Annotated in this window: 49 protein-coding genes, 1 tRNA gene and 2 pseudogenes (2 of these 52 running past the window's edge); 21 read left to right on the forward strand and 31 right to left on the reverse strand. The window is 64.1% G+C overall.

Going from position 1 to position 57,035, the window contains the following annotated elements; translation table 11 throughout:
• Positions 1-999, reverse strand: partial view of an O-antigen ligase gene (locus tag EOD29_RS21410; protein ID WP_095777019.1) — the 5' portion only. It extends 285 nt beyond the left edge of the window; 999 of the gene's 1,284 nt are visible here — the first part of the coding sequence; the start codon lies at positions 997-999; the stop codon falls past the left edge of the window.
• A gap of 482 nt (positions 1,000-1,481) precedes the next feature.
• Here EOD29_RS21410 and EOD29_RS21415 point away from each other — a divergent pair, with 482 nt between their 5' ends.
• From EOD29_RS21415 to EOD29_RS21430, 4 genes are all read left to right on the forward strand, one after another.
• On the forward strand, positions 1,482-2,411 hold the full coding sequence (locus EOD29_RS21415; RefSeq protein WP_127247765.1) for a TIR domain-containing protein: 930 nt from the start codon (positions 1,482-1,484) through the stop codon (positions 2,409-2,411).
• Positions 2,412-2,512: 101 nt separating this feature from the next.
• Positions 2,513-3,163 carry a bifunctional DNA primase/polymerase gene (locus EOD29_RS21420; RefSeq protein ID WP_127247767.1) on the forward strand — a complete coding sequence of 217 codons (651 nt, stop codon included), beginning with the start codon at positions 2,513-2,515 and terminating at the stop codon, positions 3,161-3,163.
• Positions 3,160-5,331 (forward strand): glycosyltransferase, encoded by a 2,172-nt coding sequence (locus EOD29_RS21425; RefSeq protein ID WP_127247769.1) that lies wholly within the window; start codon positions 3,160-3,162, stop codon positions 5,329-5,331. Before EOD29_RS21420 ends, EOD29_RS21425 begins: the two co-directional genes overlap by 4 nt.
• Positions 5,328-6,893, forward strand: coding sequence for a glycosyltransferase (locus EOD29_RS21430; RefSeq protein ID WP_127247771.1), 1,566 nt, complete (start codon positions 5,328-5,330; stop codon positions 6,891-6,893). The genes EOD29_RS21425 and EOD29_RS21430 overlap by 4 nt, the downstream gene beginning before the upstream one ends.
• Positions 6,894-7,076: 183 nt before the next feature.
• Here EOD29_RS21430 and EOD29_RS21435 read toward each other — a convergent pair whose 3' ends face one another.
• The 14 genes and pseudogenes from EOD29_RS21435 to EOD29_RS21505 form a co-directional block, all read right to left on the reverse strand.
• Positions 7,077-7,658 (reverse strand): DUF1349 domain-containing protein, encoded by a 582-nt coding sequence (locus tag EOD29_RS21435; protein ID WP_095824341.1) that lies wholly within the window; start codon positions 7,656-7,658, stop codon positions 7,077-7,079.
• A gap of 12 nt (positions 7,659-7,670) precedes the next feature.
• Positions 7,671-9,110 carry an aldehyde dehydrogenase family protein gene (locus EOD29_RS21440; protein WP_067324714.1) on the reverse strand — a complete coding sequence of 480 codons (1,440 nt, stop codon included), beginning with the start codon at positions 9,108-9,110 and terminating at the stop codon, positions 7,671-7,673.
• A 199-nt stretch (positions 9,111-9,309) separates the two neighbouring features.
• Positions 9,310-9,795, reverse strand: coding sequence for a hypothetical protein (locus tag EOD29_RS21445; protein ID WP_095824342.1), 486 nt, complete (start codon positions 9,793-9,795; stop codon positions 9,310-9,312).
• Between the two features lie 86 nt (positions 9,796-9,881).
• A pseudogene (locus EOD29_RS21450) lies at positions 9,882-10,054 on the reverse strand (sugar phosphate isomerase/epimerase); the annotation flags it as partial.
• Positions 10,055-10,185: 131 nt separating this feature from the next.
• Positions 10,186-11,253 carry a sn-glycerol-3-phosphate ABC transporter ATP-binding protein UgpC gene (gene ugpC / locus EOD29_RS21460; RefSeq protein WP_127247772.1) on the reverse strand — a complete coding sequence of 356 codons (1,068 nt, stop codon included), beginning with the start codon at positions 11,251-11,253 and terminating at the stop codon, positions 10,186-10,188.
• Positions 11,254-11,256: 3 nt separating this feature from the next.
• Positions 11,257-12,105 carry a carbohydrate ABC transporter permease gene (locus EOD29_RS21465; RefSeq protein WP_067324203.1) on the reverse strand — a complete coding sequence of 283 codons (849 nt, stop codon included), beginning with the start codon at positions 12,103-12,105 and terminating at the stop codon, positions 11,257-11,259.
• Entirely contained in the window at positions 12,105-13,028 is a 924-nt protein-coding gene (locus tag EOD29_RS21470) for a sugar ABC transporter permease (protein WP_095777012.1), read from the reverse strand. The genes EOD29_RS21465 and EOD29_RS21470 overlap by 1 nt, the downstream gene beginning before the upstream one ends.
• Positions 13,029-13,303: 275 nt before the next feature.
• Complete coding sequence (locus EOD29_RS21475; RefSeq protein WP_095824418.1) at positions 13,304-14,581, reverse strand: sugar ABC transporter substrate-binding protein; 1,278 nt, start codon at positions 14,579-14,581, stop codon at positions 13,304-13,306.
• Between the two features lie 25 nt (positions 14,582-14,606).
• Entirely contained in the window at positions 14,607-15,809 is a 1,203-nt protein-coding gene (locus tag EOD29_RS21480; protein ID WP_127239463.1) for a PLP-dependent transferase, read from the reverse strand.
• Positions 15,806-16,537 (reverse strand): FadR/GntR family transcriptional regulator, encoded by a 732-nt coding sequence (locus tag EOD29_RS21485; RefSeq protein WP_127239464.1) that lies wholly within the window; start codon positions 16,535-16,537, stop codon positions 15,806-15,808. Before EOD29_RS21485 ends, EOD29_RS21480 begins: the two co-directional genes overlap by 4 nt.
• Before the next feature lie 130 nt (positions 16,538-16,667).
• Positions 16,668-17,384: a DUF2161 family putative PD-(D/E)XK-type phosphodiesterase gene (locus EOD29_RS21490; RefSeq protein WP_127247774.1), complete on the reverse strand. Its 717-nt coding sequence runs from the start codon at positions 17,382-17,384 to the stop codon at positions 16,668-16,670.
• Between the two features lie 62 nt (positions 17,385-17,446).
• Positions 17,447-17,797, reverse strand: a complete 351-nt coding sequence (locus tag EOD29_RS21495; protein ID WP_245460529.1) for a hypothetical protein — start codon at positions 17,795-17,797, stop codon at positions 17,447-17,449.
• A 129-nt stretch (positions 17,798-17,926) separates the two neighbouring features.
• Positions 17,927-18,002, reverse strand: a tRNA-Ala gene (locus tag EOD29_RS21500).
• A gap of 176 nt (positions 18,003-18,178) precedes the next feature.
• Positions 18,179-18,574, reverse strand: a complete 396-nt coding sequence (locus tag EOD29_RS21505) for a TIGR02300 family protein (protein ID WP_067003406.1) — start codon at positions 18,572-18,574, stop codon at positions 18,179-18,181.
• A gap of 194 nt (positions 18,575-18,768) precedes the next feature.
• On the opposite strand from EOD29_RS21505, the gene aroA reads away from it, so the two are divergent.
• Both aroA and cmk read left to right on the forward strand, forming a co-directional pair.
• The gene (aroA, locus tag EOD29_RS21510) at positions 18,769-20,127 is read left to right on the forward strand and encodes a 3-phosphoshikimate 1-carboxyvinyltransferase (RefSeq protein WP_127247776.1); all 1,359 of its coding nucleotides are present in this window, start codon (positions 18,769-18,771) and stop codon (positions 20,125-20,127) included.
• A gap of 257 nt (positions 20,128-20,384) precedes the next feature.
• Complete coding sequence (cmk, locus tag EOD29_RS21520) at positions 20,385-21,035, forward strand: (d)CMP kinase (protein WP_127247778.1); 651 nt, start codon at positions 20,385-20,387, stop codon at positions 21,033-21,035.
• 9 nt (positions 21,036-21,044) lie between these two features.
• On the opposite strand, the gene EOD29_RS21525 is transcribed toward cmk, so the two are convergent.
• Positions 21,045-21,935: a bile acid:sodium symporter family protein gene (locus EOD29_RS21525; RefSeq protein ID WP_067324191.1), complete on the reverse strand. Its 891-nt coding sequence runs from the start codon at positions 21,933-21,935 to the stop codon at positions 21,045-21,047.
• Between the two features lie 96 nt (positions 21,936-22,031).
• Between EOD29_RS21525 and EOD29_RS38025 the strand changes: the two are divergent.
• Together EOD29_RS38025 and rpsA are read left to right on the forward strand one after the other, a co-directional pair.
• Positions 22,032-22,133, forward strand: a pseudogene (locus EOD29_RS38025) (cytidylate kinase); the annotation flags it as partial.
• Positions 22,134-22,336: 203 nt separating this feature from the next.
• Positions 22,337-24,034, forward strand: a complete 1,698-nt coding sequence (rpsA, locus tag EOD29_RS21530; RefSeq protein WP_067003396.1) for a 30S ribosomal protein S1 — start codon at positions 22,337-22,339, stop codon at positions 24,032-24,034.
• 71 nt (positions 24,035-24,105) lie between these two features.
• Here rpsA and EOD29_RS21535 read toward each other — a convergent pair whose 3' ends face one another.
• The 4 genes from EOD29_RS21535 to EOD29_RS21550 all read right to left on the reverse strand — a co-directional run bounded on the left by EOD29_RS21535 (position 24,106) and on the right by EOD29_RS21550 (position 28,288).
• Positions 24,106-24,813, reverse strand: coding sequence for an SDR family NAD(P)-dependent oxidoreductase (locus EOD29_RS21535; protein WP_127247780.1), 708 nt, complete (start codon positions 24,811-24,813; stop codon positions 24,106-24,108).
• A gap of 184 nt (positions 24,814-24,997) precedes the next feature.
• Positions 24,998-26,578: a 5-guanidino-2-oxopentanoate decarboxylase gene (locus tag EOD29_RS21540; RefSeq protein ID WP_127247782.1), complete on the reverse strand. Its 1,581-nt coding sequence runs from the start codon at positions 26,576-26,578 to the stop codon at positions 24,998-25,000.
• A gap of 196 nt (positions 26,579-26,774) precedes the next feature.
• Positions 26,775-27,446 (reverse strand): TetR family transcriptional regulator C-terminal domain-containing protein, encoded by a 672-nt coding sequence (locus EOD29_RS21545; RefSeq protein ID WP_127247784.1) that lies wholly within the window; start codon positions 27,444-27,446, stop codon positions 26,775-26,777.
• Positions 27,416-28,288, reverse strand: coding sequence for a dimethylarginine dimethylaminohydrolase family protein (locus EOD29_RS21550; RefSeq protein WP_127247786.1), 873 nt, complete (start codon positions 28,286-28,288; stop codon positions 27,416-27,418). Before EOD29_RS21550 ends, EOD29_RS21545 begins: the two co-directional genes overlap by 31 nt.
• A gap of 211 nt (positions 28,289-28,499) precedes the next feature.
• Here EOD29_RS21550 and EOD29_RS21555 point away from each other — a divergent pair, with 211 nt between their 5' ends.
• The 7 genes from EOD29_RS21555 to EOD29_RS21585 all read left to right on the forward strand — a co-directional run bounded on the left by EOD29_RS21555 (position 28,500) and on the right by EOD29_RS21585 (position 34,939).
• On the forward strand, positions 28,500-29,315 hold the full coding sequence (locus EOD29_RS21555) for an ABC transporter ATP-binding protein (RefSeq protein WP_127247788.1): 816 nt from the start codon (positions 28,500-28,502) through the stop codon (positions 29,313-29,315).
• Between the two features lie 55 nt (positions 29,316-29,370).
• Positions 29,371-30,165 carry a transporter substrate-binding domain-containing protein gene (locus tag EOD29_RS21560; RefSeq protein WP_067324186.1) on the forward strand — a complete coding sequence of 265 codons (795 nt, stop codon included), beginning with the start codon at positions 29,371-29,373 and terminating at the stop codon, positions 30,163-30,165.
• 200 nt (positions 30,166-30,365) lie between these two features.
• Positions 30,366-31,031, forward strand: a complete 666-nt coding sequence (locus tag EOD29_RS21565) for an ABC transporter permease subunit (RefSeq protein ID WP_127247917.1) — start codon at positions 30,366-30,368, stop codon at positions 31,029-31,031.
• Positions 31,031-31,840 (forward strand): ABC transporter permease, encoded by an 810-nt coding sequence (locus EOD29_RS21570; RefSeq protein WP_127247789.1) that lies wholly within the window; start codon positions 31,031-31,033, stop codon positions 31,838-31,840. Before EOD29_RS21565 ends, EOD29_RS21570 begins: the two co-directional genes overlap by 1 nt.
• 133 nt (positions 31,841-31,973) lie before the next feature.
• Positions 31,974-32,975, forward strand: a complete 1,002-nt coding sequence (locus EOD29_RS21575) for an Ldh family oxidoreductase (protein WP_095799181.1) — start codon at positions 31,974-31,976, stop codon at positions 32,973-32,975.
• A 380-nt stretch (positions 32,976-33,355) separates the two neighbouring features.
• Positions 33,356-33,808: a DoxX family protein gene (locus EOD29_RS21580; protein ID WP_127247791.1), complete on the forward strand. Its 453-nt coding sequence runs from the start codon at positions 33,356-33,358 to the stop codon at positions 33,806-33,808.
• A gap of 147 nt (positions 33,809-33,955) precedes the next feature.
• Complete coding sequence (locus tag EOD29_RS21585) at positions 33,956-34,939, forward strand: complex I NDUFA9 subunit family protein (protein WP_095799180.1); 984 nt, start codon at positions 33,956-33,958, stop codon at positions 34,937-34,939.
• Positions 34,940-34,965: 26 nt separating this feature from the next.
• On the opposite strand, the gene EOD29_RS21590 is transcribed toward EOD29_RS21585, so the two are convergent.
• Positions 34,966-36,336 carry a cytochrome P450 gene (locus EOD29_RS21590; RefSeq protein ID WP_095799179.1) on the reverse strand — a complete coding sequence of 457 codons (1,371 nt, stop codon included), beginning with the start codon at positions 36,334-36,336 and terminating at the stop codon, positions 34,966-34,968.
• Between the two features lie 180 nt (positions 36,337-36,516).
• On the opposite strand from EOD29_RS21590, the gene EOD29_RS21595 reads away from it, so the two are divergent.
• The 3 genes from EOD29_RS21595 to EOD29_RS21605 all read left to right on the forward strand — a co-directional run bounded on the left by EOD29_RS21595 (position 36,517) and on the right by EOD29_RS21605 (position 40,951).
• Positions 36,517-37,098 (forward strand): NADPH-dependent FMN reductase, encoded by a 582-nt coding sequence (locus EOD29_RS21595; protein ID WP_095799178.1) that lies wholly within the window; start codon positions 36,517-36,519, stop codon positions 37,096-37,098.
• Between the two features lie 247 nt (positions 37,099-37,345).
• Positions 37,346-39,817, forward strand: a complete 2,472-nt coding sequence (gyrB, locus tag EOD29_RS21600; RefSeq protein WP_127247793.1) for a DNA topoisomerase (ATP-hydrolyzing) subunit B — start codon at positions 37,346-37,348, stop codon at positions 39,815-39,817.
• Positions 39,818-40,033: 216 nt separating this feature from the next.
• Entirely contained in the window at positions 40,034-40,951 is a 918-nt protein-coding gene (locus EOD29_RS21605; protein ID WP_127247795.1) for a hypothetical protein, read from the forward strand.
• 76 nt (positions 40,952-41,027) lie between these two features.
• Here EOD29_RS21605 and EOD29_RS21610 read toward each other — a convergent pair whose 3' ends face one another.
• The 10 genes from EOD29_RS21610 to EOD29_RS21655 all read right to left on the reverse strand — a co-directional run bounded on the left by EOD29_RS21610 (position 41,028) and on the right by EOD29_RS21655 (position 53,520).
• The gene (locus EOD29_RS21610) at positions 41,028-42,425 is read right to left on the reverse strand and encodes an NAD(P)(+) transhydrogenase (Re/Si-specific) subunit beta (protein WP_067324170.1); all 1,398 of its coding nucleotides are present in this window, start codon (positions 42,423-42,425) and stop codon (positions 41,028-41,030) included.
• Position 42,426: 1 nt separating this feature from the next.
• Positions 42,427-42,849, reverse strand: coding sequence for a proton-translocating transhydrogenase family protein (locus tag EOD29_RS21615; RefSeq protein WP_067003367.1), 423 nt, complete (start codon positions 42,847-42,849; stop codon positions 42,427-42,429).
• Positions 42,849-44,117, reverse strand: coding sequence for a Re/Si-specific NAD(P)(+) transhydrogenase subunit alpha (locus EOD29_RS21620; RefSeq protein WP_127240541.1), 1,269 nt, complete (start codon positions 44,115-44,117; stop codon positions 42,849-42,851). Before EOD29_RS21620 ends, EOD29_RS21615 begins: the two co-directional genes overlap by 1 nt.
• Positions 44,118-44,203: 86 nt before the next feature.
• Entirely contained in the window at positions 44,204-44,428 is a 225-nt protein-coding gene (locus EOD29_RS21625; protein WP_095799174.1) for an aa3-type cytochrome c oxidase subunit IV, read from the reverse strand.
• A gap of 273 nt (positions 44,429-44,701) precedes the next feature.
• Positions 44,702-44,851 (reverse strand): DUF3096 domain-containing protein, encoded by a 150-nt coding sequence (locus EOD29_RS21630; protein ID WP_067003359.1) that lies wholly within the window; start codon positions 44,849-44,851, stop codon positions 44,702-44,704.
• A gap of 146 nt (positions 44,852-44,997) precedes the next feature.
• Positions 44,998-45,918 carry a hypothetical protein gene (locus EOD29_RS21635; RefSeq protein WP_245466692.1) on the reverse strand — a complete coding sequence of 307 codons (921 nt, stop codon included), beginning with the start codon at positions 45,916-45,918 and terminating at the stop codon, positions 44,998-45,000.
• Positions 45,919-46,141: 223 nt separating this feature from the next.
• Positions 46,142-48,457, reverse strand: coding sequence for an EAL domain-containing protein (locus EOD29_RS21640; RefSeq protein WP_127247797.1), 2,316 nt, complete (start codon positions 48,455-48,457; stop codon positions 46,142-46,144).
• 255 nt (positions 48,458-48,712) lie between these two features.
• Entirely contained in the window at positions 48,713-52,216 is a 3,504-nt protein-coding gene (locus tag EOD29_RS21645) for an indolepyruvate ferredoxin oxidoreductase family protein (RefSeq protein ID WP_281059222.1), read from the reverse strand.
• Between the two features lie 175 nt (positions 52,217-52,391).
• Positions 52,392-52,919, reverse strand: a complete 528-nt coding sequence (locus EOD29_RS21650) for a hypothetical protein (RefSeq protein ID WP_095799171.1) — start codon at positions 52,917-52,919, stop codon at positions 52,392-52,394.
• Positions 52,912-53,520 carry a CGNR zinc finger domain-containing protein gene (locus EOD29_RS21655; protein WP_095799170.1) on the reverse strand — a complete coding sequence of 203 codons (609 nt, stop codon included), beginning with the start codon at positions 53,518-53,520 and terminating at the stop codon, positions 52,912-52,914. Before EOD29_RS21655 ends, EOD29_RS21650 begins: the two co-directional genes overlap by 8 nt.
• Before the next feature lie 94 nt (positions 53,521-53,614).
• On the opposite strand from EOD29_RS21655, the gene EOD29_RS21660 reads away from it, so the two are divergent.
• The 3 genes from EOD29_RS21660 to EOD29_RS21670 all read left to right on the forward strand — a co-directional run.
• Complete coding sequence (locus EOD29_RS21660; RefSeq protein ID WP_095776991.1) at positions 53,615-54,520, forward strand: branched-chain amino acid ABC transporter permease; 906 nt, start codon at positions 53,615-53,617, stop codon at positions 54,518-54,520.
• A gap of 243 nt (positions 54,521-54,763) precedes the next feature.
• Positions 54,764-55,369 carry a TRAP transporter small permease subunit gene (locus EOD29_RS21665; protein WP_095799169.1) on the forward strand — a complete coding sequence of 202 codons (606 nt, stop codon included), beginning with the start codon at positions 54,764-54,766 and terminating at the stop codon, positions 55,367-55,369.
• Positions 55,366-57,035, forward strand: the 5' portion of a protein-coding gene (locus EOD29_RS21670; RefSeq protein WP_164763799.1) for a TRAP transporter large permease subunit. It continues 127 nt past the right edge of the window; 1,670 of the gene's 1,797 nt are visible here — the first part of the coding sequence; the start codon lies at positions 55,366-55,368; the stop codon falls past the right edge of the window. The genes EOD29_RS21665 and EOD29_RS21670 overlap by 4 nt, the downstream gene beginning before the upstream one ends.

Raw genomic sequence — 57,035 nt, forward strand, 5'->3', positions numbered from 1 at the left:
GACGCCGACGAAGCCGATCTCGACCAGGGTCTCGATATAGGTGTTGTGGAAATGGAAGCCGGTGCGGGTCGTGATGTAGAACTCGGCCCACAACCGTTCCGGATCGGCGAACCCTTGCACCCAGTAGGCGGCATAGCCGTAGCCGAGCAGCGGGTGCAGCTGCGCCGCCTCCCAACCCTGCTGCCAGAGATAGGTGCGGCCGGTCAGCGTCGAATCCTTGCCGAAGATGCCGAGCACGACGTCCAGCAGGCCGAGGTTCAGCGCGGCCACCACGCCGGCTACCAACGCGCCGCCGCCGACCACGAACAGCACGCGGCGGTAGCGCCGCGACAGGACCCTGCTCATGGTGAGCAAGATGACGATGCCGAGCACCGCCGGCAGCGAGGCGACGGATGTCGCCGAGTGGGAGATTGCCAGCATGTATGCCGACATCAGGATGATCGGCGCGGTCCAGAAGAAGCTCAGCCAGTTGCGCCGGTAAAACATCAGGAAGACGAAAGACAAAAAGATGCCGAACGACGAGAAGAACCCGACCTGGTTCTTGGAGGCGAAGGCGCCGACGAAATTGAAAGTGCCGTCCATTATGTCCAGCGCGTAAGCGTTGACTTTCAGCGAGTAGAGCAGGACGACGAATATCCCGATCAGCGATCCCAGGACCAGCGTCCGCACGCTGATGGTGCGGGCCGCGATATAGGCACAGACGATATGCGAGGAATATTGCACCGCCGCACGCGCGCTGATGCCGGCGGCCTGCGACCAGAAGACCGACAGGCAGACATAGGTCGCGAAGAGTATCGGCAGCCAAGCGTTTGAGAGCTTCCAGGTGAAACGCCGGTAGTCGACGAAGAACAGCGGCAGCCAGACCGCGTAATAGGCGAGGATCAGGACCTGACCGAAATTGCTGGAATAGGCAAAGGCAAGAACGGAAACCGCGACGGCAAAGGCGCCATAGGCCTTGTTTGCCTCCGGATCGAGCAGAATGGATTTTGGAATCTTCATGCCGGATTTTTCGTCCGTTCAGCCTTGGAGCAATTCCAGGAAAAGTGTGTGACTGTCTTTCGTCGGGAATTGCGTAAACACAGTTAGCGCGGTTCAGTGTCTGATAGCCGGCACGAGCCGACGTTCGGCCCTACCGGGTTCATTGTGCACTGCAGCATAATCTATCGCCCTATCGCCGGTGGCTCAACCGGAAATGTTGCCACGGGCAAAGAGGCGTTATCACAGGCATATTGCACAGCGAAAAGGCCGGAATGGGGCGGCCTGTTGCTCGTTGGCGGATGATCCTTCCCGAAAATCGATTTCGATTATCGGCTCATGCGAGAACAGGTCCCCGAGCATCACCACCGAGCGCGAGCTCTTCCTGCAGTTCTTCCAGCACCGCGCGGAGGTGTAGCTGGAGGCTGCCATGGTAATGCGGTCGTTGCAATGAGATAGGACAACCGCCTACGCTGTGAGGAGTCTATTGCGCCGGAGAGAGACGAATGGGCAAACCGCGAATCTTCCTGGGCTCGTCAGGAAAACAGAAGAAGCTGTTGCAGGCGCTGCAGCGTGGCCTTGAAGATATTGCCAATGTCGAACCTTGGACGACATCCTTCAATCCCGGGACGACAACACTGGGGCGTCTCCTCGAGCTGACGCGCGAGGTCGACTTCGCCGCTTTCGTGTTCGCCCAGGACGACTGGACGAGCGCGAGCCAGCCGGAATCGACCACCACTGTTCCCGCCCAGGCTTCTCCGCGAGACAATGTGGTTTTCGAGGCCGGCCTGTTCGGCGGGGTTCTCGGCATGCGCCGGACCTTCATCCTGCATGCGAATGGTGCCAAGCTTCCCAGCGATCTGCTCGGCCTGACGTCGGTACGCTACGGCGAGGCAGCGACCGCCGCGGAGACCAGAGCGATCAATCAAAAACTGCGAAATGCCATCGAAAATGAGGGGCGAGTCGCCCGCATAGAGGGGTTTTGGTGGCAGTTCTCCCTGTCAGAGCGCACAGCAAGGGAGCCTTCCGCGGTCAGTCTGCTCAGGATCTCGCGGGACCGCAACGGCGCACTGGAGCTGAACGGCCGCTCATGGCAAGAGAATGGCAGCCTGTCAGCCAGATACTGGAGCGAGGCGTCGAAGGAGAAAGGAGAGTCTTCGGGCATCTTCTACTACTGGAACGGGGAACGGCCGTTAGACGCCAACGCGCCGCAGCTGCACGGGACAGGCGAAATCCGGCTGGAATCCGCCGAGCGCGCGTCCGGATATTTCACGACACGTTCGGACACGAATCCGGAGGTGAATGCGCGAACGTCCGGCGTCTATCTGCGCGCCGATCCGCAGGACTTAACCATCCTGGACGGGAACGACAATCAGCGGCGCGTGGAGTTGATCGCAGAACGGCTAAGTCACTGGAAGTCGATCAAGAATGTCTGACGACAGTGCTGGCAGTCGCGGCGAAGGCGCCGGCGCTTGACGAACGGACCGTTCGGCTCAACAGATTGTCGGGAACGTCTCGATCCCGGAACATTTGGCGGATGCAGGCTGGGGCACTGACCGACTATACCATAAGGCTGTTCGAGCGCGGCTATATCTGCCTGCCGCTTCGTGCCGGCGGCAAGCATCTCGACCTCGCGGCCATGGAGTATGATCCGTTGCACCTGCGGACGTTGCGCAAGGACCTGAAGGAACTGGCGTTCACCTCCATCACCTTCCAACTGGCGCAGAAGCCGCCGGGCCGCAGCGACATCGCGCGCTGGTTTGGCGACTTTGCCGGCAATGTCGGCATATTGGGTGGATTTGCGAACCTGATGATCCTCGATTTCGATGACGACGCCGGCTACCGTGCCTGGCGGTCCGGTCACAAGGCAATTGCGAACGGCACGCCAATAGCAAAATCGCCGAGCGGATTTCATGTCTATCTAAGAACGCGGGAACCGGTGGTCTCTTCCAGCCTCCATTTCGGCTTGCGCCGGGTGGGTCACGCGAAGGCGCTGGGCGGTTATGTCGTGGGCTGCCCATCGGAGCTGAAGGACGGCTCCTCCTACAGCTGGATCGAAGGCCACTCGCCATTCGACATGGAACCTCAGGTGGTGGGCAATCTTGACAGTCTTTCGCTGCGCCCCGTGTCGGTGCTCAAGCATTGCTATGACCGCCTGCTCAAGCGTGGCTTCTTCGAACAGCAATGAGCGGCTCACCTGTGGCGGCTGACATTACCGTCGTTATCCCGGCAAGAAATGCGGCTGCAACCATCGAAGCGGCAGTCGGCAGTCTGGCTTCCGACAGAGCGGTCATCCGCGAGATTCTCGTGATCGACGACGGGTCGAACGACCAGACAGCTGCGATGGCGAGGCAAAGCGCGCAACGTCATGGCTTGCCTCTGGAGGTGGTGAGCGTTCGACTGCGCAAAGCGGGCGCCGCGCGCAATGTCGGACTCGAGCGGGCAAGCGGCACATCCATATTCTTTCTCGATGCCGACGACGAGGTGATGCCCGGCAGCCTGTCGCGGCTGAGCGCGGCGCTGGCAGGCCGGCCTCGCGCCGGCCTTGCCGTCGGGGCCAGCATACGGCGCACAAAAGGCCGGCCGGACAAGCTCAAGGCACCGCAGGGCTACGTCCCGGACAGGCGAGAGAATGTGCGGCGCTACCTTCGCAACGAAGTGTGGCCAATCGCGATGGGAAGCGCCCTGGTCGCCGGCTGGGCGACCGCAAACCTCCGCTTTCCGGAAACGATCGGCCTCGATGAGGACACCTGCTACTGGACCGCCGTGCTGGCCCGTGCCGACGTGGTTACCGTCGAGACCCCGGTGCTGCTCTACCACCATGACGAAGAACGTATGGCGCGCCGCTTCATCACGGCACCGCGCAGTACCTTCCTTGCCATAGCGCTGGAACTGAACGGGCTGGCTGCCGCCGGGGTCGAACGGGAGGCGTTGCAGTGGCGCAAGGCCTGGATAGCTCAGCGGATCGCCCGACAGTTGATCAGGCACCGCAAGTTCGCCGATGCTGGCGGCATGATGCGCGCGGTCCGAGCGCATAAGGAGCTGGGCCGCAGTTGGAAGGCGATGCGATATCTGGCCAGGATCCGCATCGGGCGACTGACCGAGACTGAGGCTAGGATGTCGCCAATGCCCAATTCAGCGACGTCGCGCCGCACGCTGATCATATGCCACGACCCGCCGTTTCCGCCAAGGTCCGGCGCCGATCTCCGGAATTTCGGCAACGCCACGGCGGCAACCGCGTTCGGCCCGGTCTGCCTGGCCTCGCTCCTGCCGCCAAGCAGCGACGTCCAACCTGCCGAGCCGGACATTCGCGTGACCGAGCTCATGAACAAGTCCGAACCGCGAGCGCCTTCGCTCGCCCGCTGGAGGGCCAAGGGCGAGAGCCGGATACCGCTCCCGGCGTTGGCGCGGCTCAAGGCGCTCGTAGCGGATTTTCGCCCGGATACTATTGTCGTCGAAGGCGTTGGTCTGTTCAGATTTCTCGCTCCGTTGCGGCCGATGGTCCGGCAACTCGTTCTGGACATGCACAATGTCGAATCGGATCTCGCCGGTCAGTTGCCGCGCAAGAAGCGTTGGCGGCCGTTTTCCTCAGACCTCAGGGCGCTTGAGAGAAAGGCGGCTGCCATCGTCGACCGTATCTGGGTGTGCTCGCAACGGGACCGTCAGCGGCTGGAGGCGTTTGTCCGGCTGCAAGTCCCCGTCCACATCGTGCCAAACGGCATCCCGCGAGCGGACGAGCTGCCGCGGCTACTGCCGCTGCAGCGAGCCGTCTCGGATGCGTTTCCGCTCATCCTTTATGTTGGCCATCTGAGCTATCAGCCGAACGTCGACGCCGCCGAGCGGCTGGGGCATACCATTTTGCCCCGCATTCGCCAGACGCTGCCGACCGCGAAGCTCGTTCTTGCCGGCCGTTCGCCCGCGTCGCGCGTTCGCGCCCTGGCAGGACTGGATGGGGTCAGTCTGGTCGAGGATCCGGACGATATCAGACCTCTATTGTCCGTTGCCCATCTCAGCATCGTCCCGCTCGCCATGGGCGGCGGCACGCGGATCAAGATCCTCGAAGCAATGGCCTGGGGGGTCCCGGTCATTGCAACGCCGCTGGCAGCCGAGGGTCTCGACCTGATCGAGGGCGACGAGGTGCATCTGTCGGACACCGACGAGGGATTGGCCGACATGGCGGTCAGACTTTGTTCCGACCATGCGCGCATGGCCAGCCTTCGCGCCCGGGCCCACGACGCCGCATGGTCGCGGTTCGGGCCGCAAGCGATCCGCGAGGCCGTCGGTCAGGGCCTGGGCCTGGATGGCACCCGCGTCGACGCCGACTGTGACCAAGTTCAAGCCGTGAGCCGCGGATGATCCCGAAAATCCTGCACCAGACGTGGAAGACCGACATCGTCCCACCCCGTTTCCAAGGCTATGTCGACAGCTGGAAGCGGCATCATCCGGACTGGACGATGATGTTCTGGAACGATCGGACTTTGCTCGAGTTCGTGGCCGCACACTATCCCAGCTTCCTGCCGACCTTTTGCAGCTACGAGTATGGTATCCTGCGCGCCGACGCGGGCCGCTATCTGCTTCTCCACCATTTCGGCGGCGTCTATGCCGATATCGATTGCGAATGCGTGGCGCCGTTCGATCCGCTCCTGGGCGAGGATCGGATCGTGTTCTGCACGGAGCCGGACGCCCACGCACGCGTGCAGGCGGACTTTCGCGGATTGCCTTACCTTCTGTTCAACGGGACCATGGCCAGCCCGCCGGGGCACCCGTTCTGGCTTCATTTGCTGTCGTTCCTGCCCGGGCTCGTCCGCGCAAAACAGGCGATCGACGCCACCGGGCCGTGCGTGCTTACCTCCGCGCAACTCGGCTATCCTGACCAGACGGCGTTTGCGATCCATCCGGCCGAGTTGTACTCGCCTCTCGATTCGTCGGGAAAGCGGGCGGGCAGCGGCGGCATGACGTTGTCGATCCACCACTGGGCGGGCACATGGTGGACGCCGGAGAGGCCCACCCGGTTGCGGCATAGGCTGCGCAAGTTGATCTACCAGGCCCGACACCGCCTGACGCGCGGGACTGTTTCCGATGAGCAAGCCGCCCGGCAAAGCGTCAGCCAAGCGGCCATCGCGGCGCCGCCGCCATTGGGATCCAACCTCGCCGTGCTGGTGCCGCTGCGCGATGCGGCCCAACACATAGAGCCATTCCTCGCCGCGTTGCGGCAGCTCGACTTCCCAAGAGACAAGATGAAGCTCGTCTTTTGCGAAGGCGACAGTTCAGATGGCAGCTGGGAGCGGTTGCAAGGCGCCACTGCAGCCCTGGGCAAGGACTATCGCGATGTCGTGCTGCTGCGGAAAAAACTCGGCACCGAGCTTGACCGCGACAAGCGAGCGAACCGGCAGCTGCAACGCTTCAGGCGCAGCGGCATCGCCAAGGTGCGTAACCATCTGATCGATCATGGGCTGAGAGACGAGGACGACTGGGCGCTGTGGATCGACATCGATGTCTGGCGTTTTCCAGCGGACGTCGTGACCCGGCTGATTGCAAGGGGGCACCGCATCGTCGCGCCGCACTGCGTGAAAGTCCCAGGCGGCGACAGCTTCGACCTCAACAGTTTCGTCACTGTGCGGCACAACAGAGATCATAACTACTTCCGCCATGTTCACGACGGTCTCTATCAGCCTCCGCGGCACACACATGCAAGGCTGCATATGAGCGATGTCCGCCACCTCGACAGCATCGGCCTGGACGGTGTCGGCGGCACCATGCTCTTGGTCGATGCCGCCTTGCATCGCGGCGGCCTTCGCTTTCCGGAGATCCCCTATCGCGACCTGATCGAGACCGAGGGTTTCGGTGCCCTGGCGAACGATCTCGGCATCAGGCCGATCGGACTGCCGCGGCTGGAGATACAGCACGTCCCCTGGTGAGGCCCCGCCTTTCCCAGTTTCCCTCCAGAAACAGCCGGCCGCGAAGGGCAGCCTTCCAGCATCGCAACCGAATTCGCCGGACGCTCGACCGCTGAACGGCCGACGGCCGGCCAGTCACCGCGCCCATGCCGCGCTGGGGGCATCGACCTGCGAACTGCGCAAGAGGGCAGCGCCGCGCGACCATCAATCGTGCAACTCTCTCGCGATTGGCGGGCCAACGCTGAAGCCCGAGAACATCACCTCGAAGCCTTCGCGCTGCGGCGAGCAGCACATCATGCCGACGTCGACGCTCCGCGAGACCGGGAAATGGGCCAGCCGCACCGGTTTCCAGCGGCCGTCCGCGGCATCGAGGTACTGAACGCGAATGGCTTCGGCGTGGCGGGTCAGACGAATCCTCACGCCGTCGGGGTCTGTCGGAATGCTGACCAGCGACCAGTCGGAGGTGTCGTTGGTGACGACAACGGAAAAATAGGCGAGGCCGTCCGTGTATTCGATGCCGGCCTTGATCCAGTGCGTTTCGCTGAGCCGCAGCATCAGCCCGCCCTGATCGTAGAGCGCCTTGTATTCGCCCTTGACGGTGACCCCGGCGCTGAAGTCGCCCGCGACGGGACGATAGAGGAAATGGCCATTGTCGCGGCGGAAGCCGTAGAAGGTCTCGCGCCAAAAATCGGTCTCCTTGCCGGTGCGGACATGCAGCGTCCCGTCGCCGAACACATGGTGCGGCGGCGGGTTGAGCCAGGCCATTCCGGCAAAGTCAGAGGTCATGACGCCTGCCCGTCAGCCGGCGAACGTATAGGCCGTCTTGACGGTGGTGTAGAACTCCATGGCGTAGCGGCCCTGCTCGCGCGGGCCGTAGCTCGAGCCCTTGCGGCCGCCGAACGGCACATGGAAGTCGACGCCCGCCGTCGGCAGGTTGACCATCACCATGCCGGCTTCGGAATTGCGCTTGAAATGCGTCGCGTGCTTCAGGCTGGTCGTGCAGATGCCGGAGGTCAGGCCGAACGGCGTGTCGTTGGCCACAGTCAGCGCCTCGTCATAATCCTTGACGCGGATGACATTGGCGACCGGGCCGAAGATTTCTTCGCGCGAGATGCGCATGGCGTTGGTGGCGCCGGTAAACAGCGCCGGCCTGAGATAGAAGCCGGGAGTTTCGCGCTCCAGCCGCTCGCCGCCGAAGGCGAGTTCAGCGCCTTCCTGGCGGCCGATGGCGATATAGTCCTCATCCTGTTTGAGCTGGGTCTGGTCGACGACCGGGCCGATCTGGGTCTTGGCGTCCAGCGCGTCGCCGATCACCAGCTTGTCCAGGCGTTCCTTCATGGCGTCGACGAAGCGGTCGTGGATCCCTTCGGTGACGATGAGGCGCGAGGACGCGGTGCAACGCTGGCCGGTCGAGAAATAGGCGCCGTTGACGGCACAATCGACGGCCACCGCAAGGTCCGCATCGTCGAGCACGACCAGCGGGTTCTTGCCGCCCATCTCGAGCTGGAACTTGCGCATATGCTCGACACTCGCCGCGGCGACACGCTTGCCTGTGCCGACAGAGCCGGTGAAGGAGATGGCGTTGACGTCCGGGCTGTCGAGCATGGCCTGGCCGACGACAGAGCCCTTGCCCATGACGAGGTTGAGAACGCCCTTCGGCAGCCCGGCACGATGCAGGATGTCGACGATGGTCCAGGCACTTTCGGGGACCAGTTCCGCCGGCTTGAAGACGATGGTGTTGCCGTAGGCCAGCGCAGGCGCAATCTTCCAGGCGGGAATGGCGATCGGGAAGTTCCACGGCGTGATGATGCCAACCACGCCGACGCCTTCGCGGGTCATCTCGACACCGACGCCGGGGCGCACGCTCGGCACAAGCTCACCAGACAGCCGCAGCGTCTCGCCGGCGAAGAAGTCGAAGATCTGCGCGGCGCGGATGGTTTCGCCGACGCCTTCGGCCAGGGTCTTGCCTTCTTCGCGAGCGAGAGACCGGCCGATCTCGTCCTTGCGCGCCATGATCTCGTCGGAAGTCTTCTTCAGCACGGCATGGCGCGCCAGCGGGCCGGAGCGCGACCAGGCCGGGAAGGCCGCCTTGGCGGCCGCGATGGCCTGCTTGGCCTCCTCCGGCCCGGCCGAGGCGTATTCGCCGACCACATCGTTGGTGTTCGACGGGTTGATGTTGCGCGAGCCGGCCTCGCCCAGCCACTCGCCGTCGATCAGGTTCTTGCGGAGCACGGTCATCTTCATTCCTTCGAGATTGGCTTGCTTCTTCGAGATTGGCTGGCGTGGCAAAGCGCCGGTCATTTGTCAGACAAATGAAATAGCCATGGTCTGCGGAAACGTCTACCCGAGAAGCTTTCGATAAAGGTAGGCGCGCGGCGGTGGAAGTCCACCGGCTTCGTCCGCGCCCCCTGTCACGACAAAGCCCTGACGGCCTCCTTCAGACGGAAAACGACCAGAACAGGCAGGCGAGCGTTGCCGCGGCGAAGATGACGAAGAACAGGCTTCTGAGCAAGATGTTGCGGCGAAGCTCATTCATGGCGAGATGCGCGCCGACGATCGCCGGGACGAACAGGAAGCGCCAGTTGAGAAGGGTCCAAGGCACCTCACGCTGGCCGAGCGCCCATCGAGCGAGAAGCGAACCGACAATGGCGGCGAACAGCACGATCGTTGCCCAGAAGATCGCGTCGGCGGCATGCGTAAGCACAACCCCGGCGGCGCGGATGGGCAGGATCAACATCAACAGCGCGCTGAAGAAATAAATGGCGGCGATGGCCAGGAACGAACCCGCGTCGGCAATGCCGTCGAGGCGCTTAACGCCGAAGGCGCCTTGAGGGTAGCCGTGCTTGGCGACCGCCAGCGACAGCGCCATCAGCAAGGCGCTCAGAACCGTGACCAATGCGAATGTGCCGAGAGCCTTGCTCATGCCGTTCCCTGTCGAGACGAATCACGGGATTCTAGCAGAGCGCGGCTGCCGAAAACCGCAATTCACCTCGCGGCAGTATCGAAGCGTCAGGGCTCTTGCGAGGCCGAGTGGAGTTCGGCCTTGCGCCGGGCGGTCTCCAGGCCGACGTCGATGAAGCGGCGCGCATGGCGGGCCAATTCCATGTTGTCGGTCCACAATTGCGCCAGATCGCCGTCTTCCTCAAGAGGTTCTCGCCGACGATCTCGGAGGAGAAGGATTCGCGTCGAGCACGACAGCGCAGGCGGGGCCGGTGCAGGCGTGGCGACGACGCTGGTCTTGTCCGGGATATTGGCCGATCTAGGCGACCTGACCGGCCCGATTACACATTGGACGCCTTCCGCCGGCGCTGACCTATCCGATGCGAGCGCCGCTTGCCGGATCGAACAGATGCAGCGCCGCTGGGTCGGCGGCGAGGCGGACCGCGTCGCCCGGTTTGACATTGCTGCGGCCCATGACGAAGACGCAGATCTGCTGGTTGGCCAGCCTGACATAGAATTGCGTCGACAGGCCGAGCGGCTCGACGACCTCGACCTGACCTTTCAGCGGGCCGTCGTCGGCCAGCCGGATGTGTTCCGGCCGCAGCCCGACGGTCAGCGCACCGCCATCCTTCAGCGGCAATCCGTCCGGCAGCCTCAGCTTCTGGCCGTCGGCCAGCACGGCATCGACCTTGCCGCCCTTGGCGACCTTTGCCGGCAAAAAATTCATGCCGGGCGAGCCGATGAACCCGGCGACGAAAGTGTTGGCGGGACGATCGTAGAGCTCCAGCGGATGACCGACCTGCTGCACATAGCCGTCATGCATGACGACGATGCGGTCGGCCATGGTCATCGCCTCGACCTGGTCGTGCGTGACATAGACCGAGGTCGTCTTCAGCTGCTGGTGCAGCGCCTTGATCTCGGCGCGCATGTGGACGCGCAGCTTGGCGTCGAGGTTCGACAGCGGCTCGTCGAACAGGAAGACTTTGGGATCGCGCACGATGGCGCGGCCCATGGCGACGCGCTGGCGCTGACCGCCGGAAAGCTGGCGCGGCAGGCGGCCGAGAAACGTCTCCAGACCGAGGCGCTTGGCGGCGGCGCCCACCCTGCCGTCGATCGTCGTCTTCTCGGCCTTCTTCAGCATCAGGCTGAAGCCCATGTTCGAGGAGACGTCCATATGCGGGTAGAGCGCATAGGACTGAAACACCATAGCGATGTCGCGGTCCTTCGGCGCCACATCGTTGACCAGCCGCTCGCCGATTCGGATCTCGCCGCCGGTGACCTCCTCCAGGCCGGCGATCATGCGCAGCAGCGTTGACTTGCCACAGCCGGACGGGCCGACCAGCACGACGAACTCGCCGTCGGCGATCTCGAGATCGACGCCGTGCAGGATGCGCAGCGCTCCATAGTCCTTCTCGACATGTTGCAGCGTGACGGAAGCCATCGATTATCCTTTGACAGCGCCGGCGGTAAGGCCGGTGACGAGATAGCGTTGCAGGAAGGCGAAGAAGATGCAGACCGGGATCAGCGCCAGGATGGAGGCCGCCATCATCTGCCCCCAGTCGACGGCGAACTTGCCGATGAAGGTGAGCAGGCCGACGGCAAAGGTCTTCTGCTCGTCGCTGGAGATCAGCATCAGCGCGAACAGCAATTCGCTCCAAGCGGCGGTGAAGACGAAGCCGAGCGTCGCCCCCATGCCGGGCAAGGTGAGCGGCACGATCACCCGGCGCATGGCCTGGGCGCGCGTGCAGCCGTCGATCATCGCCGCCTCCTCCAGATCCTTCGGAATGCTGTCGAAGAAGGACTGCATGAGGAAGGTGGCGAAGGCGGTGTTGAAGGCGGTGTAGATGATGATCAGCCCGGTCAGGCTGTTGGTCAGGCCGAGATCGCCCATGATGCGGTAGATCGGCGGGATGACCATGACCAACGGGAAAGTCTGGGTCAGCAAGAGCAGGATCGCTAAAGTCGCCTTGCCGCGGAAGGTAAAGCGCGACATCGCATAGCCGGCAAGCGTGGCGATGACCGTGACCAGTGCCGCCGTCGACACCGAGACGATGACGCTGTTCAAGAAGTAGCGCGGGAAGTCGGAAGCCTCCAGCACGGTGTCGAAGTTCTTGAGCGTCATTTCCGATGGCCAGAAGGTTATGCCTTCGGAATAGAGCAGCCGCTCCGGCGTCACAGAGATCTTCAGCGTCCAGAAGATCGGGAACAGCGCGAAGACGACATAGGCGGCGATCGCGGCGTAGAGGCCGATGCCGCCAGCGATGCGCGAGGAGGTGGAGCGGCCGGCAATCATCAGACATGCCTCACAAGCGTGCGGCGGATGGCGATCAGGCCAACCGCATAGGCAATGAGCAGCACCAGCAGCAGCACCGCGACTGCGGACGCATAGCCTTTGTCCAGCGACTTGAAGGCGCTGACATAGATGTAGACCGGCACCGTGCTGGTCGAGCCTGCCGGTCCGCCCTCGGTCATGACGAAGATCAGGTCGGCGAAGGTCGCGATCCAGATGGTGCGCAGCATGACGGTGATGACGATGGTCGGCGCCAGGAACGGCAGCGTCACCTTGGTGAAGCGCTGCCAGGGCGAGGCGCCGTCGATGGCTGCCGCCTCATGCAGTTCCGACGGGATCGACTTCAACGCCGCAAGCAGAGTGATGGCGAAGAAGGGAATGCCGAACCAGATGTTGGCGACGATCGGCCCCCACATAGCTGTGGCCGGATCGGAAAGCACGTTGGTCGGCTCGGCCTTCAGGCCGAGCGCGAAAAGCCAGTGCGGCAGCGGGCCGATGATCGGGTTGAACAGCCAGGCCCAGGTAAGGCCGGAAAGAAAGGACGGCACCGCCCAGGGCAGGAACACCACGGCCTGCACGACCTTGCGGCCATAAAAGGGCTTGTCGAGCAGCAGCGCCAGACCAAGCCCGAGGAAGAACTGGAAGAACAGGCTGGCGGCCGTCCACCAAAGCGTGTTGACCAGCGCCTGGCCGAGCACCGCGTCGGAGAGCATCGCTTGGTACTGGCCGAGCCCGACATATTCCGATTTGAAGGCGGAGAATTTGCGGAAGGAATAGCTGATGCCGATGATCAGCGGCACCAGGAGCACGACGACCAGCAGGACGATAGCCGGCGAAAGATAGAGCCAGGGCTCGATCGCGGCCTTGCTCAGCCGCTTCTTGCGCGGCCGGCCGGTCGATCGGATTTCGGACACTGCGTAGGTCATTCGATTTGGCTCTACGGGTGATGGTGAGGCCAGCGTGGCGACAGCGTCCTTCTCCCCGTTCACGGGGAGAAGACGCCGGTTCACCCTCCGTAGCTGCAGCGCAGCTGCTGCGGAGGAGGGCAGGCAGATGAGGAGCGGAGGCGACTTTCAGGATTCGGCGCTGCCCTCATCCGTCACTTGTCCGTGAATGTCGTTCTCCCAAAACCGCTTCGCACTTTTGGGCGACATTCATCGGGTGACACCTTCTCCCCGCAAGCGGGGAGAAGGAAGAAAGGTCACTTCTTGTTCTTGGCTAGCCAGGCCTGCTGCTCCTTGGTCAGGAACGCCGCCCACTCGTCGGCCACCTGCTTGGCCGGCTTCTGGCCAAGCAGCACTTCCTGGAAGTTCTTGATCGCCACCTGGTCGACGAAGTTGCCGAGGTTTTCCAGATGGGTCGGCGGCGTCACCATTTCATATTTCGAGCTGTCGTTGAGCTCGGTGAACCAGCCCTTGAACTGCTCGGTCTTGAAGTGGGCGTCCTGATCGGCGCCGTTGTGGATCGGGACGACGCCGACTTCCTTGGCCCATTCCAGATTGTCCTTGGGCGACAGCAGCGTCGCCATCAGCTTCCAGGCTTCGTCCTTGTGCTGCGAATTGGCGAACATCGCCCAGCCGGCATAGCCCAGCGTCGGATAGGATTTGCCGCTCGGGCCGACCGGCAGCGGCGCGACCGCAAAGTCGTCGGCGCTCATCTTGTCGGCGATGCCGAGCAGCGCGTCCGGATCCTGGTTGAGCATGGCGCAGGTGCCGGAATAGAAGCCGGTCACCGTCTCGTTGAAGCCCCAGCTCACGGAATCCTTCGGCGCCAGGCCGTTCTTGTACATGTCGGCCAGCATCTGCAGCCCCTTGACCGAGCCCTCCTCGTTGATGGTCGAAGTGCCGTCCTCGGTGAAGTAGCCCCCCTTGCCGTTGGCGATGTTCATGAACATGTGCATGCCGTTGAAGGCGCCGGGCCCGCCGCGCAGGCAATAGCCGTATTTGCCGGGGATGGCGGAGATCTTTTTGGAGAACTCGACGAACTCGTCGAGGTTTTCCGGCGGACGGTCAAGACCCGCTTCCTTGAACAGCTTCTTGTTCCAGAACAGCGCGTTCACATAGTAGCCGTAAGGGATCATGAACTGGGTGTTGTTGACTGTCGAGCCGAACTGCTTGGCCCGGTCGCCGAGCGTCTTGGCGTCGTCCCATTTGGCCATGTAGGGGCCGAGATCCTCGAGCTGGCCGTTGTTGGCATAGAGGCCCATCCAGCGCTCCGGCATCTCGACCACGTCGGGCGTGTCGCCGGCCTGAACCATGGTGAGAAACTTCTCGAACGCCTGGCCCCAGGGCAGCGAGACGAGCTCGACCTTGATCCCGGGATTGGCCTGCTCGAATTCGGCGATCTGCTTCTTCAGGAATTCGGTGCGCGGCGGGCTGGTGATGACCTCGACCATCTTGATGGTGGTGTCGGCCAGCGCGGCCCCGGCGGAAATCGCGAGGCCGGCAGCGGCGGCAAGCAGGATTGTCAGTCTTTTCATGTTCGGAACTCCCATTTTGAACACCTTATTTTTTTGCCTTGTCGAAGGCCTGGGCGATGTCGGCCCAAAGATCCTCGACATTCTCCAATCCGACGTTGAAGCGGATGGTTCGGGGGCTGACGCCGAAGCGCGCCATCGAATTGAGACCCGGCGTCTGCTCGAGCGAGGCCTTGGCGGGCACGACCAGGCTTTCATGGCCGCCCCAGCTGACGCCGATGCGGAACAGCTTCAGCGCGTCGATGAAAGCCGGAATGTCGACATCCTCCGCGACCTCGAAAGAGAACAGCCCGGCATAGCCGGCAAGCGTCTTCTTGCCGGGATGATTGGAGTAGGCGGGATGGTTGACCCGCTCGACCTTGCCATGCGCCTTCAGCCGCTCGGCGAGCGTGAGACCGCTCTTCATATGATGCGGCAACCGCAGCGGCAGCGTGCGCAGGCCGCGCAGCAGAAGCCAGCCCTCGAAAGGCGACAGCTTGCCGCCAAGCGATGAATAGGTCTGCTCGTTAATGTGCTTGATATGCGCGGCCGAGCCCGCCACCACCCCGGCGACGGTGTCGCTGTGGCCGCCGAGATATTTCGAGGCCGAGTGCAGCACCAGATCGACACCATGCGAAATCGGCTTCTGGAAGACGGGCGTCGCCCAGGAATTGTCGATGGTGGTGACGATGCCCTCACCCTTTGCCAGCCGCGTCAGGTGCTCAATGTCCTGCAGCTCGAACATCATCGAGGTCGGGCTTTCGAGGTAGAGCAGCTTGGCGCCGGGAAGTGCTGCCGCCACCGCATCGGGGTCCGAGCCGTCGACATAGTCGACCTTGATTTGCAAGCGCGGGAACAGGCGCTCGAACAGGCGGTAAGCGTCGCCATAGCAGTTGCGTACGGCAACGATCCGCTCGCCGGCGCCGACGAAGGCGAGCACGGTGGCGCTGATAGCCGCCATGCCGCTGGAGAAGCCCCGCGCGGCTTCCGCGCCTTCCAAGGCCGCAACACGCGCCTCGAATTCCATCACCGTTGGGTTGTCGCCGCGCGAATAGATCGGCTGCCTTCTCCTGCCGGCAAAGGTGTCGGCCATGTCGGCGTAATTGTCGAAGGTGAAGAGCGATGTCTGGTAGATCGGCGGCACCACAGCGCCGCCGGGGAACGGATCGTCATGCGCGAGAAGAGTCGCCGCCTCGCCGAGATAGTCGCTGGCCAAAGAAGCCGGGTCGAACCCTGTGGGATGCTCGTTCATTTGCGGTCCAAAAGCTTGAGGTTGGCGGCGCCGCGCTTGAGGTCGTTTTCGACAGTAGCGATGAGCTTCAGCGCTTCGGCCCGGGCTCCCTCCGGGTCGTGCGCGGCGATGCGGTCGAAGATGGTGCGGTGATAGGGAAAGCTGGCATGGCCGAAATCGCGCACGCCGAGCGGATGCTCCCAGAAGCGGTGGAACAGCTCGTGCATGGCGCTGATGATCTGCTCGAACAGCGGATTGCCGGAGGCGCGGTAGACCGACTGGTGGAACTCCCAGTCTTCCTCCGACGACATGCCGGCGCGGCTGTGGAAGGCTTCTTCCATGATGTCGAGCTTGCTTTCGATCTCGGCGACCTCAGCCTTGCCGGCGCGGACGGCGCAAAGAGCGGCGGCCTCGGCCTCCAGCGCGCGGCGGATCTCCAGGGTGCGCATCAGGCCGGCAAAGTCGTTGCCGCCGGCAAGGGTCAGCGGCATGTGCAGCATGTCGGGCGAAACCGCCGCCTTGAGGTAAGTGCCGCTGCCCTGGCGCCGCTCTACGAGGCCCAGCCCCTCCCAGCGGGTGAGTGCCTCGCGAACCGTGTTGCGGCTGACCTTAAGGCGCTCGGCCAGGATGCGCTCGGTCGGCAGTTTTTCACCGGGACCCAACGCCTCCTGCCGCACGAAGCCGGCCAACGCCTTCAGGACCGCATCATCGCGGGCCGTCGTCTGGATCGGCGGGAGAGGGTCGGTCACGCTGGTGAATTCCGAAAGTGGTTCAATGGTCCAACCAATTTCTGCATGAACGAAGAGGTGAGTCAACCACGCATGGTGCGATTCGACGATTTCGATCGGTAGCCGACACTGCGCGAGCGGCGTCAGCCGCTCACGCGCCGAGCTTCGCTCCAAGTTGCTCGACTTGAAACGGAGCGACCTGCGGCGGACCGTCGAGGACCCCTTGCGACTGCAAGGCAGCCTGCCCGAGTTCGGTCAGAGCGTAGATGCCGCGCTCGGCCCTGGCGAACCAGCCATAATAGTTGTGCAGCAGGATGCTGGCCGCGCGGGGGGCAACGAGTTTCAAATCGCGCGGCCGCTTCGGGCCGTCGGCCATGGCGGCGGCGCAGGCAATTGCTTCCTGGCGGTATGCGGTCATGATCGGCTTTTGCCGCGTGCTGCCGCCGATGGACGGATCGCCCTTGCGGCGGTGATGCTCCTCGACCAGCCGCGAGCGCCGCTTCGGGTCGCGCCGCGGCGGCACGGCGGCCGGGCTGAGCAGCAACTCGACCTTGCCTTTCCCATCGACCGCGAGCAGGCCGAAGCCGAGCCGGCGGCAGAGCGCGCGAAAACGTCGATCGTGCTCGCGGCCCTTGCCGCGCGCCGACATCCGCGCGGCGAGCCAGACCTCGTCGCAGGCCGCCGCCCGATCGACGCCTTGCAGAACGAGCTCGAGATTGAACTGCAGCTTCAGCTCGCAGATGACGACCACGGGCGGCTCGCCTTCGCGCAACCCGACGATGTCGCAGCCGCCGACCTCGCCTTTGACGGTGAAGTCGAGGCTCTCGAGGAACCGCTTCACCGGTGCATAGAGGGACGTTTCCTGCATGGGAGAGGCATAGCCGATTCGAGCCCGGCCGACACGGCAGAAGGCGACGCGACCGCCCGCCGCTATTGCTTGGCGAACTGGCCCCTATAGGTCTGGCCGGCAAGCGTGTAGGTGCCGGCAAGCGTTCCGTCAGGCTGCATCGTAAACGTGATGTCTGCGCCGTTCGGCAGGCGTCCAAGCTTTAATGTGTTCCCGGCGATCCTGCCGGCGCCGTCGGCGATCCCCGGCTTGTTGTCGGCCATATCGCCCCACGCGTAGCTGACCGTCACCTGCCCGGCCGGTGAAACGGTCAGCACGGCCAGCTTGCCTTCAAAGGTGCCATCCAGCTGTCCCGCCCAAATGCCTGAAAACGCCGCATATCGGGCGGGGACACTCTTGCCCGGAGGCGTGATCGCCACGGTTTGGTCGAGCACCGCAGTGTCCGGGACAGCGGGAGCCGCGACAGCAGCCGGGGCAGGTTGAGGAGGAGGCGGGGCCTCGGATACCGATTCACAAGCGACAAGCGCCAATGCCGCGAAACCGAGCATCACAGAAAGACTGTTTGGTGGAGCCAATCGGAATCGAACCGACGACCTCTTGAATGCCATTCAAGCGCTCTCCCAACTGAGCTATGGCCCCACTCCCGGCAGTCAGCCGGCGCCGTTTCCGGCGAAGAGATCCGGCGCAGTTGGGCACCGCGCCGTCGTTTAGTGCTGGCGGCTTCTAGCGCCGCCTTCGGTCAAGATCAAGCCTTGAAAAGCCGCTTTTTCGTCACAGGTCAAAATGGCCGGCAAACAATCGCGCCGGGGCCGAAATCAGACCTCGTCCTCGTCGTCGCCGACGCCGATCATATCGGAAACGTCGTCGTCCTCTTCTTCCTCGTCGGCAAGGAAGGTGTCATCGTCATCGTCACCGAGATCGACATCATCCTCGTCGTCGCCGAGATCGGGCAGATCGTCGCCGCCGCCCTTGGTCTCCTCGTCCGCATCTTCGAGCGAGACGATTTCGGCGCCTTCTTCCTCCTCGGAGTCGACTTCCTTGTCGGCGACGTCCTCATCGTCCTCGATCGCGGAAATCTTGCCTTCCTCGAAATAGGAGCGCGGATAGCTCTTGCCGGTGTAGGGCGAGACGATCGGGTCCTTGTTCAGATCGTAGAATTTCCGCCCCGTTTCGGGGTCGACACGTTTTGTGCCAAGTTCAGGTTTTGCCACAGCAAGCCTCGTCAAAAAAAGAATGGTCCCCTTAACCGCAGTTTTCCGCGCTGTCAAAGCCAAAAGCCGGCATCGCAAAACCTTGCATTCGAAGGCCCGCGTGAGGGGATGACCATTGCGGCGTGCCGTGATACGAGACCGCCGCAACACGACGAATTGAGCCGGCCCGCCGGCGCCCGCATTTGGAACAGACAATGTCTCACGCTGCCGCCCCGAAGCCGGCTACGGCCCGCAAATCCCCTGCCCTTGCCGGCACGGCGCGGGTGCCCGGCGACAAGTCGATCTCGCACCGCTCCTTCATGTTCGGCGGCCTGGCTTCCGGCGAGACGCGCATCACCGGCCTGCTGGAAGGCGAGGACGTGATGCGCACGGGCGCGGCCATGAAGGCGATGGGCGCGCATATCGAAAAGAAGGGCGCCGAATGGGTGATCCGCGGCACCGGCAACGGCGCGCTGCTCGAGCCGGAAGGCCCGCTCGATTTCGGCAATGCCGGCACCGGCTCGCGGCTCACCATGGGCCTGGTCGGCACCTACGACATGGAGACGACCTTCATCGGCGACGCCTCGCTCTCCGGCCGGCCGATGGGCCGGGTGCTGGAGCCGCTGCGGCAGATGGGCGTGCAGGTGCTGAAGGCGGCGCCCGGCGACCGCATGCCGATCACGCTGCGCGGCCCGAAACACGCCGCGCCCATCACCTATCGCGTGCCGATGGCCTCGGCACAGGTGAAGTCGGCGGTGCTGCTTGCCGGGCTCAACACGCCCGGCATCACGACCGTGATCGAGCCGGTGATGACGCGCGATCACACCGAAAAGATGCTGAAAGGCTTCGGCGCCAACCTCACCGTCGAGACCGACGAGCGCGGCGTGCGCCACATCTTCATCGAAGGCCAGGGCAAGCTGACGGGGCAGACCATCGCCGTGCCCGGCGACCCGTCCTCGGCCGGCTTCCCGCTGGTGGCGGCGCTCATCGTGCCGGGCTCGGATATCGTGATCGAGAACGTGCTGATGAACCCGACCCGCACCGGGCTGCTCCTCACATTGCAGGAGATGGGCGGCCGCATCGACATCCTCAACCCCCGCAATGCCGGCGGCGAGGACGTGGCGGACCTGCGCGTGCGCTCCTCCGACCTCAAAGGTGTCGTGGTGCCGCCGGAGCGGGCGCCGTCGATGATCGACGAATATCCGGTGCTGGCGGTTGCCGCTGTTTTCGCCGAAGGCGAGACGCTGATGCAGGGTCTGGAGGAATTGCGCGTCAAGGAATCCGACCGGTTGTCGGCGGTGGCCAACGGGCTGAAGCTCAACGGCGTCGACTGCAGCGAGGGCGAAGCCTCGCTTGCCGTGCGCGGCAAGCCCGGCGGCAAGGGCCTGGGCGCTCATCCCAACGGGCCGGACACGGCGGTGAAGACGCATCTCGACCACCGCATCGCCATGAGTTTTCTGGTGATGGGGCTGGCGACGGAAAAGCCGGTGACCACCGACGACGCCAACATGGTCGCGACCAGCTTTCCGGAATTCATGGGGCTGATGAAGGGGCTCGGCGCCGAGATCGAGTGACGGGCGATGGGTTGGAGCCGAACCGAGATGCAGCTGGAACAGCACCCCGCTTTTTCCGGCCGGACATCTCCCCCGCAAGGGGGGAGATCAGATGTCGCGCAGGCTTTCGCCAATCTCCGACGCCAGACGGAATGCGCCGGTATCGGAACTGCCAATCTCCCCCCTTGCGGGGGAGATGTCCGGCAGGACAGAGGGGGGTGTGAAGGATCGCGGCGCTTGTCATATTCATCGCGCTCTACGACTACGTCGGCCGACCCATGACTCACCCCTTCACCATCGCAATCGACGGCCCCGCCGGCGCCGGCAAGGGCACACTCGCCCGCCGGCTCGCCGATCATTACCGGCTGAACCTGCTCGATACCGGCCTCACCTATCGCGCCGTCGCCCATAAGCTGCTCGAGCTCGGCCTGCCGCTCGACAATGTCTCGGCGGCGGAAACCGCGGCACGCCAAGTCGACCTTTCGAACCTCGACCGCACGGTGCTTTCGGCGCATGCGGTAGGCGAGGCCGCCTCAAAGGTCGCCGTCATTCCGTCGGTCCGGCGCATCCTGGTCGACAAGCAGCGCGAGTTCGCCAAGGCGCCGCCGGGCGCGGTGCTCGATGGCCGCGACATCGGCACGGTCGTGTGTCCCGACGCCGATATCAAGCTCTATGTCACAGCGAGCGCTGAAGTGCGGGGAAGGCGCCGGCTGGCCGAGATCGAGAGCATGGGCGGCAGCGCCGATTTTGCCACGATCCTCGCCGACATCGAGCGCCGCGACGAGCGCGATATGGGCCGTGCCGACTCGCCGCTCAAGCCGGCGGCGGACGCGTACTTGCTCGACACCAGCGACATGGCAATCGAGGCCGCGTTTCTGGCGGCCATGGCAATCGTTGACCGAGCCATGGCCGCGAAAGACCTCGCCTGAGCTTGGCTATCACGACCGGATCGTGCCTTCGATCGCATGTCTGCCTGACCTGCTCACGACGGCTACGAAAACCGCCGCGGTGACATAGGCAATCAAGGCGTAAAGCGCTGGCGGGATCGCCATTTCGGCGTTGTTGAGGAGATATTCGCTAAGCGCCAAGGCTATAACGAACGCGGCGTTGTGGATGGCCGTTGCCATGGTGATGGCGACCGCCTGCCGCCTTTCCAGGCGCAGCAGCGACGGAACGGCGTAGCCGAGCGCCATGCTCACCACGTTGAAGGCAAAGGCGGCAAAGCCGACAATGGGCCCCCAGGTCACGATGACCTGCCGCTGATCGACGACGGCAAAAATAACGACCGCCGCAAGAAAAAGCGTCGCCAGTAGCTTGACGGGCCCCTCCAGGCGCTCGGCCAAGGCCGTGTAGCGGTGCCGGACGGCAACTCCGATCGAAACCGGGACAAGCACAACGGCAAAGAACTGCAGGAATTTCTCGATCGGCAGCGGGATGACGTGCCCGGCGCCATAGAAATGCAGCAGCGAAAAATTGGTGATCAATGGCACCGACACCAGCGCCACCATTGAGCTGATCGCCGTCAGCGTCAGGCTGAGCGCCGTATCGCCCTTGGCAAGGTGAGTGAAGAGGACCGCGGACGGGGCGCCGGGACTGGCCGCGAGCAGCATCATGCCGACCGCCATGGCAGGCGGCAAAGCCGAAACCGACACGATGCCGAAGCAAAGGACGGGAAGAACCAGTATCTGCACGATAAGAGCCACCAGGAGGGCCTTCGGTCGCAGCACCACCTGCAAGAAGTCCTGGAGCTTGAGCGACAGGCCAAGCCCCAGCATGATGATGACGAGGGCAACTGGCAGGAAGATGTTGAAAGTGGCGCTTGACTGCATAGTGATGCTCCCCGTGACCATCCATGTCGGCAAGAAGAACTGCAACCGCGAACGCGTAATCGCAAAAACATTCGGGCGGAGCACGCGCACCGCCGCGACGCGCACTTGCCTGACACCGGCGAAGTGTCTATAGAGACCGCGTTTCTGGCGGCCATGGCTAACCATCAAAGACTGCTGGCCAAGAGAAACAAGGCCTGATCAGGGTTTTCCTCGTGTTTTCCGTTGCCGGAGGCGATGAAAATACCCATATCGGGCACGAACCAGCCTGCCAGCATTCTCTATGCGCCGGACTTGCCGCTTAAGCGGCCGAGGGCTCTTCAGCCCGGAACGCCGGCAGGCTCACGCAACGCTAACCCACGGCGCCCGCTTCGCTTGTTGTGCGAAGCATTCCAGGAGAAACAATGTCAGCTGCAAATCCCACTCGCGATGATTTCGCGAGCATGCTCGAAGAATCATTCACCGCCGGCCATTCCGGCGAGGGCCAGGTTGTCCGGGGCACGATCACCGCGATCGAAAAGGACATGGCCATCATCGATGTCGGCCTCAAGGTCGAAGGCCGCGTGCCGCTGAAGGAATTCGGCGCCAAGGGCAAGGATTCCTCCCTCAAGGTCGGCGACACCGTCGAGGTCTATGTCGAGCGCATCGAGAACGCGCTTGGCGAGGCCATGCTGTCGCGCGAGAAGGCCCGCCGCGAGGAGAGCTGGGTGCGCCTCGAAGAGAAGTTCACCAAGGGTGAGCGCGTCGAAGGCGTCATCTTCAACCAGGTCAAGGGCGGCTTCACCGTCGATCTCGACGGCGCCGTGGCGTTCCTGCCGCGCAGCCAGGTCGACATCCGTCCGATCCGCGACGTCTCGCCGCTGATGCACAACCCGCAGCCCTTCGAGATCCTCAAGATGGATCGCCGCCGCGGCAACATCGTGGTGTCGCGCCGCACCGTGCTCGAGGAGAGCCGCGCCGAACAGCGTTCGGAAATCGTGCAGAACCTCGAGGAAGGCCAGGTGGTCGAGGGCGTGGTCAAGAACATCACCGACTACGGTGCGTTCGTCGACCTCGGCGGCATCGACGGCCTGCTGCATGTCACCGACATGGCATGGCGCCGCGTCAACCATCCGACCGAGATCCTCAACATCGGCCAGACGGTCAAGGTGCAGATCATCCGCATCAACCAGGAAACCCATCGCATTTCGCTCGGCATGAAGCAGCTCGAGAGCGATCCGTGGTCGGATATCGGCACCAAGTTCCCGATCGGCAAGAAGATCAAGGGCACCGTCACCAACATCACCGACTACGGCGCGTTCGTCGAGCTGGAGCCGGGCATCGAGGGCCTCATCCACGTTTCGGAAATGTCGTGGACGAAGAAGAACGTGCATCCCGGCAAGATCCTGTCGACGACGCAGGAAGTCGACGTGGTGGTGCTCGAGGTCGATCCGGCCAAGCGCCGCATCTCGCTCGGTCTCAAGCAGACGCTGGAGAACCCGTGGGAAGCCTTCGCGCGCAACCATCCGGTCGGCAGCCAGGTCGAGGGCGAGGTCAAGAACAAGACCGAGTTCGGCCTGTTCATCGGCCTGGAAGGCGACGTGGACGGCATGGTGCACCTCTCCGACCTCGACTGGACACGTCCGGGCGAGCAGGTGATCGAAGAGTACAATCGCGGCGACATGGTCAAGGCGCAGGTGCTCGACGTCGACATCGAGAAGGAGCGCATCTCGCTCGGCATCAAGCAGCTGGCCCGCGACACGGTCGGCGAGGCGGCGAGCAGCGGCGAGCTGCGCAAGAACGCCGTCGTTACCTGCGAGGTCACCGCGGTGAAGGATGGCGGTCTGGAAGTACGGCTGGTCGACAGCGGCCTCGATACCTTCATCAAGCGTTCGGACCTTTCCCGTGACCGCGACGAGCAGCGCCCCGAGCGCTTCACCGTCGGCCAGAAGGTCGACGCCCGCGTCATCGCCTTCGACAAGAAGACCCGCAAGCTGCAGGTCTCGATCAAGGCGCTGGAAATCGCCGAGGAGAAGGAAGCGGTCGCCCAGTACGGCTCGACCGACTCCGGCGCCTCGCTGGGAGACATCCTGGGCGCGGCGCTGAAGAAGCAGGGCAACTAATCCTTTGCCGAAAGCAAAAACCCCGCCGGAGCGATCCGGCGGGGTTTTTCATTGCACTTTGATCTATGAGGTCAGGCTCGCCCATAGAGCGGCACCAGCGTGCCGCTCATCGCCTGATTGGCGGGCGAAGCGAGATAGGCGATCGCCTCGGCGGCGGCCTCGAGGCTGACCCATTTGGTGAAATCGGCGTCGGGCATGTCGGCGCGGGTGGCGGGCGTGTCGAGCGTCGAGGGCGCGACCGCATTGACCAGGATGCCCTTGTGCTTCAGCTCCTCGGCCATCGCCTGGGTCATCGCGGCGACCGCCGCCTTGCTCGCGGCGTAGGCGACCATTCCGGCGCCGCGCCTGGGCTCAAGCCCGGCGCGCGCGCTGACGTTGACGATGCGCCCCGCGGTGCCCGACGTCAGCATCGAGCGCACCGCGGCGCGGCTGCAAAGGAAGGTGGTCCGCGCATTGGTGTCCATCATCTCGACAAAGGATGCCGTCTCGATCTTTTCGACCGGCGCCATGGTGAAACCGCCGGCAAGATGGATCGAAGCCCAAAGCTCCGGAACCTGATGGTAGAAGGCCTCGACCTTGGCGGAGTCCGACAGGTCGACATTGTGTGCCAGATGGACGCTGGCGTGAGCCGCGTAGGGAAAATGCGGCGGAGCCGCGGCATGCGCATTGGGCACGTGGCAAATCGCGCCCTGCTCCAGCAACCTGCCGACAACCGCGCCGCCGAGCGCCCCGGTGCCGCCCGTCACCACGACATGCCTGCCGTTAAGCGTTTCCGTCATATTTCGACTGCTCCTGTCGTATTCTTATGGTTATGCCGCCCCAGCCTCGAACGTCGCGCCTTTCGCGTTGTCACTCAATTGAAATATCGACATGGCAGGCGTCCCGTCTTTGCATGCGTCGACACGCAGCCGCGTGACGTGACGCGGGCCGCGTCTCGGCCGGATGGGACGATCGCCAGGAGCCTCAATCGACGGTGATTTCTATAACCCGCGGCTTGCCGCCCGCCCGCGCGCGCTTCAGCGCACCGGCCAGGTCACCGACCCCTGTCAGCCGCTCGGCTTCGATGCCGTAGGCCTCGGCGAGCTTGCAGAAATCCGGCGGTGCCGGCGACACGCCGACCGGCTCGACGCCGGCATCAAGCATCGAGGTCTCGATCTCGCGATAGCCGCGATTGTTCCAGACGACGAAGATCACCGGCGCCTCGGCGTCGAGCGCCGCGCCGAGCTCCGGCAAGGTGAACTGGAAGCCGCCGTCGCCGGTGAGGCACACGACCGGCGCTTCGGGCACGGCAAGGGCGGCACCGATCGCCGCCGGCGGACCGTAGCCCAGCGCGCCGAAACCGGTCGCGGCATTGAACCAGCCGGCCGGACGGTCGTGGTCGTAATAGAGGTTGGCGGCGTAGATCGGTTGCGTCGAGTCGCCGACGATGATGGCGCCGGGCAGCGCGTCACGGATCGTCTCCACCGCGCGCAGTTGCGCCAGGTAGTCCGGCCGCAGCTCCGCCAGAGCGGCCTCTCGCCCTGCGGCAGCGCGGGCTTCGCCGTCTTTCGCGGCGACATGAGCGGCGCCGAGTGCAGCCAGCAGGGCAGAAAGCGCCTCGGCACAATCGGCGTGGATGCCAACCGTCACCGGACGGCGCGCGAGCTGGTCGGCGCCGATATCGATGCGGATGAGGCTCGGCGGCAGCACGAAGCCGCCATCGCCGTAGCCGTCATAGTCGGTGGGGCCGAATTCGGTGCCGGCGGCGATCACCAGATCGGCGTCCGCCATCATCGCGCGCACCGCCTTGAGGCTTGGGCTTGCGGGCACCAAGAGCGGGTGGCCATGCAGCAGGCCGCGCGCATTGGCGGTCTCGACCACCGGCGCGCCGAGCGCTTCGGCGAAACGCGTCAGCGCCGCGTCGGCTTTCTTGGCACCGCCACCGGCAAGAATCAGCGGACGGCGAGCCGCCTTGATCAACCTCGCAGCCTCGGCAACAGCCGCCGCGTCCGGAGCGGGCGGCGCGGCGTTGCCGAGCACCGGCGCGAGCCCCTCGGCGGGCTTCACCATGACGTTTGTCGGGATCTCGATGTGAACCGGACCCGGCCGCGACGAGGAGAAGACGGCGAAGGCTCGGGCGAGCGCACCCGGCAGTTCCTCGGCCTCGGTGACACGCTCGGAAGACAGCGCCACCTTCTCCATCATGCCGCGCTGGTCCGGCAGTTCGTGCAGGAAGCCCAAACCCTTGCCGAGCGTATCGGTGGCATTGACACCGGAGATCACCAGCATCGGCACCGAATCGGCGCGCGCCTGGCCCATCGCGGTGATGGTGTTGGTGAGGCCGGGCCCGGTGATGACGAAAGCCACGCCCGGCCGGCCGCCGGCGCGGGCGTAGCCGTCGGCCATGAAGCCGGCGCCCTGCTCGTGGCGCGGCGTGATGTGGCGGATATTCGAACGCGCCAGGCCGCGATAAAGCTCGACCGTATGCACGCCCGGAATGCCGAAGACGGTGTCGACGCCATGCGCCTCGAGCAAGGTTATGAGCGCTTCGCCGAGCGTGGTCATTGGTTTTCTCCCTTTGGAGAGGATCACTGTTAACGGAAACAGTGATCCGCTCTATCTCTTTGTTTGTTACGCAATTCCGGACGGGAAACCGCTCCTCACCTTTTCCTGGAATTGCTCTAGACCGTGATGGCGTTTCGTTGAATTGCCTTCCCGATCTAACCTTTGTTGAGCATGATCTTTCTCCGAAAACTCGTTCCTACTTTTCGGAATCATGCTTCAGCGGCGCGAGGCCGAGTTCGGCCTCGACAGCCTTGATGCCAATCGCCGCCAACTCGCCGGGCGAGAACATCTCACCGGCCAGGCAGCCTTCGATCCAAAGCCCGTCGATGATCGCATTGATGGCGATGGCATGACGGCGAAGCTGACTTGCGTCCGGTTCGCGCTGTTCGGCGGCGAGCACCTCGGCGACGACCGCTTCCACCTCGTTACGAAAGCCAAGATAGCCTTCGCGGTGAGCGCGGGCGAGCGTCGGATCCGCACCGGCACGGCCGATGAAGGTCGCCCAGAGCGAAAACACCCGCTGGTCGATGATCGGCGCGCTGAGATTGGCGGTGACGAAAGCGGCAAGGCGTTGGCGAGGCGACGCCTCTTCCATGACCAATGCCGCTTTCGCCTGCTCGGTCATGCGGCCGACCAGCGCCGTATAGGCCCCCTGCAGCAATTCTTCCTTGCCGGGGAAATAGTGCCGGATCAGGCCGGCGGTGACGCCGGCACGCAATGCGATGGTGCGCAAAGTGGCGCCCTGCAGGCCATATTCCGCCACGCAGTCCAGAGTCGCTTCGATCAGATCCTGCCGCCGCCGCTCCTCGCCCTCGCGACGGAACTTGCGGCGCGCCGTCATCGGCGCAGGATCGGCCGCGTCAGGCATGTCGGCCCGCCTTCGCAGGCGATACAGAGCGCATCCGCCTCGAAAATCTCAACCGTGCAGCCGGCGGCCTCCATCGCGGCTTTGGTCTTGGGAAAGCCCGCAACGGCAATGACCTTGTGCGGGCTGGTCGGCAGCACGTTCAGGCTGAGGCCGTTGGAAGCGGCGAATTCTCCGGCGTCGCCTTCGACCAGCCTGATGCCGCGCGCCTTCAGCATCTGATAGAACGGAGCCGGCAACAGCGGCGAATAGACCAGCGCGAGATCGTCGGCCAGCGGGCTGATCACCGACATCAGATGCAGGCACGCCTCTTCCCCCTGCCACAGCGGCAGATCAAAACCGTAGACGGAAATTCCCAGCGGCGTCAGCAGGTTCGAAACCTGCTGGATGCCTTCCTGGTTGGAGCGGACCCCGCGCCCGATCGCCAGCGTGCGGGCATCCACCCATACGCAATCACCGCCTTCGACCTGGCCAGGAGCCTCGACGCGGCCGAGGATCGGAATACCCAGCCCTCTGTAGGTTTCCTCATGCAGAGAGGGTTCCCTGGCGCGCAATGGCTTGCCCATGGACAGGATCAGCGCACCGTGCTCGGTCATCAGCGATGGGTCGTGCGTGAACAACGAATCCGAAAGGCCGTCGGCCTTGTCCTCGATCCATTCGATTTCGGCGCCGGAAGCCGCGACCAGTTCAGCAAGGGCCGCGTGCTGCGACGCTGCCTTCGCCGGGTTGAACCCGGGGCCATAGTGCCATTGAGCTCTGTCGGCGTCGCGCATGGCGTTCGCCGCCGACCGCATGAGCACGCGCCGCAGTGGCGCCGCCATGGATTGTGATCCGAAAGCGCTCATCAATGCCCTTTTAAGATGAAAAAAACCGAAAAAATTTCATGAACGGCTATTTATACACTTGCGCAACAAGGTCGCAAGTGCCGTAATGAACGGGATTGACGGGCTCGCGCTGCCGGGTCCATGCTGAAGTGAGGAGCGGGACAGTACAGCGTATGTTGATGAGCCGGATGGACGTTCGACGAACTGCCGTCGCCCCCATAGAGGTTACCCGGTGAGCGCGGTGGAAGCCGCCGCAGTCCCAGCCGGCCAAGCGCAGAGCGGCGCCGCCGAAGCCATCCATGTCGAGAACCTGCACAAGAAGTTCGGCCAGTTGCATGTGCTGAAGGGCGTTTCGCTGTCGGCGCGCGACGGCGAGGTGATCGCCATCATCGGCGGCTCGGGCTCCGGCAAGTCGACGCTGCTGCGCTGCATCAACTGCCTGGAAAACCCGACCAGCGGCATCATCCGTGTCAATGGCGAGGAGATCAAGCTGAAGGCCGAGAGCCACGGCCATACGGTTCCTGCCGACCGCAAGCAGATCGAGCGCATCCGCTCGAGACTCGGCATGGTGTTCCAAAACTTCAACCTGTGGAGCCACATGACGCTGATCGAGAACGTCATCGAGGTTCCGGTGCACGTGCTCGGCGTCAAGCGCGACGAGGCGATCGCCCAGGCCGAGAAGCTGCTCGCCCGGGTCGGGCTGGCGGAGAAGCGTGACGTCTACCCGGCATTCCTGTCGGGCGGCCAGCAGCAGCGCGCCGCGATCGCCAGGGCGCTGGCGATCAATCCGCGCGTCATGCTGTTCGACGAGCCGACCTCCGCGCTCGATCCGGAACTGGTCGGCGAGGTGCTGAAGGTGATCGGCGACCTGGCGCGCGAGGGGCGCACCATGGTGCTGGTGACGCATGAAATGAAATTCGCCCGCGAGGTCGCGACCCATGTCGTCTACCTCTACAACGGGCTGGTCGAGGAAGAAGGCCCGCCGGAACAGCTGTTCGGCGCGCCGAAATCCGAAAGGCTCAAGCAATTCCTCCGCAATGTCGGCTAGGGCCGGCGTCAAGCGGAGCGAAAACCGGGAACGACAACAAACTGGGAGTCCTGAAATGAAGACTGTTCTCAAGACCTTCGCCGCGGCGCTGCTGTTCGGCGTCGCCGCGATGGGCGTGGCCAAGGCCGATCAGGTCAAGATCGGCGTCGCCGCCGAGCCCTACCCGCCGTTCACCTCGCCGGATGCGACGGGCAAGTGGGTCGGCTGGGAGATCGATTTCATCGACGCCGTCTGCGCCGAGGAGAAGCTCGACTGCGTCATCACGCCCGTTGCCTGGGACGGCATCATTCCGGCGCTCACCACCAAGAAGATCGACCTCATCGTCTCCTCGATGTCGATCACCGACGAGCGCAAGAAGACGATCGACTTCTCGGATAAGTACTACAACACGCCGACAGCAATCATCGGACCGAAGGATCAGAAGTTCGGCGCCACGCCGGACGATCTTAAAGGCAAGGTGATCGGCGTTCAGGTGTCGACCGTGCATGCCGTCTACGCCAAGAAGCACTTCACCGGCGCGCAGGAGATCAAGGAATACCAGACGCAGGACGAGGCCAACAACGATCTCGCCGCCGGCCGTCTCGATGCGGTGCAGGCCGACTCCATCGCGCTCGGCGAATTCCTCAAGACGGACCAGGGCAAGGCCTGCTGCGATCTGAAGGGCATGGTCGCGCCGGACGACGAGGTGCTGGGACCGGGCGTCGGCGCCGGCGTGCGCAAGGAAGACACCGCGCTCAAGGAAAAGATCAACGCCGGCATCAAGGCCATCCGCGCCAACGGTAAGTACGATGAGATCTCGAAGAAATACTTCGACTTCGACATCTATGGCGGCGCCACGCAGTCGAACTGACGCCTCCTTTTGATGTTGGGGGCATGGCCAGCGCCATGCCCCTTGGCCCAAACCTTGCCACGCATGCCCGCCGCTGAACGCTGCGGTCGGCGGCTGCCAGCAATTCGGGGGCGAAGCTGATCAATGCCTTTCTTCCGGCCTCGGCGGCCGGCATCATCGAGCTCCTGTCGCCCGTGCCGCCCGGCTGGGGCGGCACCCTGCTGGTCGGATTGCTGCATTCGATCGAGATCGCCATCGGCGCCACCTGCCTTGGCCTTTTGATCGGCACCGGCGGCGCCTGGGGCAAGCTTTACGGCGGACCGGTGACGCGCGATCTGCTCGCCGTCTACACCACGGTGGTGCGCGCCGTGCCGGAACTGGTGCTGATCCTGCTGCTCTATTACGCCGGCACCGATCTCATCAATCAGCTGCTGACCGCGATGGGTTACCAGCGCGTCGACATCAGCGGGCTGGCCGCCGGCATTTTTGTCCTTGGCGTCGTGCAGGGCGCCTATTCGACGGAAGTCATCCGCGGCGCCATCCTGTCCATCCCACAAGGCCAGATCGAGGCCGCCCGCGCCTATGGCATGCCGCCCGGCCTGATGTTGAGGCGCATAACATTGCCGGCAATGCTGCCTTTCGCCATTCCCGGCCTTGCCAATCTCTGGCTGATCGCCACCAAGGACACCGCGTTGCTTGCCGTCGTTGGCTTCTTCGAACTGACGCTGGCGACGCGTCAGGCGGCCGGCGTCACCAAGGCCTATCTGGTCTTCTATCTTGCTGCCGGCGCGCTTTATCTGGCGCTGACGCTGTTTTCCAACGTGATCATCGGCCGCGTCGAGGCCTGGTCGCGGCGCGGCATGCCTTCCGTCAAGGAGGCGCGCTGATGTCGGCCGAAGCGACCGCGATCAACATGGCGGCGCGTGCCTCGCTCTGGCTGAAGCCGCACCGCATCGTGCTGATCCTAATCGCGCTGGGATTGGTCCTCTGCGCGGCCTTCTTCATGCGCTGGGACTGGCTGCCGCAATATTGGCAGATGGGGCTGCTCGGCATCTGGCGGTCGCTGTGGATCCTCGTCGTGACCTGCGCGCTGGGCTTTATACTGGCCGTACCGCTTGGGCTGGCGCAGGCCGGTGGGCCGTTCTGGCTCGCCGCACCGGCCAAGATCTTCTGCACCATCATCCGCGGTACGCCGCTGCTGCTGCAACTGTGGCTGCTCTACTACGGGCTGGGATCGCTTTTTCCGCAATATCCATGGATCCGCGAGTCCTGGATGTGGCTCTATCTCAGGCAAGCCTGGCCCTACGGCGTATTGGCGTTGACCTTGTCATTTGCCGGCTATGAAGGCGAGGTGATGCGCGGCGCCTTCGCCGGCGTGCCGAAAGGGCAGCTGGAAGCCGCGCGCGCCTTCGGCATGAGCCGCTTCAAGATCTTCCGCCGCATCTGGCTGCCGCAGGCCTTCTTCCGCGCGCTTCCGACACTGACCGGCGAAACCGTGCTGCAGCTCAAGTCGACGCCGCTGGTGGCGACGATCAGCGTCATCGATATCTTCGCCGTCTCGTCCAAGGTGCGGCAGGACACTTATCTCACCTACGAGCCCTTGCTGCTGCTGGCGCTGATCTACATGACCATCACCGGCATCCTGGTTCTCATCTTCAGCCGCATCGAGGCCCGGATTCCGGTCAAGATCGGTTAGTAGGGGAATAGGGGAATAGGGGAATAGGGGAGTGTTCAGCCACGATCCGCATTCACATTTCCATCCCCATTCGCTATTTGCTCCACAATTTCCCCCTACTCCCTTATTCCCTTACTCCCTCAGGACGGCTCCGATGCAACTCACTCTCGACCAGGCAACAGGGCTCTGCCGCATGGCGGCGCTCGGCGCCGGCGCCAATGAAGAAGCGACGCAGTCGCTGGTTGCCTCGATCATCGCGGCGGAAGCAGAAGGCCTGTCGGCGGTCGGCCTGTCGCATTTCATCGACTATCTGGAGGCGATCGAGGACGGCCGCATCGACGGCAATGCCGATCCGGTCGTCACCCGGCCGGCGCTGGCCGCCTACCTCTCCGATGCGCGCGGCGGACTTGCCCATACCGGCTTCGACCGCACTATCGATGACCTCGTCAAGGCAGCGAGGCTTTTCGGCGTCGCCATCTTCTCCCAGAGGAACGCCTATACCTGCGGCGCGCTCGGCTATTTCACCGGACGGCTGGCAGCGCAGGGGCTGGTCTCGTTCGCCGCCACCAACGGGCCGGCGGTGCTTGCAGGCTCGGGCTCGGTCAAGCCGGTCTACTGCACCAACCCGATGTCCTTTGCCGCGCCTGCCGCGGACGGGCCGCCGTTGGTGATCGACCAATCGTCGAGCGCCACCGCCTTCGTCAACATCCGCAAGGCGGCGGAAGACGGAAGGAAGATCCCCGAGGGCTGGGCACTCGATGCCAGCGGCAACCCGACCACCGATCCGGCGGCGGCGATGAAGGGCGCGATGCTCGCCTTCGGCGGCCAGCGCGGCGCCAACATCGCGCTTATGGTCGAGGTGCTGGCGGCGGGGATTTCCGGCGCCAACTGGTCGCTCGACGCACCCTGGTTCTCCGGCGGGCCGGACAGCCCCGGAACCGGGCTCTTCGTGCTCGCTATCGAGCCCAAATTGGTCGATCCGGATTTTGAGCAGCGCATGAAGGACCAGCTCGACCGGCTGCGGCGGCGCTACGGCGTGCACATCCCCGGCCGTGCCCGGGCAGAGGCCGCTGAAAAGGCGACGGCGCGCGGTGTCGATATCCCGAAGGCGGTCGTGCAGCGCATTTCCGAATTCGCCGAACGCTACTCGGCCTGATCGAGGCATCGCCAGGCAACAAGGCGCGCATTTGCTTCGCGCCGCTTTGAACCTTTCTTAGCCCGGCAGCGACCCATCAGCGGCACCCCACATCGCAAGCCGCAAAAGGGTGGCTTGGGTCGCGGCTTGCGATTGGCGGCCGTCGCGCCGGGCGTCCAGGGCCGGGGCGGGCGTGCTTGCTTCACGCCGCCTTGATACCGTCTCAGGTCAGGCCGCCTCGTTGGACCCTGTTTCGGTGCGCTCACTGCCCGGAAAACCCCGCCTCGGCGGGGTTTTCTGTTTCTCACTGCGGCAATAAAACATGCGAAAGTTCGTCAGGTTTATTCTCTTTGACGGAGTGGACGCCTTTGCGTCCGTCAAATCAGCAAAAAGGAGACCGCATGTTCGCCAGCACCGACACGTCCAGACCAAGGCTTATCGTTCCGGCCCTAGGCGGACTCTATGCGACGCTGAACAATGCGGCCGAAACGCTGCTGCGCGCCGTTGCCGGGGCGTTCCTCGCCATTCATGGCTCGCAGGAGATCGTCAATCCGTTTGGCGCCACGGAAATGGTCGAAGGTCTGGGCTTCTATCCTGGCGTCTTCTGGTCGCCGCTGCTCGCCTGCACCGAATTCTTCGGCGGCATTTTGATTGCCATCGGCCTCGTCACCCGCCCGGCCGCTTTCGCCGGCCTGATCGTGCTTCTGGTCACGGTATGGTTCCACTGGGTCACCATGGGCCAGGGCTTTTCGGGCGCGGAAAAGTCGCTGCTCTGGGCGGCAATCCTCGCCTTCTTCGTCATCCGAGGCGGCAACCGGCATTCGGTCGACGCGCGCATCGGCCGGGCGTTCTGAGCGGCTTTTACCCTGACGCAATTCGGCACGGAAAACCGCTCCACACTTTCCTGGAATTACTAAAAAACAAGGCGGCGGCGCTCTTTGCCTTTGACGCGAAACGGATTAAGAAGCGGCTCAGCCAAGCTTTTGCGCGCGGAGCCAGCCATGACCGAAATCCTGCAGACCCCCAAGCTCGTCGTCGTGTTCGGCGGCTCGGGATTCGTCGGCCGTCATGTCGTTCGCGCGCTCGCCAAGCGCGGCTATCGCATCCGGGTCGCCTGCCGGCGGCCCGACCTTGCCGGCCATGTGCAGCCGCTCGGCAATGTCGGCCAGATCCAGCCGGTGCAGGCCAATGTGCGCGTGCGCTGGTCGGTCGACCGCGCCGTTCAGGGCGCCGACCACGTCGTCAACCTCGTCGCCATACTGCATGAGAGCGGCCGGCAGAAATTCGGCTCCGTGCACGAGTTCGGCGCGCGCGCCGTCGCCGAGGCCGCGCGATCGGTCGGCGCCGGCCTCACCCATATATCGGCGCTCGGCGCCGACCTCAACTCGCCGTCGGGATATGCCCGCACCAAGGCTCTCGGCGAGAAAGCAGTGTTCGAGACGGTGCCCGACGCCGTCGTCTTGCGGCCCTCGATCAATTTCGGACCCGAGGACGCCTTCTTCAACCGCTTCGCCAACATGGCGCGCTTCTCGCCCGTGCTGCCGCTGATCGGCGGCGGGGAGACGAAATTCCAGCCGATCTATGTCGGCGACGTTGCCGAGGCGGTGGCACGCTCGGTCGACGGCAAGGTCGAGCGTGGCCAGACCTATGAGCTCGGCGGCCCGCAGGTGTTGACCTTCAAGGAATGCATGCAGGAGCTGCTCGCCGTTATCGACCGCAGACGCCTCCTGGTGCCGGTGCCGTGGTGGATGGCCAATATCCAAGCCTCGATCCTGCAGCTGTTGCCCAATCCGCTGCTGACCAAGGACCAGGTGCTGCAGCTGCGCGAGCACAACGTCGTCTCCGAAGCCGCCGCCCAGGCGAACAGAACGATCAATGGCCTCGGCATCCAGCCGCAGGCGATCGCCGCGATCCTGCCGAGCTATCTCTGGCGCTTCCGCGCCGCCGGCCAGTTCCAGCAGCGCCGGCCGATCGCCGACCGGTAGACTGTTCCGATCGGGACCCGTTCCAATCAGGCGCGGCGGGAAATCTGCATCGGCAGGCCGCCCTGCGGCTGCGTGGTCAGCTTCTGCACCGGCCATGGCCGGGTTTGTGACGTTACGTCGAAACGGAAGCGCGACAACAGGATGGCCAAAGCAATGATCGCCTCCTGCATGGCGAAGCTGGCGCCGATGCAGACGCGCGGCCCGGCGCCGAAAGGCAGATACTGGAAGCGGTCGATCCGTTCGCGGTTCTCCGGATGGAAGCGCTCCGGCATGAAGGCGTCCGGCCTGTCCCATAGCTTGCGATGGCGATGCACCACCCAGGGCATCACCAGCACGGCGGCGTATCTCGGGATATAGAGGCCGTTCCAGGTCTCCGGCTCGATCGGCTCGCGATTGATCGAGGGCGCTGGCGGATAAAGCCTCAGCGCTTCCTCGAAGGCGGCGCGGGTGAGCGGCATGGCGTCCAGCCATCTTGTCGGATCGGGCTCGCGCGCTAGCATCGCATCGATCTCCTGCTCGACCTTGTCGCGCTCCCAGGGCGCTTCGGCGAGACAGTAGATCGTCCAGCCGAGCGCGCGCGCCGTGGTCTCGTGCCCGGCGCCGATGAAGGTGATGATGTTGTCCTCGACCTCGGCGCGGGTCAGGCCGTCCGGCCCCTCGGCTTTCAGGAGTAGCGTCAGGAAATCCTGCGGCACGCCGTCGGGATCGCGCTTCAGCCGCTCCTCGCGCATTTTCACCGTGTTGGCAACGATGTTGCGGAAATACGCCATGGTCTTGCGGCCGCGGATGCGGGTCAGCCGCGGCAGCCATTCCGGGGCGCGCAACAGGTCGAGCGGATCGACCCGGCCCATGGTCTCGAACAGGCGGTCGATCTCCTTGGCGAAGCTGCCGGGCTCGCCGGCGATCTCGCCAGAAAACAGCGTCTCGGCCAGCATATCATAGGTGAGCATCGTCATGTCGCGGGCGACGTCGGTCGTACCGCCGGCCTCGTAGCGGGTGGCGAATTCCAGCGTGCGCTTCAGCATCGGCTCGGCGAAACCGAAGATGTGGCGCGGCGTGAACACCGGCGCCATCGCCTTGCGCGAGCGCTTCCACACCTCGCCCTCGGCGGTGAGCAAGCCGTCGCGCAGGATCGGGCGCAGGATCAGCTGGCGCACCGTCGCCATCTTGTAGTTCCTGGCGTTGTCGACCAGCACGTGGCGGATGAGGCCGGGATCGTTGGCGATGACCAGCGGCCCGCCGATACCGGTCACCGAGATCCAGGGCTCGTTGTAGGTATGCTCGCCCCACAGCTCGAGCGGGTTGCGGTAGACGATGCGCATCATCTCCAGCGTCGAGGGCGGCTGGGTGCGCGGCTTCGGCGCAGGCGGCACGAAGGGGGCGGGCTTTGTGTCCATCGGATGCTCCGCTACGACGGCAAATGTAATGCGCGGCAAAGCGGGCGTCCATGTGACCGAACGGAAAGCCCATGGAGAGACCGCCTCGCCTGAATGTGAACGGCGCCCTTCGATGGCTGCTTGTTGACCGTGACCGGTTCCTTTAGTCGCCAACGGATACCGTCAATCGAGGAGCCACCCGTGAAGCACCAGTTGAGCATCATCATCGGCAGCACGCGACCGGGACGCGCCGGACCGATCTTCGCCGAGTGGCTGGAGGGGTTCGCGCGCGAGCACGGCAAGTTCGAGCCGGTGCTCGCCGACATTGCCGCCTTCAAGCTGCCGCTGCTCGACGAGCCGCATCATCCACGCCTGCGCAAATACGAGAACGACCACACCAAGGCCTGGTCGAAGGCGATCGACGCCGCCGACGCCTTCGTCTTCGTGGCGCCGGAATACAACTACTTCGCCGCTCCGGCGATTGTTAACGCCGTCGACTATCTGCTCAAGGAGTGGCGCTACAAGCCCGCCGCCATCTTCAGCTATGGCGGGGTGTCCGGCGGCCTGCGCGCGGCACAGGCGCTGAAGCCGCTGCTGACCTCGGTCGGCGTCATGCCGATCCCGGAAGGCGTGGCGCTGCCTTCCTACAGGACCTTGCTCGACAAGGAGGGCGCGTATCATCCGGGCGAGCAGGTGCTGGGCGGCGCCAAGACCATGCTGGACGAGTTGTTCCGCTGGAGCGAGGCGCTGAAGGCGCTGCGCGCCGGCCTCCGGGCGGAATAGCAGACGTCCCGATATGACTGCTGCAACGCCGCACGCGGGCGAGGCTTTCGCGCCGGCATAGCCCGCTGCCCGCCCCGCGCTTCCCGGAGTATCGCGCCCGGCCTGCCAACGGCCGCTCGCCAAGCCGGCAAAACGCCTGCAAACCTTGGAAAAACGGCCATTTGCGCCTATATCTAGGACATCAAAACGGCGCGATTCGGGACCATTTTTCCGCGCCGGATCAGCGACATCAATCAGACAGGTATTTATGAGCGATCAGACCGAAAGCGCCATTGGCGCGGAAGCCGAGTATGGCGCCGATTCCATCAAAGTTTTGAAGGGGTTGGACGCTGTCCGCAAGCGGCCGGGCATGTATATCGGCGACACCGACGACGGCTCGGGCCTGCATCACATGGTCTATGAGGTGGTGGACAACGCCATCGACGAGGCGCTGGCCGGGCATGCCGACCTCGTCTCGGTGACGCTCAACCCCGACGGCTCGGTGACCGTCATCGACAATGGCCGCGGGATTCCGACCGATATCCATCCCAGCGAGGGCGTCTCGGCGGCCGAAGTGATCATGACCCAGCTGCATGCCGGCGGCAAATTCGACCAGAACTCCTACAAGGTTTCGGGCGGCCTGCACGGCGTCGGCGTCTCGGTGGTCAACGCTCTTTCGGCATGGCTCAAGCTCAAGATCCGTCGCAACGGCGAAATCTTCGAGATGAGCTTCACGCATGGCAATGCCGACGCTCCGCTGAAGGTGACCGGCACCTACGAGCAGGACAAGCGACCGGGGACCTATGAAGGCCGCAGCGGCAGCGAGATCACCTTCTTCCCGTCAGCCGAAACCTTCACCATGGTCGAATTCGACTACAACACGCTCGAGCACCGGCTGCGCGAGCTCGCCTTCCTCAATTCCGGCGTGCGCATCGTGCTGACCGACGCGCGCCATGCCGACCTCGTGCGCCACGAATTGCATTATGACGGCGGCCTAGAGGAATTCGTCAAGTATCTCGACCGGGTGAAGAAGCCGCTGATCGAGAAGCCGATCGCCATTCGCGCCGAGCGCGACGGCATCACCGTCGAGGTGGCGATGTGGTGGAACGACAGTTACCACGAGAACGTGCTGGCCTTCACCAACAACATCCCGCAGCGCGACGGCGGCACGCATCTGGCCGGATTCCGCGCCGCGCTGACCAGGCAGATCACCGGCTATGGCGAGTCCTCCGGCCAGACCAAGAAGGAAAAGGTTTCGCTCACCGGCGACGACTGCCGCGAAGGCCTGACGGCCGTTCTGTCGGTCAAGGTTCCGGATCCGAAATTCTCCTCGCAGACCAAGGACAAGCTGGTCTCCTCGGAAGTCCGGCCGGTGGTGGAAAGCCTGGTCAACGAGGCGCTGGGCACCTGGCTGGAAGAGCATCCAAGCGAAGGCAAGGTGGTGGTGGAGAAGGTGATCCAGGCGGCCGCCGCGCGCGAAGCCGCGCGCAAGGCGCGCGACATAACCCGCAAGAGCACGCTCGGCGTCACCTCGCTGCCCGGCAAGCTTGCCGACTGCCAAGAGCGCGATCCCGCGAAATCGGAAATCTTCATCGTTGAGGGCGACTCGGCCGGCGGCTCGGCCAAGGGCGGGCGCTCGCGCCAGAACCAGGCGATCCTGCCGCTGCGGGGCAAGATCCTGAATGTCGAGCGGGCGCGCTTCGACCGTATGCTCAGCTCCGACATGATCGGCACGCTGATCACGGCGCTCGGCACCTCGATCGGCAAGGACGAGTTCAACGCCGACAAGCTGCGCTACCACAAGATCATCCTGATGACGGACGCCGACGTCGACGGCGCCCACATCCGCACGCTGCTGCTCACCTTCTTCTTCCGGCAGATGCCGGAGCTGATCGAGCGCGGCCATCTCTACATCGCCCAGCCGCCGCTCTACAAAGTGACGCGGGGCAAGAGCTCGCAATATCTCAAGGACGAAAGCGCCTATGAGGAATATCTGATCGAGTCCGGGCTGGAAGAGGCTTCACTGACGCTCGCCTCCGGCGAGGTGCGGACCGGACAGGACCTGCGCGGCGCGGTCGACGACGCGTTGGCGGTGCGGCACCTGATCAACGGGCTGCACACGCGCTACAACCGCAGTGTCGTCGAGCAGGCGGCGATCGCCGGCGCGCTCAATGCCGACGTGCTCGCCGATCTCGGCCGCGCCACCGCCATGGCCGAACACGTCGCCAGGCGGCTCGACATGATCGCCGAGGAGACCGAGCGCGGCTGGAGCGGACGGCTGTCGACCTCCAATGACGGGTCGGGCGGCTATGTCTTCGAACGCACCGTGCGCGGCGTCAAGGACGCGGTCCAGCTCGATGCCGGGCTGATCAACTCGGCCGATGCGCGCCAGCTCGACCGCTATGCAGCGCGCCTGGCGGAAGTCTATGGCGAGCAGCCGACGCTGCGCCGCAAGGAGACTTCCGAGCTCCTTTCCGGACCGCTGGCGCTGCTCAACGCGGTGTTCGCGGCTGGCCGCAAGGGACTGACCATGCAGCGCTACAAGGGCCTTGGCGAGATGAACGCCGAACAGCTCTGGGAAACCACGCTGGATCCGAATGTGCGCTCGCTGCTTCAGGTCAAGGTGGCCGACGCGACCGACGCCGACAGCCTGTTCTCACGGCTGATGGGCGACGAGGTGGAGCCACGGCGCGAGTTCATCCAGGACAATGCGCTGTCGGTGGCCAATCTGGATATTTGACGGCCTGCCATCGGCCCTCTCAGCCTGCCGTCGGTCCGCCGTCCGTGGCGGATGGGGTGATCCGACCGGAACAGAAGGTCTCCTGAAACATTGTGACAGATCGATCACAACTTGTTTCAGGAGGTTTCGATGGGCCGCGGTATCTTGCTCTGGTTGCTCGGGGTTCCGATTCCGATCATCATTCTCATCATGCTTTTTGCCCGCTAGGAGGCTTCGATGCAGCCCACCCTATCGGCAACCGATGCTCCCGGTACGCTAGAATCCTCCGCCACCGCCGTCAGTTGGGGGCCGATCATCGCTGGCGCTTTCGCAGCCTCGGCTTTGACTCTCATCCTTACCTTGCTCGGCTCCGGACTCGGGCTGACGATGGTTTCGCCCTGGTCCGCGTCGAATCCTTCGGTCACCACCTTCGCGGCTACCACCGGCGCCTGGTTAATCGTCGTGCAATGGCTGTCGGCGGGCCTAGGCGGTTATCTTGCCGGGCGGTTGCGGACCAAATGGGTTGGCGTCCACACTGACGAGGTCTATTTCCGCGACACCACCCACGGCTTCCTTGCCTGGGCGCTGGCCACGTTGCTTGTCGCCGGTGTTCTCGGCTCGGTCCTGTCGGCTGCAGTTGGGACGGGCGTGCAGGCGGCATCCACTGTCGCGTCGGGCGCCGCGATGGGTGCCTCGGCAGGCGCGTCGGCAAACGCCAACGGCGCCTCGGTCGACAATGCGACATCGTATTTCGTCGACACGCTGTTCCGTCCGGCGGATGCGAGCAAGCTTGCAGCCGCCAATCCGCAGAACGACGCGGCGACCACGGCGCAAGCGTCTCGCATCCTGGTCGCAAGTGCCGCCTCCGGTGAGGTGTCGGCCGACGACAAGACCTACCTGGCGCAGCTTGTGACTGCCCGCACAGGCCTTCCGGAAGCCGACGCAAAGGCCCGTGTCGATGCGGTGCTTGTAAAGGTGGAGGAGGCTAAGACCAAGGCCAAGCAGGCGGCAGACACGGCCAGGAAGGCAACGGCCTCATTTGCCCTGATCGGCGCCTTGGCGTTGGTCATCGGCGCCTTCATCGCCAGCGCTGCCGCAGCTCTCGGCGGCAAGCAGCGCGACGAAGACGAGGCGCTTTTCCTGTCCAAAGGCTAGACTGAACCATCCGGTGATTGAAAGACAAAGCCCGGCTCACGGCCGGGCTTTTCGGTCTTTGAGATGGCAAGCCGGATCAGTGATCGAAGGCCTTGACGATTTCCTCGGTCATCTTCTTGGCGTCGCCGAGCAGCATCATGGTGCCGTCCTTGTAGAACAGCGTGTTGTCGATGCCGGCATAGCCCGAACCCAGCGAGCGCTTGACGAACAGGCAGGTGCGGGCCTTGTCGACGTCGAGGATCGGCATGCCGTAGATCGGGCTGCTCTTGTCATCTCGCGCGGACGGGTTGGTGACGTCGTTGGCGCCGATGACATAGGCGACATCGGCCTGGGCGAATTCGGAGTTGATGTCCTCCAACTCGAACACCTCGTCATAGGGCACATTGGCCTCGGCGAGCAGCACGTTCATGTGGCCGGGCATGCGGCCGGCAACCGGATGGATGGCGTATTTGACCTCGACACCGTTGGCCTTGAGCTTGTCGGCCATCTCGCGCAGCGCATGCTGCGCCTGCGCGACCGCCATGCCGTAGCCGGGCACGATGATGACCTTCTGCGCGTTCATCATCAGATAGGCGGCGTCGTCGGCCGAGCCCTGCTTGACGGTGCGCTCGATGCCGTCGTCGGCAGCCGCAGCCGTCTCGCCGCCGAAGCCGCCGAGAATGACGGAGATGAAGGAGCGGTTCATGCCCTTGCACATGATGTAGGACAGGATCGCACCGGAAGAACCGACCAGCGCACCGGTGATGATCAGCGCCAGATTGCCGAGCGTGAAGCCGAGCGCCGCTGCCGCCCAACCGGAATAGGAATTCAGCATCGACACCACGACCGGCATGTCGGCGCCGCCGATCGGGATGATCAGAAGCACGCCGAGCACCAGCGAAGCGGCGACGATCAGCCAGAAGATTAGCTTGGATTCGGTGGTGACGAGCAGCACGATCAGCACCACGAGGGCTACGCCGAGCGCGATGTTGATCAGGTGGCGGCCGCCGATCATGATCGGCTTGCCGGACATGCGGCCGTCGAGCTTGAGGAAGGCGATGACCGAGCCGGTGAAGGTGATGGCACCGATCGCGACGCCGAGGCTCATCTCGATGAGCGCCTGGGCATGGATGTCGCCGGCCGTGCCGATGCCGAAGCTTTCCGGCGCGTAGATTGCTGCCGCCGCCACCATGACGGCGGCGAAACCGACGAGCGAGTGGAAGGCGGCGACCAGCTGCGGCATCGAGGTCATGGCGATGCGGCGCGCCACATAAGCGCCGACGCCGCCGCCGATGGCAAGCCCGAGCACGATCAGGCCGAAGCGGCCAGCCGAGGGCAGCGCCAGCGCCAGCGTGGTGGCGATGGCAATGCCCATGCCGATCATGCCGTAGAGATTGCCCTGGCGGCTGGTGGTCGGATGCGACAGGCCGCGCAGCGCCAGGATGAACAGGATGCCGGAGACCAGATAGAGGAAGGAAGCGAGATTGACGGTCACGTCACTTTTCCTTCTTCTTGTACATGGCGAGCATGCGCTGGGTGACGAGGAAGCCGCCGAAGATGTTGACCGAGACCAGCACCAGGGCGATGAAGCCGAAGCCCGCCGCAAGGCCGGAGGCGGCGATGCCGACGGCAAGCAGCGCGCCGACGACGATGACCGAGGAGATGGCGTTGGTGACGGCCATCAGCGGCGTGTGCAGCGCCGGCGTCACCGACCAGACGACATAATAGCCGACGAAGATCGCCAGCACGAAGATGGCGAAGCGGAAGACAAAGGGATCGATGGCGCCGCCCGAGAGCGCGTGCGCGGCGTTGCCGGCAGCCTCGGCGCCGGCGGGCGCATTGGCGAGATCCTGCACCGCGAGGCGTACGGCAGCGGTCGCCTGATCGAGCTGGTCGAGGGCTTTCTGCAGCTGTTCCATCACGCGGTCCCTTCTGGCTTAGGCGAGGGTGACTTGGCTGCGGCCCTCCTCCTGGGCGCCGGTTTCTTGTCGGCGGCATCCGCGACCAGGACCGTGGCCGGGATCGCAGCCGGCTCGGTGCGCGGCTGCCCGGCGGCCTTGGCGAAACTGGGGTGCACGATTTGGCCGGCATCGGTCAGCATCGTCGCCTTGACCAGCTCGTCATCGCGCTTGATGGCAAGGGTCTTCGTCACCTTGTCGACCATTGTCTCGAGGAAGGCGTAGAGGTTCTTGGCATAGAGCAGCGAGGCGGATGCCGCGACACGACCGGGCACATTGAGATGGCCGACGATCTTGACGCCGTTTTCCGTCGTCACGACCCTGCCGGGTTGAGCGCCTTCGACATTGCCGCCGCGTTCGACCGCAAGGTCGACGATCACCGAGCCCGGCTTCATCGAGGCGACCATGGCGGCCGACACCAGCTTCGGCGCCGGACGTCCAGGGATCAGCGCCGTGGTGATGACGATATCCTGCTTGGCGATGTGCTCTGCGGTCAGGGCCGCCTGCTTGGCCTGATATTCCTTCGACATTTCCTTGGCGTAGCCGCCGGCGGTCTCCGCCGCCTTGAACTCCTCGTCCTCGACCGCCAGGAACTTTGCGCCGAGCGACTGCACCTGCTCCTTCACCGCCGGACGCACGTCGGTGGCGGTGACGACGGCGCCGAGACGGCGCGCTGTGGCGATCGCCTGCAGACCGGCGACGCCGACGCCCATGATGAAGGTTTTTGCTGCCGGCACCGTGCCCGCCGCCGTCATCATCATCGGCAGCGCGCGGTCATATTCGGCCGCCGCATCGACCACCGCCTGGTAGCCGGCAAGATTGGCCTGCGAGGAAAGCACGTCCATCACCTGCGCGCGGGTGATGCGCGGCATGAACTCCATCGAGAAGGCGGTGATGCCGGCACTGGCCATCGCGGCAAGCGCCGCATCGTTGCCGTAAGGATCCATGATGGCGATGACGGCCGCGCCCGATTTGTAGCCCTTGAGCTCGGCATCGGTCGGCCGGCGCACCTTCAGCACCACATCGGCGTTCTTGGCGTCCCCGGCAGTTCCAATCGTGCCGCCGGCGGTGACAAATTCCTGATCGGTAATGCGCGAGCCCAGGCCGGCGCCCTTCTCGACGATCACCTCGAAGCCCAGGCCCGCCATCCTTTTCACCGTCTCGGGCGAGGCCGCGACTCTCGGCTCGTTCGCGTCAAGCTCACGAGGGATGAATACCGTCTGCCCCACCGCATGATCCTTTCGGCTGGAACCTTGCTGCGCAAGGCGTCGGCCGGGACCTCCGGCGGAACGTCAAACGCAATGGCTTGGAGAGTCTACCGCAGAATGAAATAGCCGACGGCCATGATCACGATGAACAGGATGGTCGCCGAGAAGAAGCCGCCCGCGAAGAAGCCGAAGGCCATGGCCAGCAGAATGGCGGCGCAGACGAGCGAGCCGTATTTGGCCAGCGCGAGGAATGCGTTGTAGGTACGATCATGCTCGGCATAGTCCATCTGCGCGCCCAGTTCGACAGGACCGGTCGGCGTGTGATCAGCCATAGGAATACCCCTTCGAAAATGCCTTCGAGGCACATAGCGAAAAGCCGGAGCAAGAGCAATGGCGCTATTGCCGCACGGCCGGCGACAACAGCCTCAAACGAAAGTTGAAATGGGCGGAAGCTAAAATTGCGATGGCAGGCCCTCGCCGTGGCGAGGGGCATCGTGGGCCTTTAAAGCGCGTCGCGCTGAATCGGATTCAGGCGAGACGCTTCAAAGCTCGTTTTGATGGGTGCCGTTGCCCAGAACCGCTGCACGGTTCCGGGCGAGATTGCATTAGGCGGCGAGGTGCGGAAACAGGCCGAGCAGGCCGACCACGATCAGATAGAGCGCGACGATGTAGTTGAGCAGGCGCGGCATCACCAGGATCAATATGCCGGCGATCAGCGAGATCAGGGGCGTGAGCGCAAGCGAGTGGATGGTCATAATCGTACTCCTTCCCGTGAAAAACCCGATTTGAGCCGGCGACAAGCCTGGGGGTCAAGAATGCGGCGCCGCCGATGATCAGTGACGCCGGTACTCGTAACGCGGGAGCCGCGGGGAAGGTTCATGAGGCGCGGTAGGACGCCCGTTCAGGCGGCATCGCGATAGTATTTGGCCGTCGGTACGATCGACAGAGGGGTGAGCCGGTTGATGGCCGGATTGGCGAACATCATCCGCTGCTCCACCGGCGTCGACTTGAAGAACGGGAAGCGGTCGAGCGTCTGGCGCAAGTTTTCACCGCAGGGGATCTCGAACAAGGCGATCGGCGCAAGGACACCCGGAAACACCTTGCCTTCTGTCCGCTGCACGGCATGGAAGATGCGGGCGTAGTAGGCGGAATGTTCGACCTTGACCGGCGTCAGCACGGCCGTCTGGCCAAAATAGCTGGAAGCCACCATGCCGAGCCTCAGCGTCAGGAAAGGCAGGACTCCGGGCGCGGGCGCGCTATCCGCGTCGGTTGCGAACCGGGTTCCGTCTATGAAGGTTTCTCCGCGGGCAAGCCGCTCTGCCAAGATTTCCGGATAGGCGTCGACAGAGGGCGAATAGGGGTGCTCGCGGGAAATGTAATGGAGCCGCAGCGTGCTGACCAAGTGGCCATCGAAATAGACGCCGAACCGGTAGGAATTCGGCAGGTTGTCCCAGCGATCCTCGAACATCCCGCTGGCGATCGGGCCGCACATGCCTGAGCGCAGGTAGGACTGATAGCGAAGGCGGTAGATCGCCTCCAGATCCTCGCCCCCCGTGATCAAACGATAATCGACATGCTCCAGCAATTGCATGATCGAACGATTCAGCGCCGAGCCAGCATTTGCGCCGGCGTCAGCCTGCGCATCGTTTCTTGCAGCATCCATCCTCAAGTCCTCGTATCCGCCTGTAAACAGGCTATTCGAGTCAAAATGAGACACAAGCCGAAAATTCGATACTGCTGGTTTACCTTCCGTTAACCTTAACAATGCGCCGGAAAGGGTTGCGCGGAAAAGTCGACCGCACACTCGGACCTTGGCACGCATCCGATGTCAAGGAGTTCACAGATGCCAGAGCTGAAAGGACTTGGCTGCCGCAGCTACCGGTAATATAGGGCATCAAGCCAAAATACTTTGCCGTATTGAATTGCTTAGAGAAAACAAATGTGAGCTTTTGATCCTGAACAATCGGGTCAAAACCTTCCGATTGGACGAAAATTGCTGCGTAGCCAACGCAACGCGCATTCTTAATCCTGAATGATGAAATTCCCTATCTGGCCGACCGTCGGGGGGCGAGGCGCAGGTCCGCGGCGAATGGCCAGGTGACGTTCGACATCGTCTCGATGCCGGACGCGCTGAGCGCGGCGCCGAACAGGAAGCCTTGCACGAGGTCTGGCTTGACCGAACGCACCAATATCTTCAGCTGCTCGAAAGTCTCCACCCCTTCGATCGTGACGACCAGGCCCAGCGTCCGGGTCAAGCCGACGATACCCTTCAGAAGATCGAGCGACTGGGGGCTCTGGGTCACGTCGATCAGGAAGGAGCGATCAATCTTGATCTTGTCGAGCGGCAGCTTGTGCAGGTAGCTGAGGCTGGAATAGCCGGTGCCGAAGTCGTCGAGCGCGATGCGGACGCCCAGCGCTTTCAGCTCTTCGATCAGCTCGCGGGTCAGTGATTTGTCGTCGAGCAGGGCAGTCTCCGTCACCTCGATCTCGAGCCGGTGCGGCGCAAGGCCCGACGCCGCCAGCGCATCACGCACCTTCTGCACGACGTCGCGGTTGCGGAAGTCCTTGGCCGACAGGTTGATCGAAACGCTGGTCTGGGCCGGCCATTTGGCGCATTCGGCGCAGGCCGCCTGCAGCACGAAAGAGCTGATCTCGGAGATGATGCCCATCTCCTCGGCCAGCGGAATGAAGACGCCCGGCGAAATCGGGCCGAGATCGGGATGATCCCAGCGGCAGAGCGCCTCGCAGCTGGCGATGCGCATGGTGCTCATCGACACGATCGGCTGGTAGACGACGCGCAACTCCTTGGCTTGCACGGCGCTGCGCAGATCGGCCTTCATCAGCTGGCGATTGCGGAAGGCGGCGTCCATCGATGCCTCGAACAGCCGCCAGCTGTTCTTGCCGAGCTCCTTGGCTTTGTAGAGCGCGAGGTCCGCCTTGACGATCATGCCGTCGACGTCGGTGTCCTTGACCACGGACAACACCGCGCCGCCACTGGTCTGGATGCGCAGGCCGTGACCGGCGACGTCGACTTCGCCCTGCAGGCCGGCGAAGATCTCGTCGAGCAGGCTGCTGAGATGGCTCTCATCCTCGACGCGGTCGAAATAGATCATGAATTCGTCGCCGCCGAAGCGGCTGACATTGATGCCCGGCCCGGCGACCGCTGCCAGGCGCTCGGCTACGGCGTAGATCAGACCGTCGCCGACCGGGTGGCCGAGCGTGTCGTTGACGCTCTTGAAATCATCGAGGTCGAGCACCGCCAAGCCGCAGAGCCGGTCGCGGTCGCCGGACGCCATGGCTTCGCCGACCAGCTCGTGGAAGTAGGCACGGTTCGGCAGGCCGGTGAGGTTGTCGTAGCGCGCCATGAAGCGGATCTTTTCCTCCGCCTCGACCCGGGCCGTGACGTCCTCGAAGGTGATGACGCCGAGTTCCTGGCTGCCTTCGCGCGCGGAGAACTCGTAGTGCTGGCCATTGGCGAGCGACACGAGCACCTTGCGGTCCCGGCCCTCGCGCAAGGCGCGCGTCAGCTGCGCCTCGATGTAGCGGCAATCCTTCGGTGCCAGCATGCCGCCGGCGACGCCGCGCATCAGAAGGCCGTGGATCGAGCGCCCGAGCAGCGCGTCGGCCGATTTCAGCGACATCAGATGGGCGGCCTCGGCATTGGCGACGGCGACGCGCCCGTCGGGGCCGAGCATGACCAGGCCGTGCGACATCGTGTTGAGCGCGCGGTCGAACCTGCGCGTCAGGTTTCTCGCCTGCTTGTGGCCGATGACCGCCGAGAACAGCACGTTGCGGACATGATCGGCGCCGGTGATGGTGATGAACGTCATCGGGATGATCATCAGGCCGAGGACGACGGAGGGCGCGTCCATGCGCAGCAGGAGCGCGAGAGCCGCCGGACCGATGAAGGTCACGGAAAAGATCCGCACCATGCGCGGCGACCCATAGTTGCGGGCGACAACGGTGACCAGGGTCGCCAGCGTGAGCGACATTGCCGCGAGCTCGGCGAACGGTTCGGGATATATGTAGATCGACACGAAACACAGCGCGCCCAATCCGAGACCCTGAAAGCAGCCCTTCAGGATGTAGCTGCGCTCCAACCGCTGCGCGTGTTCGACATCGGCAATCGCGCCGCCTGTCCTCAGGAAGCCGCGAATGCCGAAGTAACGGATAAGGCTGACGGAAAGCAGGGCAAAAGAAAACGCCAGGAACAGGGGATTGTGGGTGCGCAGATAGATCATGAATCCGAGGATCCAGTAGCACGCGCCACCGATCAACAACATGTGCGCGTTGTCGAACAACGACCGCACAAATTGGATATAAACATCCGCTGGGATGCTTTCGGTCTTTGTTTTGCCCATAGGGTCGGCCCAACGCTAAGCCTTGTCATGACACAACCGCCTTAAGAAAGGCTTAGAACAGAACCGCCTTGAGCAGCGGCTTCGGTCTGCCGGCCAAGGGCCGCAAAGGACCTAACGCATGTCACCCACAAGTGCGCAGCGGTTTTGGGAGAACGACCTGCATCGAACAAAGGCCTAAAGCGCCTCGCCTGGATCCATTTCGACGCGAGGCACTTTAGGCCGACCGACGAAAACTTCGGGATTGGTCTGGCGCAATCACTCGGCAGCGCTGAGAACGGGCACCGGAGCGGCCTCGGTCAGCCGCTGCAGCAGCCTGGAGCGCTCTTCGGACGCCTTGGCGGCGCTGGCCTGCTGGACATGGCCATAGCCGCGGATGAGCGCCGGAACGGAGGCCAGAGCGGCGGCGGCCTCGACCTTGCCCGGCGCAAGTGCTGCGGCGATCAGATCGAGATCGGCCTCGTATTGCGCAAGCAGTTGCCGCTCGGCGCGCCGTTCGGCGGTATGGCCGAACAGGTCGAACGCGGTGCCGCGCAGGCCTCTCATGACAGCAAGCAGGCGAAATGCCTTCATCATCCACGGGCCGAAACTCGACTTCCTCGGCTTGCCGTCATTGCCGCGCCGCCCGAGGATCGGCGGCGCGAGGTGAAATTCCAGCTTTTCGTAGCTTTGGAACTGCCTTGCGAGATCGGCGGCGAAGCTGCCGTCGGTGTAAAGCCGGGCCACCTCATACTCGTCCTTGATCGCCATCAGCTTGAAGAGGTTTTTCGCGGCCGCCTCGGTGACGGCCGTTGAGCCGGGAACCGCTGTCGCCTCGGTTGCGCGCAGCGCCGCGATCCTGTTGGCATAGCGCTTGCCATAGGCGGCGTTCTGGTAGGCGGTGAGGAAAGCCACCCGCCGGGCGACAATGTCGTCGAGCGTTTCCGGTGCCGACGCCGGCTTGCCGGTACGACCGACCAAGCCGCGCACGAAATCCGGCTGGTGCGCGGCGCGACGGCCCCAGCGGAAGGCGGCGATGTTCATCACCACCGCTTCGCCGTTCAATTCTATCGCTTTTTCAACGGCTTCGGCCGAGAGCGGTAGCCCGCCATGCTGGAAGGCGAAGCCGAGCATGAACATGTTGGCGCCGAGCGAATTGCCGAACAGCGCGGTCGCCGTGCGGGTGGCATCGAAGAAGTGGGCCTTGTCGTCGCCGGCGGCGGCACGGATCGCCTTCTTCAGCCGCTCGACCGGCAGCGAAAAATCGGCGGAACGGGTGAATTCGCCGGGCATGATCTCGGCGGTGTTGGCGAGGAACATGGTATGGCCCTCGCGCACCGCGGCGAGCACCTTTTTGGCGCCGGAGACGACGAGGTCGCAGCCAAGCACAAGATCGGCCTGGCCGGCGGAAACGCGGATGGCGTGGATGTCCTCGGGCGTCGGGGCGATGCGGACATGAGTGAAGACCGAGCCGCCCTTCTGGGCAAGGCCCGCCATGTCGATCATGCCGCAGCCCTTGCCCTCGATATGGGCAGCCATGCCCAGCACCGCGCCGATGGTGACGACGCCGGTGCCGCCGACACCGTCGATGATCGCCGCCCAGCCCTGAGATCCGAGTGGAAATTCGGCGGGTGACGGCACGCCTTCGAGCGGATCGCTCTTGCCGGCAATCCCCTCGGCCTTCCTGATCTTGCCGCCATGCACCGTCACGAAAGAGGGGCAGAAGCCGTTGAGGCAGGAAAAATCCTTGTTGCAGCTCGACTGGTCGATCCGGCGCTTGCGGCCGAATTCGGTCTCGACCGGCTGGATCGAGACGCAGTTCGACTGCACGCCGCAATCGCCGCAGCCTTCGCAGACCAGTTCGTTGATGAAGACGCGCTTGTCGGGATCGGGGAAGGTGCCGCGCTTGCGGCGCCGGCGCTTTTCCGCGGCGCAGGTCTGGTCATAGAGAAGCACCGACACGCCCTTGACCTCGCGCAGCTCGCGCTGGACGAGGTCGAGGTCGTCGCGGTGATGGATCGTGGCGCCGGGCGGGAAATCGGCCTTGCCGGCATATTTAGCCGGCTCGTCGGTGACGACGGCGATGCGCTCGACGCCCTCGGCGCGCACCTGTTTGGCGATCATATCGACGGTGAGGCCACCTTCGTGCGGCTGGCCGCCGGTCATGGCGACTGCGTCATTGTAGAGGATCTTGTAGGTGATGTTGGCGCCTGAGGAGAGCGCAAAGCGGATCGCCAGCGCGCCGGAGTGGTTGTAGGTGCCGTCGCCGAGATTCTGGAAGATATGGCCGCGCTTGGAGAACGGCGCCTGGCCGACCCATTGCGCGCCCTCGCCGCCCATGGCGGTGAAGCCGACCGTGTTCCGGTCCATCCACAGCGCCATGAAGTGGCAGCCGATGCCGGCGGCGGCAAGCGAGCCCTCCGGCACCTTGGTCGAGGAATTGTGCGGGCAGCCCGAGCAGAAAAACGGCGTGCGCGAACCGATGTCGACGGTATCGGCGAGCATCGCCTGGAACTGGCGCAGCTTCGCCACCCGCGCCGCGATCTCCTCCGAGGGGCCGATGGTGCGCAGGATACGCTCGCCGAGCGCGATCGCGATCTCGTTCGGGTCGAGCGCGCCCTTTGCCGGAAACAGCCAGTCCCCGCGCTCGTCCTTCTTGCCGACGATGGCAGGCTGAATAGCGGAGCCGTAGAGGTTCTCGCGCAACTGCACCTCGATCAACGAGCGCTTCTCCTCGACGACGACGATGGTCTCGAGGCCGCGGGCGAAGTCGGCGACATGCTGATAATCGAGCGGCCAGGGGCAGCCGACCTTGAACAGGCGGATACCGATGCGATTGGCCGCATTTTCGTCGATGCCGATATCCTCCAGCGCCTGGCGGACGTCGAGATAGCTCTTGCCTATGGTGATGATGCCGAGCTTCGGGTTGCGGCCGCCCGAATAGACGGTCCGATTGAGCCCGTTGGCGTGGATGAAGGCGGAGGCGGCGGCGCGCTTGTGCTCATGCAGGCGCTCCTCCTGGCCGAGCATGTCGATCTCGTGGCGGATGTTCAGACCGCCCGGCGGCATGTCGAAGTCGGGAATGACGATGTTCAGCCGCGCGATCGAGGCGTCGACCGAAGCGGTCGATTCGATGTTGTCCTTGACGCATTTGATCGCCGCCCAGGTGCCGGCGAAACGCGACATGGCGAAGCCAAAGAGACCGTAGTCGATGATCTCCTGGACGCCGGCGGGGTTGAGGATCGGCACCATGGTGTCGACGAACAGGAATTCGGTGGCATGTGCGTTCGTCGAGGATTCGGCCATGTGGTCGTCGCCCATCAGGGCGAGAACGCCGCCATTTTTCGACGAGCCGGCGAGATTGGCGTGGCGGAAAACGTCGCCGGAGCGGTCGACGCCCGGCCCCTTGCCGTACCAGACGGCAAAGACGCCGTCATGGGTGCCTTCGCCGAGCAGCTCGGTCTGCTGCGAGCCCCAGCAGGCGGTGGCGGCGAGCTCTTCGTTGAGGCCCGGCTGAAAGACGATGTCGGCCTGCGCAAGCTGCCGCTTCGCCTTCCACAGCTGCATGTCGAGGCCGCCGAGCGGTGAGCCGCGATAGCCGGAGACGAAGCCTGCGGTGTTGAGGCCGGCGCGGCGGTCGCGCTCACGCTGCATCAAAAGCATGCGCACGACGGCTTGCGCCCCGGACAGGAAAACGCGCTCCTTGCCAAGGTCGAACTTGTCGTCGAGCGCGACGTCATGCAGCGTCATCAGGCATGTCCTCTGCGGAGGCGCGCCGCGGATCGGCGGCCAACGTCGGAGTGAGAGGCCGCAGTCTTTCTTCCCTTGCGGGACAGGTCAAACGAAATCGCAGCGGCCAGAGCGCACGCAACAAACGGTCCCGCTGGAAGCGGTCGCCGCATTCAATCGCACGCTAAACGCTTTGCAGCGCACGAAAATTTCGACCGGTCAACGGGCCTCAAGCCGCCTTCGAGCAATCCGGCTTGGGCGCATCCGGCAGCTTGCCGTCGGGATGGCCGGCAAGGTCCGGGTTGAGCTCGTATTTCGGCCCGATCACCAGCGGCCGGTCCGGCAGCATGGTCTGGTCCGCCGAGGAAGTCATCGTCGTCTCGAGGCTTTGAAGCAACGTGCCGCTCGAATCCTCGATGCGGATCGTGACGGAATAGGGCTTGCCCTTGACCACGCAGGTGAGCGGCGGGCTGGTCAAGGTGATATGCGGAAGCTTCGGCCAGATTTTCTGGTTGACGATGAGCGGGTCGCCGCCGGCCGGATTCTGGAAATTCACCACCGCAATCTGTCCCTCGCCCATCGGCCGCAGCGGTCTCAGCGTGATGACATAGGTGGCGATGCCAAGCCGGTAGTTGAACTCGAACAGCTTGCCGGAAATGGCGAAGAGCTGCTCCTTGCCGGTGTCGCGGCAGGCGCCGAGCGCCGTCGCGGCGATCAGGGCCGCGCCGAGAGCGATCGAACGGAATTTTCTAAGCATTGGTGGCCTCCCTGGCCGCCGTGCGGCGGCGATAGTAGCGGTTCGCTTTCTGGCGGTTGCCGCAGACGGCCATGTCGCACCAGAGGCGGCTTGAGTTGCGGCTGCGGTCGATGAAGAGCCAGCTGCAGTTCGGACAGATCCTGAGCCTGGCAACGGTGTCGTCGCGCAGCAGCGAAAGCGCCGAGACGGCCAAAGCCGCCTCGAAAGCGATCGGCGTCGCCGGATCGCCAAAGGGCCTGCCCGGCGCGCCGATTTCGATGCTGCTGCCGGAGAGGCCTTTGGCGCAGGCGGTCAGGAAATCGGGCAGATGGCCGGCGGCGATCGCGCGTTTCGCTATGGCATCGCGGAACAGGCGGTCCGTCGCTTCGCGGATCGACAGCACGACCGCGGCGATGTCGCCCGGCTGAGGGGCCTCCAGCCGCCGGCCGCCAAGCTCGGCGGCGCGAAAGCCGCTCGCCGCCTCGGCGAAGCGGGCGATCTCGGCCGGATCAGCGAAACGGTCGAAGGTCCTTCCGGGATCGTTGCGCAGGACGACCGTGTTCGCCGTGTCGAGCGCGAGGATGCCGCCGGTGAAGCGGTGCGGGGTCCAGGAAACCGTCATGCCGGAAATCTAACCGATAAAACGTATTTGACAAGTTAGATTCCGGGTGCAACGCTCCAAACAGGGCCATTTCGCGCGGCCCTAGGGATGCTCTATGCTCTATTTCTATCAGCAGGTGCTGAACGGGCTGCATTCGGGCGCGCTCTATGCGCTGCTCGCCTTCGGCTACGTGCTGACCAACGGCATCCTGCACCGCACCAACCTTGCCTATGGCGCGCTGTTTGCCTTTTGCGGCCACACCATGATCCTGACCGCCGCCTTCGGCTATCAGGCGCTGTGGCTGACGCTGTTTGCCTCGGTCGCGCTAGGTATCGTTGCTGCCCTGCTCTATTCGGTGCTGATCAGCCAGGTGCTGTCGCGCAGCGTGTTCGAGAGGCTGGCGGACCGGTCGCCTAATGCGATCGTGGTGACGACGCTCGGCATCTTGCTATTCCTGTCGGAAGCAAGCCGCATCGCCGCCGACACGCATGATCTCTGGCTGCCGCCGATGCTCGCCCAGCCCGTCGTCTTCGCGCAGGGTGCCGGCTTCAAGGTGACGCTGACCGTTATCCAGCTCTTGGATTGCGCGGCGGTGATGGCGATGGTGGCAGTGGCCGCCTGGCTATTTTCGCATTCGCGCTTCGGACGGGCCTGGCGGGCCGTGTCCGACGACCCGAAGGCGGCCGCGATGTGTGGCATCGATGTGACCGCGGTGTTCCGCCGCGCGGTGCTCTATGGCGGCTTCTGCGCGGCTTTTGCCGGCATGCTCGCCGGCATCTATTACGGCAACATCAGCTTCGGCACGGGCCTCGTCTACGGCCTCAAGATCCTGTTCGTGACGGCGGTCGGCGGCTACATGTCGCCGCTCAAGGCTGCTCTCGGTGCCGCGGCCTTCGGCATGGCCGAATCGCTGTGGGCCGGTTATTTCCCGCTCGAATGGCGCGACGGCTGGATATACCTCTTCCTCGTCGCCATGCTGGTGCTGATCGGCGCCGGCCGCGACCAGGCCAAGGTCGCCTGAAACCCATCAGACTTTGGTTGCATGACGCGCCGTGAGGTGACCGGTTTTTACCGTTGCTCGCCGCGTGGATCGCCGGCACGTGCTTTGCCATGTTGACCATCCGGGCCACGCACTGCATACCGTTGGGCCAAGCGGCGCGACACCGGAGGGGGACTCGGGCGCGGCGCCAGCACTTTGATTTAGGCATCGTGCTTTCCGAAATCGATCGCGATTCTCGGGGCCGGTGCGCGAGGGAGGAAATGCATGGCAGGGCTGCTCGCTCTATCCACGACGATCGACCGCATCAACGAGTTCATCGGCCGCTGGATCTCGTGGCTGATCCTGCTTGCGATCCTGGTGAGCGCCGGCAACGCAGTCATCCGCAAGGTGTTCGACATCTCCTCCAACGCCTGGCTCGAACTGCAGTGGTATCTGTTCGGCGCCGCCTTCATGTTGGCCGCCGCCTATACGCTGAAACAGAACGACCATATCCGCATCGACATCGTCTACGGCATGTTCCCCCGCCGCGTGCAGCACTGGATCGACCTCCTCGGCCATCTCCTCTTCCTGATGCCGTTCGTGGTGCTGATGGTGATCTACTTCGTGCCTTACGTGTCGCTGTCCTTCCGCAGCGGCGAGATGTCGACCAATGCCGGCGGGCTGATCGTCTGGCCGGCCAAGGCCATCCTGCTCGTCGGCTTCTTCCTGCTGGCCATCCAGGGTGTCTCGGAGATCATCAAGAAGATCGCCATCATGCGCGGCGACATGGAGGATCCCACTCCCTATGTCTCGGCCCACGACCAGGCCAAGCTCGAGGCCGAAGCGCTTGCCGAAGAAGCCAAGGCGCTGTCCGGCGAGGTGCGCTCATGATCGAGTTCATCGCGCAGAACATGGCGCCGATCATGTTCGCCTCGCTGATCATCTTCCTTTTGATCGGCTACCCCGTCGCCTTCTCGCTCGCTGCGAACGGCCTGTTGTTCTTCTTCATCGGCGTGCTCTTGTCGCCCTATTCCGGCGGCTCGATCAACCTCGCCTGGCCGCTGCTGCATGCGCTGCCGGATAATTTCTACGGCACAAGGGTGATGTCGAACGACACGCTGCTGGCCATTCCATTCTTCACTTTCATGGGAATCGTGCTGGAGCGATCCGGCATGGCCGAGGACCTGCTCGACACGGTCGGGCAGCTGTTCGGCCCGATCCGCGGCGGGCTTGCCTATGCGGTGATCTTCGTCGGCGCACTGCTTGCCGCAACGACCGGCGTGGTGGCGGCCTCCGTCATCGCCATGGGGCTGATCTCGCTGCCGATCATGCTGCGCTACGGCTACGACCGGCGCCTCGCCTCGGGCGTTATCGCGGCTTCCGGCACACTGGCCCAGATCATCCCCCCCTCGCTGGTGCTGATTGTGCTGGCCGACCAGCTTGGACGCTCGGTGGGCGACATGTATGCGGGCGCGCTGATCCCCGGCCTCGTTTTGACCGGCATCTACATGCTCTACATCCTGATCATGTCGATCGTCCGGCCGAACTCGATGCCGGCATTGCCGCTCGAGGCCCGCACGCTCGGCCACGGCGTGATTTCGCTGATCGTGGCGCTGCTGGTGACCGGCGCGATTTCCTATGCGGCCTATCGTTACCTCGCGCCGACTCATGGCGACAATGCGGACATCCTTGGCGCCACCGTCGGCGTGATCGTCATCTACATCGTGGCGATCGCCGACCAGCGCCTCCACATCAACATGATGTCCAAGCTGGCACAGCAGGTGGTGATCGTGCTGATCCCGCCGCTGGCGCTGATCTTCCTGGTGCTGGGCACCATCTTCCTCGGCATCGCCACCCCAACCGAGGGCGGCGCCATGGGCGCCGTCGGCGCGCTGATCATGGCGGGCTTCAAGGGGCGACTGACGATGGATGTCATCAAGCAGGCGCTGGCCTCGACGACGCGGCTCTCCGCCTTCGTGCTGTTCATCCTGATCGGCGCGCGCGTCTTCTCGCTCACCTTCTACGGCGTCAACGGCCATATCTGGGTCGAGCATCTCTTGACCTCGCTGCCGGGCGGCGAGACCGGCTTCCTGATCGGCGTCAACGTGCTGGTTTTCGTGCTCGCCTTCTTCCTCGACTTCTTCGAGCTCGCCTTCATCATCGTGCCGTTGCTGGCGCCCGCCGCCGACAAGCTCGGCATCGACCTGATCTGGTTCGGCGTGCTGCTTGGCGTGAACATGCAGACCAGCTTCATGCATCCGCCGTTCGGCTTCGCGCTGTTCTACCTGCGTTCGGTCGCGGCGCGCGTGCCCTATCTCGACCGCATCACCGGCAAGCAGATCGCGCCGATCACCACCGGCCAGATCTACTGGGGCGCGGTGCCGTTCGTCTGTATCCAGGTGATCATGATCGGGCTTACCATCGCCTTCCCGCAAATGGTAATGCGCTACAAGGGCACCGCGGTCGAGCCGAGCACGATCGACCTCAAGCTGCCGGACATGCCGGGACTTGCGCCGCTCGGCACGCCGCCGGGCGACAATGGCGCGGCGCCCGCCAG

Origin of the sequence: Mesorhizobium sp. M1A.T.Ca.IN.004.03.1.1, assembly GCF_003997555.1 — a bacterium.
Classification (GTDB): domain Bacteria; phylum Pseudomonadota; class Alphaproteobacteria; order Rhizobiales; family Rhizobiaceae; genus Mesorhizobium.

What these genes read in the sequence shown, in the direction of transcription:
- EOD29_RS21415 (WP_127247765.1), top strand. Translation starts at nt 1,482, where the DNA reads ATGGGCAAACCGCGAATCTTCCTGGGCTCGTCAGGAAAACAGAAGAAG.
- EOD29_RS21420 (WP_127247767.1), top strand. Translation starts at nt 2,513, where the DNA reads ATGCAGGCTGGGGCACTGACCGACTATACCATAAGGCTGTTCGAGCGC.
- EOD29_RS21425 (WP_127247769.1), top strand. Translation starts at nt 3,160, where the DNA reads ATGAGCGGCTCACCTGTGGCGGCTGACATTACCGTCGTTATCCCGGCA.
- EOD29_RS21430 (WP_127247771.1), top strand. Translation starts at nt 5,328, where the DNA reads ATGATCCCGAAAATCCTGCACCAGACGTGGAAGACCGACATCGTCCCA.
- EOD29_RS21435 (WP_095824341.1), bottom strand. Translation starts at nt 7,658, where the DNA reads ATGACCTCTGACTTTGCCGGAATGGCCTGGCTCAACCCGCCGCCGCAC.
- EOD29_RS21440 (WP_067324714.1), bottom strand. Translation starts at nt 9,110, where the DNA reads ATGACCGTGCTCCGCAAGAACCTGATCGACGGCGAGTGGCTGGGCGAG.
- EOD29_RS21445 (WP_095824342.1), bottom strand. Translation starts at nt 9,795, where the DNA reads ATGAGCAAGGCTCTCGGCACATTCGCATTGGTCACGGTTCTGAGCGCC.
- ugpC (WP_127247772.1), bottom strand. Translation starts at nt 11,253, where the DNA reads ATGGCTTCCGTCACGCTGCAACATGTCGAGAAGGACTATGGAGCGCTG.
- EOD29_RS21465 (WP_067324203.1), bottom strand. Translation starts at nt 12,105, where the DNA reads ATGATTGCCGGCCGCTCCACCTCCTCGCGCATCGCTGGCGGCATCGGC.
- EOD29_RS21470 (WP_095777012.1), bottom strand. Translation starts at nt 13,028, where the DNA reads ATGACCTACGCAGTGTCCGAAATCCGATCGACCGGCCGGCCGCGCAAG.
- EOD29_RS21475 (WP_095824418.1), bottom strand. Translation starts at nt 14,581, where the DNA reads ATGAAAAGACTGACAATCCTGCTTGCCGCCGCTGCCGGCCTCGCGATT.
- EOD29_RS21480 (WP_127239463.1), bottom strand. Translation starts at nt 15,809, where the DNA reads ATGAACGAGCATCCCACAGGGTTCGACCCGGCTTCTTTGGCCAGCGAC.
- EOD29_RS21490 (WP_127247774.1), bottom strand. Translation starts at nt 17,384, where the DNA reads ATGCAGGAAACGTCCCTCTATGCACCGGTGAAGCGGTTCCTCGAGAGC.
- aroA (WP_127247776.1), top strand. Translation starts at nt 18,769, where the DNA reads ATGTCTCACGCTGCCGCCCCGAAGCCGGCTACGGCCCGCAAATCCCCT.
- cmk (WP_127247778.1), top strand. Translation starts at nt 20,385, where the DNA reads ATGACTCACCCCTTCACCATCGCAATCGACGGCCCCGCCGGCGCCGGC.
- EOD29_RS21525 (WP_067324191.1), bottom strand. Translation starts at nt 21,935, where the DNA reads ATGCAGTCAAGCGCCACTTTCAACATCTTCCTGCCAGTTGCCCTCGTC.
- rpsA (WP_067003396.1), top strand. Translation starts at nt 22,337, where the DNA reads ATGTCAGCTGCAAATCCCACTCGCGATGATTTCGCGAGCATGCTCGAA.
- EOD29_RS21535 (WP_127247780.1), bottom strand. Translation starts at nt 24,813, where the DNA reads ATGACGGAAACGCTTAACGGCAGGCATGTCGTGGTGACGGGCGGCACC.
- EOD29_RS21540 (WP_127247782.1), bottom strand. Translation starts at nt 26,578, where the DNA reads ATGACCACGCTCGGCGAAGCGCTCATAACCTTGCTCGAGGCGCATGGC.
- EOD29_RS21545 (WP_127247784.1), bottom strand. Translation starts at nt 27,446, where the DNA reads ATGCCTGACGCGGCCGATCCTGCGCCGATGACGGCGCGCCGCAAGTTC.
- EOD29_RS21550 (WP_127247786.1), bottom strand. Translation starts at nt 28,288, where the DNA reads ATGAGCGCTTTCGGATCACAATCCATGGCGGCGCCACTGCGGCGCGTG.
- EOD29_RS21560 (WP_067324186.1), top strand. Translation starts at nt 29,371, where the DNA reads ATGAAGACTGTTCTCAAGACCTTCGCCGCGGCGCTGCTGTTCGGCGTC.
- EOD29_RS21570 (WP_127247789.1), top strand. Translation starts at nt 31,031, where the DNA reads ATGTCGGCCGAAGCGACCGCGATCAACATGGCGGCGCGTGCCTCGCTC.
- EOD29_RS21575 (WP_095799181.1), top strand. Translation starts at nt 31,974, where the DNA reads ATGCAACTCACTCTCGACCAGGCAACAGGGCTCTGCCGCATGGCGGCG.
- EOD29_RS21580 (WP_127247791.1), top strand. Translation starts at nt 33,356, where the DNA reads ATGTTCGCCAGCACCGACACGTCCAGACCAAGGCTTATCGTTCCGGCC.
- EOD29_RS21585 (WP_095799180.1), top strand. Translation starts at nt 33,956, where the DNA reads ATGACCGAAATCCTGCAGACCCCCAAGCTCGTCGTCGTGTTCGGCGGC.
- EOD29_RS21590 (WP_095799179.1), bottom strand. Translation starts at nt 36,336, where the DNA reads ATGGACACAAAGCCCGCCCCCTTCGTGCCGCCTGCGCCGAAGCCGCGC.
- gyrB (WP_127247793.1), top strand. Translation starts at nt 37,346, where the DNA reads ATGAGCGATCAGACCGAAAGCGCCATTGGCGCGGAAGCCGAGTATGGC.
- EOD29_RS21605 (WP_127247795.1), top strand. Translation starts at nt 40,034, where the DNA reads ATGCAGCCCACCCTATCGGCAACCGATGCTCCCGGTACGCTAGAATCC.
- EOD29_RS21615 (WP_067003367.1), bottom strand. Translation starts at nt 42,849, where the DNA reads ATGGAACAGCTGCAGAAAGCCCTCGACCAGCTCGATCAGGCGACCGCT.
- EOD29_RS21625 (WP_095799174.1), bottom strand. Translation starts at nt 44,428, where the DNA reads ATGGCTGATCACACGCCGACCGGTCCTGTCGAACTGGGCGCGCAGATG.
- EOD29_RS21630 (WP_067003359.1), bottom strand. Translation starts at nt 44,851, where the DNA reads ATGACCATCCACTCGCTTGCGCTCACGCCCCTGATCTCGCTGATCGCC.
- EOD29_RS21635 (WP_245466692.1), bottom strand. Translation starts at nt 45,918, where the DNA reads ATGCGTGCCAAGGTCCGAGTGTGCGGTCGACTTTTCCGCGCAACCCTT.
- EOD29_RS21640 (WP_127247797.1), bottom strand. Translation starts at nt 48,457, where the DNA reads ATGGGCAAAACAAAGACCGAAAGCATCCCAGCGGATGTTTATATCCAA.
- EOD29_RS21650 (WP_095799171.1), bottom strand. Translation starts at nt 52,919, where the DNA reads ATGCTTAGAAAATTCCGTTCGATCGCTCTCGGCGCGGCCCTGATCGCC.
- EOD29_RS21655 (WP_095799170.1), bottom strand. Translation starts at nt 53,520, where the DNA reads ATGACGGTTTCCTGGACCCCGCACCGCTTCACCGGCGGCATCCTCGCG.
- EOD29_RS21660 (WP_095776991.1), top strand. Translation starts at nt 53,615, where the DNA reads ATGCTCTATTTCTATCAGCAGGTGCTGAACGGGCTGCATTCGGGCGCG.
- EOD29_RS21665 (WP_095799169.1), top strand. Translation starts at nt 54,764, where the DNA reads ATGGCAGGGCTGCTCGCTCTATCCACGACGATCGACCGCATCAACGAG.